61 protein-coding genes and 1 pseudogene (1 of these 62 running past the window's edge) are annotated in these 57,671 nt (G+C 35.9%); 53 read left to right on the forward strand and 9 right to left on the reverse strand.

What is annotated here, in order from left to right:
• Positions 1–273: 273 nt before the first annotated feature.
• On the reverse strand, positions 274–897 hold the full coding sequence (gene lexA, locus ACOI1D_RS07110; RefSeq protein WP_422500402.1) for a transcriptional repressor LexA: 624 nt from the start codon (positions 895–897) through the stop codon (positions 274–276).
• 295 nt (positions 898–1,192) lie between these two features.
• On the opposite strand from lexA, the gene ACOI1D_RS07115 reads away from it, so the two are divergent.
• The 9 genes from ACOI1D_RS07115 (at position 1,193) to ACOI1D_RS07155 (ending at position 7,365) form a co-directional block, all read left to right on the forward strand.
• Positions 1,193–1,831, forward strand: coding sequence for a YneB family resolvase-like protein (locus ACOI1D_RS07115; RefSeq protein WP_422500404.1), 639 nt, complete (start codon positions 1,193–1,195; stop codon positions 1,829–1,831).
• 82 nt (positions 1,832–1,913) lie between these two features.
• Positions 1,914–2,147, forward strand: coding sequence for a DUF896 domain-containing protein (locus ACOI1D_RS07120; RefSeq protein WP_422500406.1), 234 nt, complete (start codon positions 1,914–1,916; stop codon positions 2,145–2,147).
• A 97-nt stretch (positions 2,148–2,244) separates the two neighbouring features.
• Entirely contained in the window at positions 2,245–4,248 is a 2,004-nt protein-coding gene (gene tkt / locus ACOI1D_RS07125) for a transketolase (protein WP_422500408.1), read from the forward strand.
• 125 nt (positions 4,249–4,373) lie between these two features.
• Entirely contained in the window at positions 4,374–4,832 is a 459-nt protein-coding gene (sirA, locus tag ACOI1D_RS07130) for a sporulation inhibitor of replication protein SirA (protein ID WP_422500410.1), read from the forward strand.
• A 45-nt stretch (positions 4,833–4,877) separates the two neighbouring features.
• Complete coding sequence (locus tag ACOI1D_RS07135; protein ID WP_422500412.1) at positions 4,878–5,096, forward strand: YneF family protein; 219 nt, start codon at positions 4,878–4,880, stop codon at positions 5,094–5,096.
• Positions 5,097–5,261: 165 nt separating this feature from the next.
• Positions 5,262–5,966 (forward strand): cytochrome c biogenesis CcdA family protein, encoded by a 705-nt coding sequence (locus ACOI1D_RS07140; RefSeq protein WP_422500414.1) that lies wholly within the window; start codon positions 5,262–5,264, stop codon positions 5,964–5,966.
• 51 nt (positions 5,967–6,017) lie between these two features.
• On the forward strand, positions 6,018–6,443 hold the full coding sequence (locus ACOI1D_RS07145) for a Na(+)/H(+) antiporter subunit B (RefSeq protein ID WP_422500416.1): 426 nt from the start codon (positions 6,018–6,020) through the stop codon (positions 6,441–6,443).
• Between the two features lie 23 nt (positions 6,444–6,466).
• The gene (locus tag ACOI1D_RS07150; protein WP_422500418.1) at positions 6,467–6,829 is read left to right on the forward strand and encodes a response regulator; all 363 of its coding nucleotides are present in this window, start codon (positions 6,467–6,469) and stop codon (positions 6,827–6,829) included.
• A 56-nt stretch (positions 6,830–6,885) separates the two neighbouring features.
• Positions 6,886–7,365 (forward strand): CcdC family protein, encoded by a 480-nt coding sequence (locus tag ACOI1D_RS07155; RefSeq protein ID WP_422500514.1) that lies wholly within the window; start codon positions 6,886–6,888, stop codon positions 7,363–7,365.
• 371 nt (positions 7,366–7,736) lie between these two features.
• Here the strand turns inward: ACOI1D_RS07155 and ACOI1D_RS07160 are convergent, their stop codons facing one another.
• On the reverse strand, positions 7,737–8,159 hold the full coding sequence (locus tag ACOI1D_RS07160; protein WP_422500420.1) for a DUF2621 family protein: 423 nt from the start codon (positions 8,157–8,159) through the stop codon (positions 7,737–7,739).
• Between the two features lie 239 nt (positions 8,160–8,398).
• On the opposite strand from ACOI1D_RS07160, the gene ACOI1D_RS07165 reads away from it, so the two are divergent.
• The 6 genes from ACOI1D_RS07165 to ACOI1D_RS07190 all read left to right on the forward strand — a co-directional run bounded on the left by ACOI1D_RS07165 (position 8,399) and on the right by ACOI1D_RS07190 (position 14,546).
• Positions 8,399–9,529, forward strand: a complete 1,131-nt coding sequence (locus ACOI1D_RS07165; RefSeq protein WP_422500422.1) for an ATP-binding protein — start codon at positions 8,399–8,401, stop codon at positions 9,527–9,529.
• A gap of 229 nt (positions 9,530–9,758) precedes the next feature.
• Positions 9,759–12,470: an aconitate hydratase AcnA gene (acnA, locus tag ACOI1D_RS07170; RefSeq protein ID WP_422500424.1), complete on the forward strand. Its 2,712-nt coding sequence runs from the start codon at positions 9,759–9,761 to the stop codon at positions 12,468–12,470.
• 213 nt (positions 12,471–12,683) lie between these two features.
• Positions 12,684–13,265 carry a redoxin domain-containing protein gene (locus tag ACOI1D_RS07175; protein WP_422500426.1) on the forward strand — a complete coding sequence of 194 codons (582 nt, stop codon included), beginning with the start codon at positions 12,684–12,686 and terminating at the stop codon, positions 13,263–13,265.
• 59 nt (positions 13,266–13,324) lie between these two features.
• The gene (locus tag ACOI1D_RS07180) at positions 13,325–13,468 is read left to right on the forward strand and encodes an FbpB family small basic protein (protein WP_422500516.1); all 144 of its coding nucleotides are present in this window, start codon (positions 13,325–13,327) and stop codon (positions 13,466–13,468) included.
• Positions 13,469–13,821: 353 nt separating this feature from the next.
• Positions 13,822–14,244 (forward strand): acyl-CoA thioesterase, encoded by a 423-nt coding sequence (locus ACOI1D_RS07185; protein WP_422500428.1) that lies wholly within the window; start codon positions 13,822–13,824, stop codon positions 14,242–14,244.
• Between the two features lie 2 nt (positions 14,245–14,246).
• The gene (locus ACOI1D_RS07190) at positions 14,247–14,546 is read left to right on the forward strand and encodes a hypothetical protein (protein WP_422500430.1); all 300 of its coding nucleotides are present in this window, start codon (positions 14,247–14,249) and stop codon (positions 14,544–14,546) included.
• Between the two features lie 27 nt (positions 14,547–14,573).
• On the opposite strand, the gene yidD is transcribed toward ACOI1D_RS07190, so the two are convergent.
• From yidD to plsY, 3 genes are all read right to left on the reverse strand, one after another.
• The gene (yidD, locus tag ACOI1D_RS07195; RefSeq protein WP_422500432.1) at positions 14,574–14,798 is read right to left on the reverse strand and encodes a membrane protein insertion efficiency factor YidD; all 225 of its coding nucleotides are present in this window, start codon (positions 14,796–14,798) and stop codon (positions 14,574–14,576) included.
• 17 nt (positions 14,799–14,815) lie between these two features.
• On the reverse strand, positions 14,816–15,754 hold the full coding sequence (gene folE2 / locus ACOI1D_RS07200; protein WP_422500434.1) for a GTP cyclohydrolase FolE2: 939 nt from the start codon (positions 15,752–15,754) through the stop codon (positions 14,816–14,818).
• 88 nt (positions 15,755–15,842) lie between these two features.
• Positions 15,843–16,427 (reverse strand): glycerol-3-phosphate 1-O-acyltransferase PlsY, encoded by a 585-nt coding sequence (plsY, locus tag ACOI1D_RS07205; protein WP_422500436.1) that lies wholly within the window; start codon positions 16,425–16,427, stop codon positions 15,843–15,845.
• Between the two features lie 237 nt (positions 16,428–16,664).
• On the opposite strand from plsY, the gene ACOI1D_RS07210 reads away from it, so the two are divergent.
• From ACOI1D_RS07210 to ACOI1D_RS07290, 17 genes are all read left to right on the forward strand, one after another.
• The gene (locus ACOI1D_RS07210; RefSeq protein WP_422500437.1) at positions 16,665–17,729 is read left to right on the forward strand and encodes an ABC transporter ATP-binding protein; all 1,065 of its coding nucleotides are present in this window, start codon (positions 16,665–16,667) and stop codon (positions 17,727–17,729) included.
• The gene (locus ACOI1D_RS07215; protein WP_422500439.1) at positions 17,729–19,255 is read left to right on the forward strand and encodes an ABC transporter permease/substrate-binding protein; all 1,527 of its coding nucleotides are present in this window, start codon (positions 17,729–17,731) and stop codon (positions 19,253–19,255) included. The genes ACOI1D_RS07210 and ACOI1D_RS07215 overlap by 1 nt, the downstream gene beginning before the upstream one ends.
• Before the next feature lie 14 nt (positions 19,256–19,269).
• Positions 19,270–19,686 (forward strand): CoA-binding protein, encoded by a 417-nt coding sequence (locus ACOI1D_RS07220; RefSeq protein WP_422500441.1) that lies wholly within the window; start codon positions 19,270–19,272, stop codon positions 19,684–19,686.
• Between the two features lie 294 nt (positions 19,687–19,980).
• Positions 19,981–21,933: a DNA topoisomerase IV subunit B gene (gene parE, locus ACOI1D_RS07225; RefSeq protein WP_422500443.1), complete on the forward strand. Its 1,953-nt coding sequence runs from the start codon at positions 19,981–19,983 to the stop codon at positions 21,931–21,933.
• Between the two features lie 14 nt (positions 21,934–21,947).
• Positions 21,948–24,383: a DNA topoisomerase IV subunit A gene (parC, locus tag ACOI1D_RS07230; RefSeq protein ID WP_422500444.1), complete on the forward strand. Its 2,436-nt coding sequence runs from the start codon at positions 21,948–21,950 to the stop codon at positions 24,381–24,383.
• Between the two features lie 128 nt (positions 24,384–24,511).
• Positions 24,512–25,159 (forward strand): TetR/AcrR family transcriptional regulator, encoded by a 648-nt coding sequence (locus tag ACOI1D_RS07235; protein WP_422500446.1) that lies wholly within the window; start codon positions 24,512–24,514, stop codon positions 25,157–25,159.
• A gap of 79 nt (positions 25,160–25,238) precedes the next feature.
• Positions 25,239–26,381: an acyl-CoA dehydrogenase family protein gene (locus ACOI1D_RS07240; RefSeq protein WP_422500447.1), complete on the forward strand. Its 1,143-nt coding sequence runs from the start codon at positions 25,239–25,241 to the stop codon at positions 26,379–26,381.
• A 25-nt stretch (positions 26,382–26,406) separates the two neighbouring features.
• Positions 26,407–28,038, forward strand: coding sequence for an AMP-binding protein (locus ACOI1D_RS07245; protein WP_422500449.1), 1,632 nt, complete (start codon positions 26,407–26,409; stop codon positions 28,036–28,038).
• Between the two features lie 48 nt (positions 28,039–28,086).
• Complete coding sequence (locus ACOI1D_RS07250) at positions 28,087–29,448, forward strand: acetyl-CoA carboxylase biotin carboxylase subunit (protein ID WP_422500451.1); 1,362 nt, start codon at positions 28,087–28,089, stop codon at positions 29,446–29,448.
• Positions 29,449–29,460: 12 nt separating this feature from the next.
• Positions 29,461–29,697 (forward strand): acetyl-CoA carboxylase biotin carboxyl carrier protein subunit, encoded by a 237-nt coding sequence (locus tag ACOI1D_RS07255; protein ID WP_422500453.1) that lies wholly within the window; start codon positions 29,461–29,463, stop codon positions 29,695–29,697.
• 57 nt (positions 29,698–29,754) lie between these two features.
• Positions 29,755–30,654, forward strand: a complete 900-nt coding sequence (locus ACOI1D_RS07260; RefSeq protein WP_422500455.1) for a hydroxymethylglutaryl-CoA lyase — start codon at positions 29,755–29,757, stop codon at positions 30,652–30,654.
• Between the two features lie 14 nt (positions 30,655–30,668).
• Positions 30,669–31,451 (forward strand): enoyl-CoA hydratase, encoded by a 783-nt coding sequence (locus ACOI1D_RS07265; protein WP_422500456.1) that lies wholly within the window; start codon positions 30,669–30,671, stop codon positions 31,449–31,451.
• Positions 31,452–31,494: 43 nt separating this feature from the next.
• Positions 31,495–33,024, forward strand: a complete 1,530-nt coding sequence (locus tag ACOI1D_RS07270) for an acyl-CoA carboxylase subunit beta (RefSeq protein ID WP_422500458.1) — start codon at positions 31,495–31,497, stop codon at positions 33,022–33,024.
• Positions 33,025–33,753: 729 nt separating this feature from the next.
• A complete protein-coding gene (locus tag ACOI1D_RS07275; protein ID WP_422500460.1) occupies positions 33,754–34,218 on the forward strand; it encodes a flavin reductase family protein in 465 nt (154 codons plus the stop codon).
• A gap of 67 nt (positions 34,219–34,285) precedes the next feature.
• Positions 34,286–34,759: a CBS domain-containing protein gene (locus ACOI1D_RS07280; RefSeq protein ID WP_422500462.1), complete on the forward strand. Its 474-nt coding sequence runs from the start codon at positions 34,286–34,288 to the stop codon at positions 34,757–34,759.
• A gap of 143 nt (positions 34,760–34,902) precedes the next feature.
• On the forward strand, positions 34,903–38,544 hold the full coding sequence (locus ACOI1D_RS07285; protein WP_422500464.1) for a dynamin family protein: 3,642 nt from the start codon (positions 34,903–34,905) through the stop codon (positions 38,542–38,544).
• Positions 38,537–39,400 (forward strand): 5'-3' exonuclease, encoded by an 864-nt coding sequence (locus ACOI1D_RS07290; RefSeq protein WP_422500466.1) that lies wholly within the window; start codon positions 38,537–38,539, stop codon positions 39,398–39,400. The genes ACOI1D_RS07285 and ACOI1D_RS07290 overlap by 8 nt, the downstream gene beginning before the upstream one ends.
• Before the next feature lie 47 nt (positions 39,401–39,447).
• Here the strand turns inward: ACOI1D_RS07290 and ACOI1D_RS07295 are convergent, their stop codons facing one another.
• Positions 39,448–40,581: a zinc-dependent alcohol dehydrogenase gene (locus tag ACOI1D_RS07295; RefSeq protein ID WP_422500467.1), complete on the reverse strand. Its 1,134-nt coding sequence runs from the start codon at positions 40,579–40,581 to the stop codon at positions 39,448–39,450.
• 272 nt (positions 40,582–40,853) lie between these two features.
• Between ACOI1D_RS07295 and ACOI1D_RS07300 the strand changes: the two genes are divergently transcribed.
• From ACOI1D_RS07300 to ACOI1D_RS07310, 3 genes are read left to right on the forward strand one after another with little or no spacing between them, the layout of a single operon-like run.
• Positions 40,854–41,702 (forward strand): gamma-glutamylcyclotransferase, encoded by an 849-nt coding sequence (locus ACOI1D_RS07300; protein ID WP_422500468.1) that lies wholly within the window; start codon positions 40,854–40,856, stop codon positions 41,700–41,702.
• Positions 41,703–41,711: 9 nt separating this feature from the next.
• Positions 41,712–42,335, forward strand: coding sequence for an ABC transporter ATP-binding protein (locus ACOI1D_RS07305; RefSeq protein ID WP_422500469.1), 624 nt, complete (start codon positions 41,712–41,714; stop codon positions 42,333–42,335).
• Positions 42,336–42,355: 20 nt separating this feature from the next.
• On the forward strand, positions 42,356–43,150 hold the full coding sequence (locus ACOI1D_RS07310) for an ABC transporter permease (RefSeq protein WP_422500518.1): 795 nt from the start codon (positions 42,356–42,358) through the stop codon (positions 43,148–43,150).
• Between the two features lie 89 nt (positions 43,151–43,239).
• On the opposite strand, the gene ACOI1D_RS07315 is transcribed toward ACOI1D_RS07310, so the two are convergent.
• A complete protein-coding gene (locus ACOI1D_RS07315; protein WP_422500470.1) occupies positions 43,240–43,566 on the reverse strand; it encodes a DUF3889 domain-containing protein in 327 nt (108 codons plus the stop codon).
• 253 nt (positions 43,567–43,819) lie between these two features.
• On the opposite strand from ACOI1D_RS07315, the gene ACOI1D_RS07320 reads away from it, so the two are divergent.
• From ACOI1D_RS07320 to ACOI1D_RS07345, 6 genes are all read left to right on the forward strand, one after another.
• Positions 43,820–44,044, forward strand: a complete 225-nt coding sequence (locus ACOI1D_RS07320; protein WP_422500471.1) for a hypothetical protein — start codon at positions 43,820–43,822, stop codon at positions 44,042–44,044.
• A 34-nt stretch (positions 44,045–44,078) separates the two neighbouring features.
• A complete protein-coding gene (locus ACOI1D_RS07325) occupies positions 44,079–45,542 on the forward strand; it encodes a M20 family peptidase (RefSeq protein WP_422500472.1) in 1,464 nt (487 codons plus the stop codon).
• A 126-nt stretch (positions 45,543–45,668) separates the two neighbouring features.
• Positions 45,669–46,997, forward strand: coding sequence for a D-serine ammonia-lyase (locus ACOI1D_RS07330; protein WP_422500473.1), 1,329 nt, complete (start codon positions 45,669–45,671; stop codon positions 46,995–46,997).
• Between the two features lie 115 nt (positions 46,998–47,112).
• Positions 47,113–47,769 carry a CPBP family intramembrane glutamic endopeptidase gene (locus ACOI1D_RS07335; protein ID WP_422500475.1) on the forward strand — a complete coding sequence of 219 codons (657 nt, stop codon included), beginning with the start codon at positions 47,113–47,115 and terminating at the stop codon, positions 47,767–47,769.
• Positions 47,770–47,796: 27 nt separating this feature from the next.
• Positions 47,797–48,465: a DNA alkylation repair protein gene (locus ACOI1D_RS07340; protein ID WP_422500476.1), complete on the forward strand. Its 669-nt coding sequence runs from the start codon at positions 47,797–47,799 to the stop codon at positions 48,463–48,465.
• 124 nt (positions 48,466–48,589) lie between these two features.
• Positions 48,590–49,273 (forward strand): DUF421 domain-containing protein, encoded by a 684-nt coding sequence (locus ACOI1D_RS07345; RefSeq protein WP_422500478.1) that lies wholly within the window; start codon positions 48,590–48,592, stop codon positions 49,271–49,273.
• Between the two features lie 7 nt (positions 49,274–49,280).
• Here the strand turns inward: ACOI1D_RS07345 and ACOI1D_RS07350 are convergent, their stop codons facing one another.
• A complete protein-coding gene (locus ACOI1D_RS07350; RefSeq protein ID WP_422500479.1) occupies positions 49,281–49,415 on the reverse strand; it encodes a hypothetical protein in 135 nt (44 codons plus the stop codon).
• A 181-nt stretch (positions 49,416–49,596) separates the two neighbouring features.
• On the opposite strand from ACOI1D_RS07350, the gene ACOI1D_RS07355 reads away from it, so the two are divergent.
• The 4 genes from ACOI1D_RS07355 to ACOI1D_RS07370 all read left to right on the forward strand — a co-directional run bounded on the left by ACOI1D_RS07355 (position 49,597) and on the right by ACOI1D_RS07370 (position 52,279).
• Complete coding sequence (locus ACOI1D_RS07355) at positions 49,597–50,406, forward strand: Fpg/Nei family DNA glycosylase (protein ID WP_422500480.1); 810 nt, start codon at positions 49,597–49,599, stop codon at positions 50,404–50,406.
• Positions 50,407–50,435: 29 nt separating this feature from the next.
• Positions 50,436–51,275 (forward strand): deoxyribonuclease IV, encoded by an 840-nt coding sequence (locus ACOI1D_RS07360; RefSeq protein ID WP_422500482.1) that lies wholly within the window; start codon positions 50,436–50,438, stop codon positions 51,273–51,275.
• Positions 51,276–51,361: 86 nt separating this feature from the next.
• Positions 51,362–51,505, forward strand: coding sequence for a hypothetical protein (locus tag ACOI1D_RS07365; protein ID WP_422500484.1), 144 nt, complete (start codon positions 51,362–51,364; stop codon positions 51,503–51,505).
• Between the two features lie 108 nt (positions 51,506–51,613).
• Entirely contained in the window at positions 51,614–52,279 is a 666-nt protein-coding gene (locus tag ACOI1D_RS07370; RefSeq protein ID WP_422500486.1) for a DUF3889 domain-containing protein, read from the forward strand.
• Positions 52,280–52,624: 345 nt separating this feature from the next.
• Here ACOI1D_RS07370 and ACOI1D_RS07375 read toward each other — a convergent pair whose 3' ends face one another.
• Positions 52,625–52,804, reverse strand: a complete 180-nt coding sequence (locus ACOI1D_RS07375) for a YjzC family protein (protein ID WP_422500488.1) — start codon at positions 52,802–52,804, stop codon at positions 52,625–52,627.
• Positions 52,805–53,035: 231 nt separating this feature from the next.
• Between ACOI1D_RS07375 and ACOI1D_RS07380 the strand changes: the two genes are divergently transcribed.
• From ACOI1D_RS07380 to ACOI1D_RS07415, 8 genes and pseudogenes are all read left to right on the forward strand, one after another.
• Positions 53,036–53,191, forward strand: a complete 156-nt coding sequence (locus ACOI1D_RS07380; RefSeq protein ID WP_422500490.1) for a hypothetical protein — start codon at positions 53,036–53,038, stop codon at positions 53,189–53,191.
• An 8-nt stretch (positions 53,192–53,199) separates the two neighbouring features.
• The gene (locus ACOI1D_RS07385; RefSeq protein ID WP_422500492.1) at positions 53,200–53,409 is read left to right on the forward strand and encodes a hypothetical protein; all 210 of its coding nucleotides are present in this window, start codon (positions 53,200–53,202) and stop codon (positions 53,407–53,409) included.
• 24 nt (positions 53,410–53,433) lie between these two features.
• Positions 53,434–54,195, forward strand: a complete 762-nt coding sequence (locus tag ACOI1D_RS07390; protein WP_422500494.1) for a hypothetical protein — start codon at positions 53,434–53,436, stop codon at positions 54,193–54,195.
• A gap of 308 nt (positions 54,196–54,503) precedes the next feature.
• Positions 54,504–54,932 (forward strand): RrF2 family transcriptional regulator, encoded by a 429-nt coding sequence (locus ACOI1D_RS07395; protein WP_422500496.1) that lies wholly within the window; start codon positions 54,504–54,506, stop codon positions 54,930–54,932.
• Positions 54,933–55,032: 100 nt separating this feature from the next.
• Entirely contained in the window at positions 55,033–55,395 is a 363-nt protein-coding gene (locus ACOI1D_RS07400) for a rhodanese-like domain-containing protein (RefSeq protein ID WP_422500498.1), read from the forward strand.
• Positions 55,396–55,496: 101 nt separating this feature from the next.
• Complete coding sequence (locus ACOI1D_RS07405) at positions 55,497–56,555, forward strand: LLM class flavin-dependent oxidoreductase (protein ID WP_422500500.1); 1,059 nt, start codon at positions 55,497–55,499, stop codon at positions 56,553–56,555.
• A gap of 15 nt (positions 56,556–56,570) precedes the next feature.
• The gene (locus ACOI1D_RS07410; RefSeq protein ID WP_422500502.1) at positions 56,571–57,137 is read left to right on the forward strand and encodes an NADPH-dependent FMN reductase; all 567 of its coding nucleotides are present in this window, start codon (positions 56,571–56,573) and stop codon (positions 57,135–57,137) included.
• A 140-nt stretch (positions 57,138–57,277) separates the two neighbouring features.
• Positions 57,278–57,671, forward strand: a pseudogene (locus ACOI1D_RS07415) (MOSC domain-containing protein) (it continues 336 nt past the right edge of the window).

Consider the following 57,671-nt stretch of genomic DNA (forward strand, 5'->3'; position numbering starts at 1 on the left):
TTTTTTAAATTATCCTTTTTATTCTCGCTTTTTCTGTTCATCAGAGATTGCCTCCTTTGAATAAATTATGCGAATTAGCTTGTTACCGTTCAGGCTTTTATGCAAGGGAAAAAAAATAAGCAGTGCACCCAGGTTTAGATGTTTGCTACTTCTAAGTTATTAAACTAGGATCAGATGACAATATGGTGTCATGAATGTTGTGTTTTTGACGTTCAGGGTAGAATTTTTATCATAATAAACCCCTGACACAAAAGCGTGTCAGGGGTTTATATTTTAATGAATATTTCTATATAATCCCACTACTTTACCCAAAATAGTTACGTTTTGATAGATTAATGGATCCATTGTAGCATTTTCTGGCTGCAATCGTATATGGTCTTTCTCTTTAAAGAAACGTTTTACAGTTGCCTCATCTTCATCAGTCATAGCTACGACAATGTCTCCATTTTGAGCTACGTTCTGCTGTTTTACAATTACCATATCCCCATCTAGTATTCCAGCCTCTATCATACTCTCACCCTGAATAATTAATACAAAAATATTATCGTCTGGTGACGAAGACGAACTTGGTAGTGGTATAAATTCTTCAATATTCTCAACGGCGGTAATTGGTACACCAGCTGTAACCTTTCCAATTACAGGAGCATATCTAACTGCTTCTCTTGGGACGTTACTCTCTAGGGAAAGATCTAATACCTCAATAGCTCGTGGTTTTGTTGGATCTCTTCTTATATATCCTTTACTTTCCAACCTTGACAAATGACCATGTACGGTTGAGCTGGATGCAAGGCCAACTGCCAAAGCAATTTCTCTAACAGATGGCGGATAACCTTTTTTACTTACTTCATCTTTAATATATTCAAGAATTGTTTCTTGTCTTTTAGATAGTTTTGTCATCTATGTAACACCTCACGCATAGGATTTATTAATAATAGTTTATCACATTTTCCCAAAAAAGCAAACATCCGTTCGAATAACAGTTGACAAGACCATACGTTCGGTGTAGTCTATTACTAGAGGCGAACAGGGGTTCTTAAAATTAGAAAGGGTTGATTTTAATGTTTAATAAAGTAACCAAAACTGATGCATTTTATTTAGTAGCTTTTGCATTGACCTTAGGATTTTTATACTTTTCTATGATTATGAGTGCTTAACGGATATTGAAAAAACTAGTATGTGGAGCGTATGAACAGTGAACACTATATTGTATTGTCGTGTAAGTACTGACAAAAAAGAGCAAGAAACATCTTTAAAAAGACAAGAACAGGAGTTAATAGAACTTGCACATCTAAACGGTATGAATGTTTTAGCAATTATAAAAGAACAAGCTAGTGGGTATGAAATAGAACGGGATGGCGTTTTTGAAATGCTCGAGTACTTCGCCAATGAAGAGGCTGAATGTTTATTAATTCAAGATGAAACACGTTTGGGACGGGGTAACACGAAAATTGCACTGTTCCACCAACTAAATAAGTTAAATGTATCTATATATACTGGAATTCATAATGGTGTTCTTGAGTTATCTGAATCTGATTCTATGGTTTTACAAATTGTAGGTGTAGTAGAGGAATATCAACGAAAGATACATAACATCAAAATTAAACGGGGAATAAATAAAGCAATCAAGGAAGGTTATGATCCAGCTAAAAATTTATCTAATCGTAACCTGTCTTCAGGTAGACAACGCAAGGAATTTCCTATTAATGAGGTTGTTCGATTGCGCGGGCATAAGTTAACATTTGAAGAAATTGCAGTGACTTTAAACGGCTTAGGATACAATGTGTCAAAAGCAACTGTACATCGCAGATATCAAGAATATCATAATACTTGAATTAACGAGCATAGAACGGTAATATTAATGAGCAGGGACTGGTTTAAAGTTCGTGCTTTTTTATATGTTAGGAGGTAAGAAGATGATTTCTAAAGAAAAGTTAGAACGCATTAATAAACTCGCAAAGAAGTCAAAGTCTGAAGGATTAACAGAAAAAGAAAAAACTGAACAAAAAGCATTACGTAAGGAATATCTTGGTAATGTCAGATCATCTTTTAAAAATCAATTTAAAACCATGACAGTGATGGATCCAGAGGGCAATGATGTTACACCTAAAAAGGTCAAAGATATGCAAAAGAAGGACAAGAAAGATTAAATTTACAGAAACTGTTAACATGACACTTGTTACAACTTGTATTTCATTATAGAATTGAAGAGGATTAAAACAAGTTCCACAAAGAAGGGGAAACAATATGACTACTAATGTTGAACAATTATCAATAAATACTATTCGTACACTAGCAATTGATGCAATTGAAAACGCAAACTCAGGCCATCCTGGTTTACCAATGGGTGCTGCTCCAATGGCGTACACATTGTGGACGGATTTTATGAATCAAAACCCTAAACACTCAAAATGGTTTAATAGAGATCGTTTTGTTTTATCTGCAGGACACGGATCTATGCTGTTATATGGTTTATTGCACTTAGCTGGATACGATGTAACAATTGATGACTTAAAGAACTTTAGACAATGGGATTCAAGAACACCTGGACATCCTGAAGTGCATCATACTGACGGTGTAGAGGCAACAACTGGACCATTGGGACAAGGTGTTGCTATGGCAGTTGGTATGGCAATGGCAGAAACACATCTTGCAGCAACGTTTAACAAAGATGATTTATCTATTGTCGACCATCATACATACGCACTTGTTAGTGATGGTGATCTAATGGAAGGCATTTCGCATGAAACTGCGTCACTAGCTGGACATTTAGGTTTAGGTAAATTAATCGCATTATACGATTCAAACGATATCTCATTAGATGGGGAATTAGATCGTTCATTTTCTGATAATACAGAACAACGCTTTAAAGCATATGGGTGGCAAGTTATCCGTGTAGAAGATGGAAATGATGTAAATGCACTTAGAAATGCAATTAAAGAAGCAAAAGAAAATAGTGAACAACCAACTTTAATAGAGGTGAAAACAGTTATAGGATTTGGTTCTCCTAACAAATCAGCTTCATCTGCATCACATGGTGCACCACTTGGTCTTGATGAAGCTAAACTTACAAAGGAAGCTTATCAGTGGCCACATGAAGACTTCCATGTTCCAGAAGAAGTTTATAAAGATTTCGATGAAAAAGTTGGTAAAAGCGGGCAAGATGCAGAAGAAAACTGGAATCAATTATTTGATACTTACAAAGAAAAATATCCTGAAGATGCACAAAAGCTGGAACTAGCCATTAACGGAGAGTTACCATTAGACTGGGAAAAAGATTTACCTGTTTATCAACCGGAAAAAGATAAACTAGCAACCCGCGCATCATCTGGTGAAGTGCTCAATGCGATTTCTGAAAAACTTCCAAATCTTTTTGGAGGAAGTGCTGATTTAGCTGGGTCAAATAAAACGACAGTTAACAATCAAACTGATTTCTCCCGTGAGAACTATGCTGGGAAGAATATCTGGTTTGGTGTTCGGGAATTTGCAATGGCAGCAGCATTAAATGGTATGGCACTACATGGAGGACTTAAAGTATACGCTGGTACATTTTTCGTGTTTAGTGACTATTTACGTCCAGCAGTCCGCTTATCAGCTATTATGAACCTTCCAGTAACGTATGTGTTCACTCATGATTCTATAGCAGTTGGAGAAGATGGTCCAACACATGAACCAGTAGAGCATTTGTCTGCATTTCGTTCAATGCCTGGTTTATCATTAATTCGCCCTGCTGATGGAAATGAAACACAGGCTGCATGGCGTCTAGCGCTTGAATCAACCAACAGACCTACTGCTTTAGTATTAACTAGGCAAGGACTCCCAACACTTGAAGGAACAAAAGAGCAGGCTTATGAGGGCGTTAAAAAGGGTGCATATGTGGTGAGTAAAGGTGAAAAAGAAACTCCTGATGCATTACTACTCGCAACGGGATCTGAGGTTCAATTGGCAGTAGCTGCACAAAAAGAGCTAAAAGCTAAAAATATTCATGTTAATGTAGTGAGTATGCCTTCATGGGATCGTTTTAACGAGCAGGATACTGCTTATAAAAACGAGGTAATTCCTCCACAGGTGAAAGCACGCCTAGGAATTGAAATGGCTTCACCGTTTGGCTGGGAACGTTACGTTGGAGACCAGGGTGCTGTTCTTGGAATTGATACTTTTGGCGCATCTGCAAAAGGTGACAAAGTTATAGAAGAGTATGGTTTTACTGTAGCCAACGTCGTTGAAAATGTAGAAAACTTAATTAGATAGTGAAGAAAGGTCCTAACAATGGTTAGGACCTTTTACTTTCGACAAAACTAGTGATAATACGCAACTAATTATGACACTTTTTTGAAAATAGAATACGTATAATAGTAATAAAAGGAGTGATATTGTTGAATACGTATTCTATTTATCCTATAAGAAATGAATTTGCAGAACGTTATTATTATAGAAGTGAAATTCTTTATCGTTTTTTAAAACAATACCACCAAAATGACCATAATAAGGTTCTAGATGATCAATTTAATGAAATAACCTATTTTTTTTGTAAAAAAGAGTTGAATAAGAAAATAAAAACATTGTATAATAATAAAGCTATAGTAAAAGATGGTAGAAACGTACTAGAAATAATGCATAATAATCACTATATCTCTTTACATATTAGTGAAAAACAGATAGACTTTCGATGTGATATGCTAATAGATGCGGAAGCGCTGTTATTTCCTATCTTACAATTGTTCCATCCATCTTTATTTGTATTGGATAATGAATTACATAATTATGGTTGGATTTCACCAGTAACAAAGATGAAGGGTCATTTAAATGAGGAAGTATTGTATTCTACTCTTTAATTTACTATACTGTATGAGAGACAACACGAAGGGGGAAGGCTTGAAATGGGCACGATTTGGGTCGTATTAATTGCCGTAGTAGCTCTAATTGCTGGAGTTGCTCTTGGTTTCTTCATAGCAAGAAAATATATGATGAATTACTTAAAGAAAAACCCACCAATCAACGAACAAATGCTACGAACTATGATGATGCAAATGGGTCAAAAACCATCACAAAAGAAAATTAATCAAATGATGCGTTCAATGAACAACCAGAGCAAATAGTAGTTATTATGTACAATAGGCATAATACTGTATCTTACCCCTTAATACTTGATAGTATTAAGGGGTATTTCAAATGTTGTATTATTGTCAAATTCCACAACTGAATCTTTTTCTGTTTCTGTTAAACTAAATATTAAATAAGCGAATGTTTTTTGGAGGGCTACTATGTCAGAAATTAATATATTTGTTGCATTTGGTGCTGGAATTCTATCTTTTATCTCACCTTGCGTGTTACCACTATATCCCGCTTTCTTATCCTATATCACCGGTATGAGTGTTAGTGAAATAAAAGACGATAATGTTATGTTAAAGAAAAAGAGTATATTACATACTATATTTTTTTTGCTTGGTTTTTCAAGTATATTTATTGTACTTGGCTTCGGCTCAACATTCGTATCAGAATTTCTAACTACTTACAATGATTTAATCAGACAAATTGGAGCAATTTTAATTGTGTTTTTTGGATTAGTTGTAGTTGGAATACTGAACTTTGAATTTCTTATGAAAGATAAAAAAATAACATTTAAAAATCGTCCATCAGGTTTTTTTGGTTCATTCATTATTGGTATGGCCTTCTCGCTGGGGTGGACACCCTGTATGGGGCCAATTTTAATGGTTGTAATTTCACTTGCTGCAACAAATCCGGACCTTGGAATGGTCATGATGATTAGTTATGTACTGGGCTTCTCAGTTCCATTTTTGATTCTTTCCTTTTTTATCGGAAAATTATCCTGGATTAAAAAGAATAGTCTAAAAATGGTTAAAATAGGTGGATATGTTATGATTCTTATGGGGATTGCTTTATTCTTTGATTGGATGACTAAACTTACATCATTTTTAGCTGGCACATTCGGCTTCACAGGATTTTAATAGATTTTTCAATTCGATTGTATTAGTATATAAAATAAAGGAGCATTACTGATGTATAAACCAAATGACCTAATACTCCGAACAACGACATCACTTATAGCATTTATACTATTAGGATTTGCAGTTTATTTGTTGTTAGCTGGTCACAATGCACCAGGTGGAGGATTCGTAGGAGGACTAGTAACTTCTGGAGCCATTCTTTTGATGTATATGTCATACGGTATAGAGGCTGTAGAAAAAATATTACCAGTTAATTTTAAAATGCTGATACCTGTCGGGTTGCTTATAGCACTATCTACAGGTATTGGTTCATTCATATTTCAGGTTCCATTTTTGTCTCAGACATATGGTTATTTTACAATTCCTATATTTGGTAAAATTGAATTAGCTACAGCTATGATTTTTGACCTTGGGGTTTTTATAACTGTTTTAGGTGTTACCATTACAATCATTTTATCTATTGCGAATGATCAATAAGTGTTGTTAGGGGAAATGACAGAATGACAAATGTTCTTATTGTTGATGATGCAAAGTTTATGAGGGTTACTCTTACTACTATGTTACAGAATGAAAACTATGTAATAGTTGGAGAAGCTGAGAATGGTAAAGAGGCTATTGAAATGTACAAAGAGTTGAAACCGGATATTGTCACAATGGATATTACAATGCCAGTTATGAATGGAATTGATGCTTTAAGAGCCATAAGAGAATTCGATACGCAAGCTAAAATTGTTGTTTGTTCTGCTATGGGCCAACAAAAAGTTGTGTTGGAAGCCATCGAAATAGGGGCTAGTGATTTTATTGTAAAACCTTTTGATGAGAATAGGGTTATTGATACTATCGAGAGGGTTTTACATAAATAATAAATTGGATAATAGCGAAAAGCTTATAATTGAAGCCAGTGAAAGAGTTGATAAATATGTTTTGGGTTATTGTAAGTTCAATAGGTGCAATGTGTATGGCAGTATTAGCGATTTTCCTGCGCTTAAAATCTGCAAAAAAACCTGCTTCTGTTAAGAAAATTATTTTGCCACCATTATTTATGAGTACAGGGGCATTGATGTTTATTTTCCCAGAATTTCGAATTGAGTGGAGTCAAGTGCTGGAAGCTCTTTTGGTTGGTATTGCGTTTTCCATACTATTGATCTATGGCTCAAAATTTGAGATAAAACAAAACAATATATATCTTATACCATCAAAGTCTTTTGCATTAATTCTTTTTGGTTTATTACTATTACGGATCATTTTAAAATTAGCACTCAGTGGTTCAATTTCATTATATGAAACCAGTGGCATGTTCTTTTTATTAGCATTTGGTATGATAATATCCTGGAGAATCGCTATGCTAATCAAGTACAAAAAATTAGAAAAACGATTAAAATATACAGAAGTGCATTAATACATAAAAACTCTGGTTCCCATTCAATTAAAAGGGAACCAGAGTTTTTTCCTTATACTGTTTTCTAAAAGATTGTTGATTTTAAACACAAAATCTATAATCTGCGACATAGTGAATACTTTTTCGACGCCGTTCCGACAGAATACTTTGCTTTCCGCGGGAACGGCCTTATTCTCCTCAGAAGCAAAGAACGCTTCTTCCGGGGTCTTCGGACACGTGCTGTTCTAAGCAGGAGTCTACGTATTCCGCCTCCACTATGAATCCTATGTTTTTATCAACTGCGAGATTAAACAGCAACAAAACATACGAAAAGACCCTTTCCTTAAGGTGAGATACAAAGAAACCTACGCAGTGACAGACTAAGTTAGTAATTAAAAATAGGGTTCATATGGTGTGACATCTATGTTTTTTTCAGCAAGTTTTTTCCTTAAAAATTTATGATCTCTTTTTGGTGTAGCAACAATGTATCCTTCAATTAAAACATCTTCAGTAATTTTTTTCCTGTTTTTACGAAGTGCTACTTCTCCTATTTTGCTTGCTATTTTATGCCTCGCAATATCCCGGAATAATTCCGGAACTGGTGTCACTAGTTCTTCTAAGAGTGCTTTTTCTTTCTTCCCCCACATATGCCTTGTTTTGTCCATGTAATATTCTTCCCAATCCATATTCGACTTACCATCCTCTTTAGGAAGTTTTTTTAGAAATTTGCGAAACATGAAAAAACCGCCGATTCCCATCAATCCAATTAACAAAAATCCCCAAAGTATAATTAAGTATTCGATAAACAATGACATATAATCACCTTTTTTCTAATTTTTCCACTAATAAATTATATAAAAGATATATTTTTTTCGCTAAGTATAGTAAGATTACTAATAATTAGTAATCTTTTCCTTAGTCTTTAACATCATTCATACTCTTTCATTATAAAAGTACATAGACTTTCTTACAAGTGACATATTTTTTAAAATAACATCATATATATTAATTATACACAAAAATTATGTTGGAATCTGTAACTAGGGGTGAAGCGATGAAATCTAATTCTTTTACGGAGCGAAAACATCAGGCTAATGTAGATAGTTCGTATTCTGATGAAAATGAAATAAACCGAAAAATCTATTCAGAAATGAGCGAACTACCACCTGATATAATCAATTGGATTGAAAACAATAGCAATGAATTAATTTCAATTTGGGATAACACTGGGAAAGCTATGTTTTTTTCTAACTCTATTAAACGTATATTAGGGTATACAAAGAATGACTTAGAAGATAAATCATGGTTTGAATTAGTTTCTCCAGAAGATGTTACTAACATAAAAAGGTATTATGCGGACACCGAAAAAAAAGATGATAGCCACACTTTCAATATCAATATAAGGAACAAACAAGGTAAATACATTTGGACCGAATGTACGATTTCCAAACTAGAAAACAATGATGATGACAGTCATTATTTTGTTTCCATGCTCAAAGACATATCTGACAAAAAAGAGGCCGAGGAAATGATGGTAAGGTCAGAGAAGATGTCTGTTGCTGGACAATTAGCTGCAGGAATCGCTCACGAAATAAGGAATCCACTAACATCTTTAAAAGGGTTTATGCAATTATTACAGGCAGGCGTAAATGGAAAAGAAGAATATTATAAAATTATGATTGATGAAATCGAGAAAATGGAAACTATTACTTCTGAACTACTATTTATCTCTAAACCATTAACTAATAATAGGAATCAGGAAGTGGTAGAGGTAATGATTCACGAAATTGTAGCGTTATTGTTACCTCTAGCGCGCTTGAAAAATGTAGATATTAAATGGACAAGACAAAGTAAACACAGTATATATTGTGACCGATCACAAATTAAACAAGTAATAATAAATATTGTTAAAAATGCAATTGAAGCAATGGATGAAAAAGGCACAATAGAAATTATTATTACCGAAAATAAACTAGAACTTGAAGTTGCAATTATAGATGATGGACCTGGGATTCCTGAAGAAATCATCCATAAGTTAGGTGAACCGTTTTTCACAACAAAAAAAAGTGGGACTGGCCTTGGTTTGATGATATCAAATCAAATTTTGCAAAAACATGATGGAAGACTGGAGATTGAACAGAATATGGATAAGGGAAGTACATTTAAAATTATCTTACCACTGTAGCTTTAATAAATTATTGGTATAATTAACTTTATCATTATTATATTTTGAGTATAACTGTAGCTTATCACTTTGAATAATATTTTAATATACGGTAAAAGGCATATAACATTTGTTTTATATGCCTTTTTCATTTAAGATAAATAAGAAAGATTAATAGCTTTGTCCTAGATTTAACCGTGCAATAATATAAGTCTTCGACGAATAAAGAGTGAGGGGAGTAATACACATAATGACACAAAATGATGCGTTTCAGGCAAAAAAGCAGTTTGAGCTTAATGGTAAGACATATAATTATTACCAACTGAAAGCTTTAGAAGAGGCTGGGATCGGCAATGTTGGCAGACTACCATTCTCAATTCGTGTTCTGTTAGAATCTATCATTCGTCAGCATGATGGACACGTGATTAAAGATGAACATGTAAAAGGTCTAACCAAATGGGGAACAAAAGAGGGTGAAGGTGTAGATGTACCATTTAAGCCTTCACGTGTGATTTTACAGGATTTCACAGGTGTACCTGCAGTTGTAGATCTTGCTTCACTGCGTAAAGCAATGGTCGACCTAGGTGGCGAACCTGATAAAATTAATCCTGAAGTTCCTGTGGATTTAGTTATTGACCATTCGGTACAAGTAGACCAATATGGTTCAGCAGGTGCATTACAGGCTAATATGGATTTAGAATTCCAACGTAATGGTGAACGTTATGAATTTTTACATTGGGCACAGAAAGCATTTGACAACTACCGTGCAGTTCCACCAGCAACTGGTATTGTTCATCAAGTAAACCTTGAATATATTGCTAATGTCGTCCATGAATTAGAAAACGAAGATGGAAGCTATAATGCTTTCCCTGACACATTATTTGGGACTGACTCACATACTACGATGATCAATGGACTTGGTGTTCTTGGCTGGGGTGTTGGTGGTATTGAAGCAGAAGCTGGAATGTTAGGTCAAGCTTCATACTTACCGGTCCCAGAAGTTATCGGTGTTAAATTCACAGGTAGCTATCCAAACGGAACTACTGCTACTGACTTAGCATTAAAAGTAACACAGGTTTTACGTGAAAAAAGTGTTGTTGGCAAGTTTGTAGAATACTTCGGTCCTGGTCTTAAGGATATGCCTCTAGCTGATCGTGCTACAATCTCAAATATGGCACCTGAATATGGTGCAACATGTGGGTTCTTCCCAGTTGATGAAGAATCTTTGAGCTACTTAAGATTGACTGGACGTAAAGAAAACCATATTGATTTAGTTGAGAAATATTGTAAAGAAAACAGCTTATGGTATTCTTCAGATCAACCAGATCCTGAATATACAGAGCTAGTTGAGATTAACTTATCAGATCTTGAGCCAAACTTATCTGGTCCAAAGCGCCCACAGGATTTAATTCCACTTTCTGCAATGAAAAAGGAATTTAACAAGGCAATTACAGCTCCAGCTGGAAACCAAGGATTTGGTTTAAATAAGTCAGAATTTGATAAACAGGCTACAGTTAACTATTCGGACGGTAGTACATCTGTTATGAAAACTGGTGCTCTAGCGATTGCAGCTATTACATCTTGTACAAACACATCTAACCCATATGTAATGTTAGGGGCAGGATTAATTGCTAAAAAAGCTGTTGAAAAAGGTCTAACTGTACCTGATTATGTGAAAACCTCACTTGCACCAGGTTCAAAAGTAGTTACTCGCTACTTAGAAGATTCTGGGTTAACACCTTATTTAGACAAATTAGGATTTAACCTAGTTGGTTATGGTTGTACAACATGTATCGGTAACTCTGGTCCTTTAAAAGAAGAAATTGAAAAAGCGATCGCTGATAATGACCTAATAGTTTCTTCTGTATTATCTGGTAACAGAAACTTTGAAGGAAGAATTCACCCGCTTGTTAAAGCAAACTATTTAGCTTCACCACCACTTGTAGTTGCATATGCTTTAGCTGGAACGGTTGACATTGATCTTGTAACTGAACCACTTGGTACAGATAGCGAAGGAAATGACATTTACATGACAGACATTTGGCCAACAATGGAGGAAATTAAGGAACAGGTAGAAAATACTGTTAAACCTGAAATTTTCCGTAAAGAGTACGAAAACGTATTTGATTCTAATGAAAAATGGAATGAAATAAATACAACTGATGAACCTTTATACAAATGGAATAATGAATCAACATATATTCAAAATCCACCATTCTTTGAAGGATTGTCCAAAGAAGCAGGTACAGTTAAGCCATTAAATAAACTTCGTGCAATTGGTTTATTCGGTGACTCAGTTACAACTGACCATATTTCTCCGGCAGGTGCAATTGCAAAAGATATGCCTGCAGGTAAGTATTTACAGGAAAAAGAGGTTTCACCTCGTAATTTCAACTCTTATGGATCACGCCGCGGTAATCACGAAGTAATGATGCGTGGAACATTTGCTAATATTCGTATTCGTAATCTACTGGCACCTGGAACAGAAGGGGGATATACTACCTACTGGCCAACTGAAGAAGTTATGCCTATTTATGATGCTTCAATGAAATATCAGGAAAATGGTACTGGCTTAATTGTTATGGGTGGTAAGGATTATGGTATGGGAAGTTCCCGTGACTGGGCTGCAAAAGGTACAAACCTGTTAGGTATTAAAACTGTAATTGCTGAAAGTTTTGAACGTATTCATCGTTCAAACCTGGTAATGATGGGCATACTACCATTACAATTCAAAAAAGGTGATAGTGCTGATAAATTAGGACTATCTGGTAGAGAAACATTTAATATAGAAATTGATGAAACTGTAAAACCGCAGGACTTAGTAAAAGCTACTGCTACGGATGAAAATGGAAAAATTACTGAATTTGAAGTGATCGCTCGTTTTGATAGTGATATAGAAATTGATTACTATCGCCATGGCGGTATTTTACAAATGGTTCTACGAAATAAATTAAAAGCATAATCTTTTTTAAAAAAACTTCTTCACCAAGTGGTGTGGAGTTTTTTTGTCTTTTAGGAAGTTTAAAATCGTGGGCTATCGATAACTTTGATACATAAACAACCACATTCTTATGAACGTTGAATGAACTTTATCGCAAGTTACTTTACATTTCTCTTATTCATCACTACTATTAATTAATAAACATATTCCGGTAAAGATTTGAGGAGAGAAGGCATGATTAAAAAAGCAATTGCAACAGGAATATTAATGCTTTTAGTAGGTCTTTTGATTATAAATGTAATAAATACAAATGGGAGCAGTATTCAAAAAGAAACCGACGTAACCAATAGTGCAAATAATGGGGGCACAGCAATTTATTCACCAGTTGAGTCTGGACTTGAAATTGGTCAGCAAGCACCGGATTTTGAATTAGAAACATTAGCTGGAGATAAAGTGAAGCTATCCGATTTACGTGGGAAAAAAGTTTTTCTGAATTTTTGGGCTACATGGTGTCCCCCATGTAAAGAAGAAATGCCTGAAATGCAAAATTTTTATGAGACGCATTCTGATGAGGTTGAAATACTTGCAGTTAATGTGACTGGCGAAGAGACAAGTGTTAATGTTGTACGGGATTTTATTGATAAGTACAATTATACCTACCCAATATTATTAGATAAAAAATCAAATGTATTTGAGACATATGTAAAAATAAATGTTATACCTACTACTTATTTTATTGGAAAAAATGGGATAATCCAAGGGAAAAAAGTTGGGCCAATGACGTATAACTATATGGAAGATATGCTTGAAAGTTAAAATAGGTTTATAAATTTTCTATTAGTTGGGAATACTTCTTTAAAAAGGAGTGGATTTTTATTTCTTTAAAGAGAAGGCTTTCTTATAATGATTTACTAATTGAAAATCGAAAGGAAATCATGGAAGATCAATCAGTCTTAGAAAAAATTGAGTCAAGGTTTGAAATGAAATATGAACAATTACCAAAAAATAAAGAAGCATAGACTAAAAAGCATTTCCTTATTTGGAAATGCTTTTTAATTGTTTAGGAAACTATAGATTTCAATGGCTATTGATAACTAGACACCTAAACAGCCACGTCCAGCGCCCATTGCCTGATGCTGCACATCGATTTCCTTACGATAATAGTTCTACATTAGTCAAACTTCCCACAACTGACGCTACGTGTTTTCCTTTATCTCATTAAGGATGTTCGATTGAAACCGCCACTTTATGTGGGCACAGGTAATACGGGAATGACCGGCGCTTGCGCTTTTGTTCTTTGATTTTTCCTTAGATGATTATGCTCAACTATGCTACTATGAAAAATGTGAAAGATAGTTAGGAGGAGCACATGATGAGTATAGTAACTACAGAAATAGAAGTAAGGTATCAGGAAACAGATCAAATGGGAGTAGTATATCATGCGAATTATTTAGTATGGTTTGAGATAGGTCGAACCAAATTTATTGAACATTTAGGATTCCACTATGCCGAAATGGAAAAAAGTAATGTTGTTTCTCCTATCGTAGACGCCCAGGTATCATTTAAGAAACCAATAAGATATGGGGAAAAGGCTATTGTTGAAACATGGCTTGAACAGTATGATGGGCTGCGTTCTGTGTATGGCTACCGAATATTAAATCAAAACCATGAAATTGCAATTACTGGGACTACGAAGCACGTGATAGTAAAAAAAGACAACTTCCGTCCGTTGTCACTTAAACGCACATTTCCAGATTGGCATCAGGCTTACAAAAATGAAATTGAAGGTGATTAAGGATGGCATTTGGTCTTAAACGTAAAGAATTACATCAGTGGAAGAATAGTGTTAAAAATGGGGAAATATCTTTTCTAACACATTACTGGCAGGATGACAGGTTTCCGGGATGTTACACTGTTACCAAAGTTGGTTGCAATGACAGAAAAAAATTAATTTCCTGGGGGAAACAGTATCAATTACAGGAAAACTGGATACATGCTGATAAAGACTTTCCACACTTTGATTTATTTGGGGAAAAACAAATAGAAATTCTTCTAGAAGAAAACCAATTGGAACAAATAGAAAAATTCAATCTGTAAAGGCTATTGGAAACCCAATAGCCTTTACTATTTTTCCTTTTTTTCGGGGACTAAATCTATACCTCCAGAATGAAAGGGATGACACTTTGCTATTCGTTTAACCGTCAGATAACCACCTTTTATTGCTCCAAAGCGTTTAACGGACTCAAGTCCATATTCAGAACATGTAGGGTGAAATCTGCATGATGGTGGTTTAAACGGACTTATTGCCTTACGATAAAACGTAATAAGTGAAATAATAACAAATTTCATGTAGGATCAATCCTTTTTTACTGTGTAATGTAATCCGCTTTATCAATAGTAACAGATGCGATTGCATCATGCATGTGTATAGATTCCTCATTTCGACAGGCCACCCTGAACCTGGTAACAAACTGCATTTCAAATAAATCAGCGGCAACCAGCCTAACAATATCCTCAACAAAGCGTGGATTTTCATAAGCTTGTTCTGTTACCACTTTTTCATCTGTTCGTTTTAAGACAGGATGAATACGTGCACTTGCATTACTCTCCGCTGCCTCTAATAACATTTCTTTCCAATCTATTTTAGTTTCATCGAAATCATCTGTGATCGTAATATCCATTGAGACAGAACCACGCTGATTGTGTGCACTATACTCACTAATTTCTTTTGAGCACGGGCAAAGAGTTGTGATTAAACCTGATAATGATGCATTCACAGTAAAGCCATTATTACTATCATATGACACTGTTAGGCTAACATCTGCATGGTTCATTCCGGGCATGCCGGATTGTGGTCCAGTCCTCTCATAAAACCAAGGAAATGATACCTGAACCTCTGCATCCTCCTGGTTCAGTCTGGATGCTAATTCTTTCGTAAAAGCTTTTAGTGTTGATAAATTTGTATTAAAGCCATCATTTTGATAATAATTGGTTAATTGTTCCATAAAACGACTCATATTTGTTCCCTTACTTGTCTTTTTAATGGAAGAGGTAAACGTAAACGTTCCAATTGTTGACTGCCTCAGCGGCGCAATATGACTCTCAACGGTTATTGGATGTTTAACGTTTGATATTCCGACCTGATCTAAGTCAAACAAAAAATCTTTTTCTGTATTTTGTAAATCAGCCATCTTTTCTTTTTCGGTTGGCTTTGTTTTGACTCCAGGGGATACAGAACCAAAAAGTTTAAGCCGTTTTTCTTTATCTGGTAAATTTACTTTCAGGGATGTAGGTGTTTTGATCATGACAGTGTCCCCTTTCTTGCAAGAATAGTTAAGATTATAAACAATTAAGTAATGTTATTCAATTTATTAGTTTGAAAAAGGGATTGTGTTACATCCATGTGATTTTCGGCTCATTACCCTTAACAATCCGTTTTATATTATCCTTATGGCGATAGGATACAAATGTAGCCAGTAAACATGTCACGATTATCAATCCTATATCCTCTTGCAGCAAAATAGCGGCAACAACAGTTATAACACTGGTAATTATTGATGATAGAGATACATATTTGGAAATGTACAATGTTAGTATAAATGCGAGTAGGATAGTAGTAAATAATAGAGGGCTGACACCTAAAATAATACCCCCTGATGTCGCCACAGCCTTACCACCCTTAAACTTTGCAAATACAGGGTATGTATGACCTGCAACAGCAAAGAGACCTATAGCTAATCGATAAACGTCAGCATCAATTAAAAATGGAATTAAGGTTGCTATTGTACCTTTTAATATATCTGCAATCGTTACAATAATTCCAGCCTTAATACCTAACACACGGAATGTATTCGTAGCACCTAGATTTCCGCTCCCATGTTCACGAATATCTTTCTTGTAGCCCAGCTTTCCTACTATTAATGCGGATGGAATCGAACCTAATAAATAGGCAATGACGGCAAGTATAATGTATTCCATGTCTTATCCTTCTTTCTATTAATATATAATATACTTACCTGTATTTTATCATGAAGTCACGGGCTAAAGAACCTAAAAGTGTGACCTTAAGCTAATTTTATAGTAACAAACCAAATTTATGTTTCTAAAATTGTGATCTGGGGTAAGTATATTCATATAGATTTTATCATTTTATTAGGATATTTTTGATGAAGTCACCCTTATGTAAGGGAATAAATTTATAAAAGGACGAGGATTATGATCGAATTTAATAATGTGCACAAGGTATACCCTGATGGAACTGAAGCACTAAAGGATTTTTCTTTAAAAGTAGAAAGTGGAGAACTATTAACATTGATTGGACCTAGTGGTTGTGGAAAAACAACGACCATGAAAATGATAAACCGCCTTATTGAACCCTCTTCTGGTGCAATCTACATAGGTGACAAAGATATTAAAGATTATAAGATAAATGAGTTGAGGTGGAATATTGGCTATGTCTTACAGGATATTGCACTTTTTCCGCACATGACAATAGCTGAAAATATTTCTGTCGTACCCGAAATGAAGAAGTGGAAAAAGAAAAAAGTAAGAGAACGAGGGATTGAACTATTGGAAATGGTGGGACTAGATCCATCAACTTATAAAAAAAGAATGCCTAGTGAGTTATCTGGGGGGCAACAACAGCGAGTCGGGGTAATTCGCGCGCTTGCGGCCGATCCGGATATTATCTTGATGGATGAGCCATTTAGTGCATTAGATCCTATCAGTAGGGAACAATTGCAAAGAGACATTCGGGTATTGCAAAAGGAAATTAAGAAAACAATTGTTTTTGTAACACATGATATGGATGAAGCAATGGCTATTGGTGATAAAGTGTGTTTAATGAAAGATGGGCAAGTTGTTCAGCTTGATACACCACAGCAGTTAATATTGAATCCCAAAAATCAGTTTGTAAGGGACTTTATTGGTGAGAGAAAATCACCTTGGCAAACTGCAGTAGATGTAATTGCAGATCAATCCCAAAAACATGTTATCACTCTTTCTGACTACGAACAGGGATTGTATGAAAAATCGGGATTATTCGCTATAAAAGATAAAGATAACATGTATGTTGGGTCTGTAAAAAATGGAGATAAAGTTGATATTAAAGTAATTAATAATGATATTCCTTTGTTTCAGGCAACTGAAATAATTGAGTCTGATGAACAAGCAATTTTACCTGTTTTAAAAGGGCAGAAACTAGTTGGAGTATTAACAAACAAAGATATAATTACCTTCCTGCGAAGTAAAACCAAGGTAGAAAACGGGGTGGTTCAATAATGACTGAATTCATCGATGTTTTCCAGAAAAGACAGGATGTTTTACTTGAAACAATATGGGAGCATTTGCAGATCTCATTGGTCGCATTAATCATTGCTATTTTCATTGCAGTTCCCCTGGGTTTACTATTAACACGTTATACTAGAATTGCTGAGCCAATTATTGGCGTAACAGCTATTTTGCAAACCATACCAAGTCTTGCAGTATTAGCATTTTTAATTCCTTTTTTCGGTATTGGAAAAACTCCAGCAATTATTGCTTTAACAGCATATGGACTATTACCTATTTTACGAAATACGTATACTGGTATCAAAGAGGTGAATCCATCGTTAAAAGAAGCTGCAACTGGAATGGGAATGAGTTCTTTTAGACGACTTACCAAAATAGAACTACCAATCGCGATGCCCGTCATTATGGCCGGGATTCGTACGTCTATGGTATTAATAGTGGGGACTACCACAATTGCTGCTTTAATTGGTGCCGGGGGTTTAGGTGAACTAATTTTACTTGGTATTGACCGTGGTGCAGATATAAACTTAATACTTTTAGGAGCAATCCCAGCTGCTTTATTAGCAATTTTACTAGATATTATCTTACGTGGGTTTGAATTTGTATCAAAACGTGCTGGTTTTAAATCCTTCGTTGCAATGTTAATAATTGCTGTATTAGTGGTAACAACACCATTTATGTTCAACGGTAACAACAAAGCAGACATAGTAATTGGTGCTAAACTTGGGTCTGAACCGGCAATTTTAATCAATATGTATAAATTGCTAATCGAGGATGAAACTGACCTTGAGGTCGAATTAAAGCCAGGGTTAGGTAAAACAGCGTTTGTATTTTCAGCACTTCAAGGTGACAGTATTGATATTTATCCTGAGTTTACCGGTACTGCAATCGTAACGCATTTAAATGAAAAAGCAACGAGCAATAAGCCTAAAGAAGTATATCAACAAGCAAAGGAAGGCATGAAAGAAGAGTATGATATGGCATTTTTACAGCCAATGCAATTTAACAACACATATGCTGTTGCAACAACAAAAGAATTGGCTGAAAAATATAATTTAAAGTCTATTGCAGATTTAAATAGAGTAGAGGATGACTTCACTGCAGGATTCACCTTAGAATTTAAAGACCGCAAAGATGGTTATGTTGGGATGCAGGATCTATACAATATTGATTTTTCTAAGGTTGTTACGATGGAGCCTGGTATAAGGTCTGAAGCATTGTCTAATGGTGAAGTAGACGTAATTGACGCATATGCAACTGCTAGTTATATGGTCAAATTGAATTTGGTCACTTTAGATGACCCTAAGAATCTGTTCCCACCATATCAGGGGGCACCACTTTTAAGACAGGAAACATTGATCAAGTATCCTGAGCTAGAACAAATACTAAATCAGCTTGGTGGAAAAATCACAGATGATCAAATGCGTGAAATGAACTACCAAGTTGATTACAAAGGTAAATCCCCGGAATCAGTTGCCAGAAACTATTTAACTGAACAGGGGTTACTTGATAACTAAAGGAGTGTCAATAATTGGAAATTAAGAATCCATCAAATGACGAAATCAAAAAGGTTTTACTAGAATCAAAAAGTATAGCGGTTGTAGGTTTATCGGATAATCCAGCAAGAACTTCTTATCAAATATCAAAAATTATGCAGGATAAAGGTTATAAAATTATTCCTGTGAACCCACAAGTAAAAGAAGTATTGGGAGAAAAAGCATATGATTCCCTAAAAGATGTTCCGAACTCTATTGACATTATTAATGTCTTCAGGAGGTCAGAACACTTACCAGCAATTGCTGAAGAGGCTGCCACCACAAAGGCAACTATTTTCTGGGCGCAATTAGGTGTTTCAAACGAGGAAGCATATGCTTATCTAAAAGAACGTAATTTCACTGTAATTATGAACAATTGCATTAAAGTCTCTCATTCAATGTTAATTGGGTAGAGTAAAACTTCATTCTACACTAGTTTTATACTATTTATACCTAATCAAACGGTTCAGCTTTATCCCTCATTAAGCAGGGGTGAAGCTGTTTTTTTGATTATAATTTTGATTTATTTTGACATTAGTGAGATTAATGCTATTATTTATCAGTCTATACAAGCGGAAATTAATTGTAGTATACTAATTAACAGACTCTGCATGATTTAATTTATACATTTACAATATAAAACATTTGTTCTATTCTTAAATAGACATAGAGATTTGGACATGTAAGCTGAAAGGAGTAGATGGTAATTGGTTAAAGAACCGTTAAGTTATACCGATGACTCTATTCAGGTACTTGAAGGACTAGAGGCTGTTCGAAAAAGACCTGGTATGTATATAGGGAGTACAGATAATCGCGGATTACACCATTTGGTACATGAAATCGTTGACAATTCAGTTGATGAGGCGTTAGCCGGTTATGGTGATACTATCAAAGTTAAAATACATAAAGACAACAGTATTTCAGTTGAGGACAGCGGGAGAGGAATCCCAGCAGGCATGCACAGCTCTGGTCGCCCAACGATTGAAGTTATTTTCACCGTTCTGCATGCTGGTGGTAAATTTGGACAGGGAGGATACAAAACAAGTGGTGGACTTCATGGAGTTGGAGCTTCAGTTGTTAATGCGCTATCCGAATGGTTAGAAGTAACAAGCTATCGTGATGGACAAATTTACTTTCTGCGGTTTGAAAATGGCGGAAAGCCTGTTGGTACCTTGGAAAATAAAGGGACTACAAGAAAAAAAGGCTCTATCATTCATTTCAAACCGGATCCTGCTATATTTTCTACAACAGTCTATAACTTCGAAACATTATCTGAAAGACTTAGAGAAGCGGCATTCCTATTAAAAGGATTAAAAATTGAATTAACCGATGAAAGAGACCATACAAGTGAAACATACCAATATCCTGATGGTCTTGAATCGTTTGTAGCGTACTTAAACGAGGAAAAGGATGTACTTCATTCTGTCGTCTCCTTTGAAGGTGAGCAACAGGGTATTGAAGTTGATTTTGCTTTTCAATTCAACGATGGATACTCGGAAAGCATGCTCTCTTTTGTTAACCATGTGCGGACAAAAGATGGTGGAACGCACGAATCTGGTGCTAGGACTGGCATAACGAGAACGTTTAATGACTATGCCCGTAAATCAGGCATCTTAAAAGATAAAGACAAAAATTTAGAGGGCACTGATATTCGCGAAGGGTTTACTGCAATTGTATCTGTACGTGTTCCAGAAGAAAAACTGCAATTTGAAGGGCAAACGAAAGGTAAATTGGGTACGTCAGAGGCAAGATCCGTCGTCGATGCAGTCGTTTCTGAAAGACTTTCCTATTTTCTTGAAGAAAACCCTGATAATGCGGGTCTATTAGTTCGAAAGGCTGTTAAAGCTAAGGAAGCTAGAGAAGCTGCTCGAAAAGCACGTGAGGATGCACGCACAGGTAAAAAGAAACGACGTAAAGATTCGTTACTAAGTGGAAAACTGACACCAGCTCAATCTAAAAATCCTCAGAAGAATGAACTTTATTTAGTAGAGGGGGACTCTGCTGGAGGGTCAGCTAAACAAGGCCGTGATCGAAAATTCCAAGCAGTCTTACCGCTTAGAGGTAAAGTTATAAATACAGAAAAAGCTAAATTAGAAGATGTTTTAAAAAATGAAGAAATATCAACTATCATTCATACGATTGGTGCAGGTGTCGGCGGTGATTTTGATTTAGAAGATGTACAGTATGATAAAATTATTATTATGACCGATGCTGATACAGATGGAGCTCATATACAGGTATTATTGTTAACTTTCTTTTATCGTTATATGAAACCTTTAATTGAGGCTGGCAAGATATACATAGCATTGCCACCGTTGTATAAAGTTTCAAAGGGTAAAGGGAAAAACGAAAAAATTGTATATGCCTGGGAAGATCACGAACTTAAAGATGTATTAAAACAATTTAAAAACGGCTATACAATCCAGCGCTATAAAGGTCTGGGTGAAATGAACGCAGATCAATTATGGGAAACTACCATGGATCCTACTACAAGAACGTTAATTCGAGTAACATTAGAAGATTTAGCAAGAGCTGAAAGACATGTTACCACGTTAATGGGGGATAAAGTAGAACCCAGACGAAAGTGGATAGAAAGCCATGTTAAATTCGGTATGGATGATGACGTAAATATATTAGAAAACGACAAGATTCATACGTAATAAGGGGGGATCGTATGTCACAACCAGAAAAATATTTAGATCTTCCACTCGAAGAAGTAATTGGGGATCGATTTGGAAGATACAGCAAATATATTATTCAAGAAAGAGCTTTACCTGATGCAAGAGATGGACTGAAACCTGTACAACGCCGCATACTTTATGCTATGTATGAAGATAGAAACACACATGACAATAATTTTCGTAAATCTGCCAAGACAGTTGGTACAGTAATTGGTAACTACCACCCACATGGAGATTCTTCCGTTTATGAGGCGATGGTTCGGTTAAGTCAGGACTGGAAGATTCGCAATGTATTAATTGAAATGCATGGTAATAACGGTAGTCTTGACGGTGATCCACCTGCTGCAATGCGTTATACGGAAGCTCGCTTATCTAGTATTTCCTCTGAATTACTAAGAGATATCGACAAACATACGGTTGATTTCATTCCAAACTTTGACGACACAAATGATGAACCAGTTGTATTACCGGCGAAGTTTCCAAATCTGTTAGTAAATGGATCAACTGGTATATCAGCTGGCTATGCTACGGATATTCCTCCACATAACTTAGCAGAGGTTATAGATGCAGTGATTATGAAAATTGATAATCCATCAGTAAATGTTCAAGAATTAATGCAGGTGATTAAGGGCCCAGATTTTCCTACAGGTGGTATTATTCAAGGATTAGAGGGAATTGTTAAAGCTTATGAAACAGGAAAAGGAAAAATAATTGTTCGCGGTAAGGCTAAAGTCGAAAAAATTCGAGGAAATCGTGAACAAATAGTCGTTGATGAAATTCCATTTGAAGTAAACAAAGCAAATATGGTAAAAAGAATTGACGAGTTGCGAATTGACCGCAAAGTTGAAGGGATTTCTGAAGTTCGAGATGAAACAGATCGTACAGGACTTCGAATAGTAATCGAGCTTAAAAAAGATGCAAACAGTGAAGGGGTACTTCATTACTTGTATAAAAATACAGATTTGCAAGTAACCTACCACTTCAATATGGTAGCAATTGAAGACAAAACGCCGAAGCTTCTATCTTTGCCAAAACTACTTGATGCCTATATTTTTCATCAGAAAGATGTTGTCACAAGACAGACAAATTTTGAATTAAAAAAGGCAAATGAACGGTCCCATATTTTGGAAGGATTAATAAAAGCTATTTCTATTTTAGATGAACTGATTGCCAAAATTAGGTCGTCTAAGAATAAAGCTGATGCCAAAAGCAGGATTATTGAAGCCTATGACTTCTCTGAACCACAGGCCGAAGCTATCGTAATGTTGCAATTATACCGATTAACTAATACAGATATCACATCTCTTGAGAAAGAAGCAGAGGAATTAAGAAAGAAGATCGCTGAATTAGAATCAATCCTTGCTAGTGAAAAGAAATTATTTCAAACCATTAAAAGTGATTTGAAGAAAATAAAAAAAACTTACGCAGATAAGAGAAGAACCATTATCGAAAATAAAGTCGAGGAACTAAAGATTGATATAGAAGTTCTGGTAGCAAGTGAAGATGTACTGGTTTCTACTACTAGAGACGGATATATCAAACGGACAAGTCTAAGATCCTATGCCGCTTCGAACGGTAAGGACTTTGCTATGAAAGATGAAGATCATTTAGTAGGATTATTTGAATTAAATACAACAGACAAGATTTTATTGTTTACGAATAAAGGTAAATACTTGTATCTGCCTATTCATCAGTTACCTGATATAAGGTGGAAGGACATTGGACAGCATATATCAAACATCGTAGCCTTAGATAAAGATGAAAAAATTATTAATTGTATACCAGTGCGGGAGTTCAAAGAAAACCAATTCATCATTTTCTTTACACGCAATGGAATGGTTAAGCGTAGTGAGTGGAGTCAATATGACGCTCAACGTCACTCCAAGTCATTAGTAGCGTTAAACCTTAAAAAGGGTGATGAAGTTGTAAATGTTCATTTGACTGAAGGGCACTCTGACTTATTCATAGCAACAAACACTGGATACGGTTTGTGGTACCATGAAACAGAAGTAACACCTGTAGGCCAACGCGCTGCTGGTGTAAAGGCAATACTATTAAAAGACGATGATTTTGTTGTGAACGGCCAGGTTTTTGATGATCTAAGTGACCCTTCATTAGTATTGGTTACACACCGTGGTGCTTGTAAACGCATGAAACTAAAAGAGTTCACAAAGACTAGTCGAGCTAAGCGGGGATTAACCATGTTAAGGGAATTAAAGAAAAAGCCACATAGGTTAGTTGGTTTCTATTTAACTAACGACAAAGAGACAATTACACTAAAGACGGATAAGGATATTATTCAGAATGTCTTCCCGTTGGATCTGACATTAAGTGATAGATCAAGTAATGGTTCATTTGTAATCGATTCAGATAACCAAGGTGAAGTAGTGGAAGTTTGGAAAGAAACAAATTACGAAAAATTAAATTAACGTATATTGCAAAGACAGCACATAAACTTTATGTGCTGTCTTTTTTACAACTACAAAAAAGTTAGTGGTGCTGAGTAAAAGTTTCACTTTATATAATCTGAAAAATATGATAAGGTAAAAATAGTGATATGGGAGGAGGGTTTATAACGGATCTACGTCAAAAGATTGTTCAATCATCCTTACTTTTATTTGAGAAACAAGGCTTTCATGGTGTAACAGTAAATCAGATTGTAGCAGACGTTGGTACGTCAAAGGGTGGCTTTTACCATCACTTTACATCAAAGGATGAATTGCTTTTTGTTATCCATGATACGTTTATTACATATGTACTAGAAAAAGCAATTATTGCCAATGAAACGTATGATTCACCAACAAAGAAGCTCCAGGCAATCATTAAAGACTTCGTAAAAGTGTTTGATCTTTATAAGCCCCATATTTCCGTTTTTTATCAGGAAACGATATATTTAAAACCGGAATATGAGATTCAAATTAAAAAAAAGCGAGACCAGTTCAAACAAATTATCACAAAGGCGATACGTGAAGGAAAGGCTGCCAAAGAGTTTCGCCAGGATCTCTCAGTTGAAATAACAACCATGTCAATACTGGGTATGGTAAACTGGACATACAAGTGGTATAAACAACATGGAGATAAGACCATTGAAGAGATTGGTGATATTTATGTCGATCTAATCCTGCACTCTGTTTTACAGGTTGAAACTTTATACAGCTCATCATATAGTGATGTGCTAATCGAAAAATCTTTTTTTACAACATGAAAGTAATCGCTTTCATTTTTTATTGAATTATACAGACCAACCAGTCGGTCTAAGTGGTAGATTACGAGGAGGAATAGTAATGAATTTTGAATTAACAAAAGAACAATTAATGATTAAAAAAATGGTTCGTGACTTTGCAGAAGAAGTTATAAAGCCAAGAGCTATTGACATTGATGTAAAAGCAGAATTTCCAGAGGACATTTTCAAACAGATTGGTGAGCTAGGGTTACTAGGTTTACCATTTCCTGAGGAATATGGTGGCTCAGGTGGAGATACCATCTCATATGCACTAGCAGTTGAAGAAATTGGCCGCGTATGTGGAAGTACTGGATTGAGCTATGCTGCAGCTGTCTCGTTAGGGGCAAGTCCAATTTATTATTTTGGAACAGAAGAACAAAAGAAGAAATATCTAACTCCTCTAGCCGAAGGAAAGTCGTTAGGCTCATTTGGCCTAACAGAACCAAATGCTGGATCTGATGCTGCTGGTACGAAGACGACTGCTGTAGTAGATGGCGACGATTTTATCATCAATGGAGAAAAATGCTTTATTACAAATGCAAGCTACGCTGCAACCATAATTGTAACGGCTGTAACCGGAAAAGATGATCGTGGTAAGAATATTATTAGCGCCATAATTGTTCCAACAGATGTAGACGGCATTACAATTACAAGTAATTACGACAAAATGGGTGTACGTGGTTCTGATACAGCAGAAATTATCTTACAGGATGTTCGAGTTCCAAGAGAAAATTTACTTGGTGATCCACAAAAAGGCTTTAAGCAGTTTTTGCACACATTAGATGGCGGAAGGATATCTATCGCGGCACTCGGCTTAGGCATTGCACAAGCATCGCTTGATAAAGCATTAGCTTACTCGAAGGAACGAAAACAATTTGGGAAATCCATTTCCAATTTCCAGGCAATCCAATTTAAACTTGCAGATATGTCAATGGAAATAGAGTTGGCTCGTAATATGATTCATAAGACAGCTTGGTTAAAGGACCAAGGTAAACCTTTTACGAAAGAATCTGCATATGCAAAACTTTTTGCAACCGAAACTGCGACTAGAGCTGCAAATCAGGCAATCCAGATACATGGTGGGTATGGTTATATGCGCGAATATGAAGTAGAACGTTACCTCCGTGATGCAAAATTGATGGAAATTGGTGAAGGAACTTCCGAAATACAACGTTTAGTTATAGCTAGGCAGTTAGGTCTTTAATAACTAGTTGGAAAGGTGGAAATTCATGACTTTATTAAATCTGACAGTTGGGGAACTATTAGAAAAACAAGTGGATTCATTTCCAAATCAAGAAGCAGTTGTCTACCCTGAGCTCAATTTACGAAAAACCTATCGTGAATTCAATAACATGGTAAATCAGGCTGCTAAAGGAATTATGGCACTAGGTATACAAAAAGGCGAGAACGTTGCTATCTGGGCTGATAATAAACCTGAGTGGATTACTTCACAATTTGCAACTGGGAAAACCGGAGCAGTTTTGGTAACTGTCAACACGAGCTACCAAGCGAAGGAATTAGAATATTTATTGAAGCAATCTGAATCTACTACACTTATAATGGCAGAATCATATAAGGGTACTTCCTACCTGGATTTAATAAATAAAATTTGTCCTGAGCTTGAGCATGCAACAAAAGGTAATGTTCAATCACCAGTTCTTCCAAATTTAAAAAATATAATTGTTCTAAGTGACAGAACTTTTGATTTTGCCTATAACTGGGATGAACTCTTACAAATGGGGGATGAAGTTTCTGATGAAAGTCTGAAAAATAGACAAAAATCATTAGACCATCACGATGCAATTAACATGCAGTACACATCTGGTACAACCGGATTCCCAAAGGGTGTCATGTTAACACATCATAATATTGTTAATAACGGTAATCAGATTGCTGATTGCATGAAGCTTACTAATGATGACCGATTATGTATACCTGTTCCATTTTTCCACTGTTTTGGTTGTGTTCTGGGGATTCTGGCTGCTGTGTCAAAGGGAGCCACGATGGTACTTCTGGAGCAATTTGAACCAAAGGGAGTTATGAAAGCTGTTTCAGATGAAAAATGCACAGGACTGCATGGTGTACCTACAATGTTTATAGCAGAACTTAACCATCCAGAATTTGATACATTTGATTTTTCCAACCTCCGAACTGGCATTATGGCAGGTTCTACATGCCCTATGGAAGTAATGACCAAAGTAATGGACAGGATGGGTGCAAAAGAAATCACAATAGCATATGGACAGACTGAATCATCTCCAGTAATAACACAAACTAAAACTGACGATCCAATTGAACTAAAAGTGAGTACAGTTGGAAAAGCACACCCAAATGTAGAAGTTAAGGTAATAATGCCTGGTACTGAGAATGAACAACAAGTTGGGTTTCCTGGAGAACTATGTACAAGAGGCTATCATGTCATGAAGGGCTATTACAAAAATGAAGAGGCAACACGGGCGGCTATTGACTCAGATGGTTGGCTTCATACAGGGGACTTAGCTATCATGCATGAGAACGGTTATCTTGAAATCACTGGCAGAATGAAAGATATGATCATTCGAGGGGGAGAAAATATCTACCCAAGAGAAATTGAAGAGTATCTTTATCAACACCCTGATGTACTTGACGTGCAGGTTATTGGGCTTCCTGACAAAAAGTATGGCGAAGAAGTCATGGCATGGATAATTTTGAAAGAAGGTAAAAATACGTCAGATGAAGATATTCGAAGTTTTTGTGAAGGAAATATATCCCATCATAAAATTCCAAAACATATCGAATTTATAGATGAGTATCCTATGACAGCAAGTGGGAAAATTCAAAAGTTCAAATTAAAAGAACTTGCCATACAACACCTTGAATAAATGAGATCGTCACTAGAAGATGGATCTTGACAAATAAGGGGAGAGAACATGATAAAAAAAATTCTAATCGCAAATCGAGGAGAAATTGCGGCACGTATTATTCGAACGTGCAAGAAGATGGATATTCAATCAGTTGCAGTTTACTCAGAGGCTGACCAAAAAGCTCCATTTGTGGAAATGGCTGATGAAAGTTACTTAATAGGTCCCCCTAGAGTGAACGAAAGCTATCTTAACGTAGATAAAATAATCACGATAGCAAAAAAAGCAAAAGTTGATGCTATTCATCCAGGATATGGATTTTTAAGTGAAAATGGTCAATTTGTTGAAAAATGTAATGCAGCAGGGATTATCTTTATTGGACCTAAAAGTGATGTTATGGAAAAAATGGGCAGCAAGATTGCAGCCAGAATTGCAATGCAAGCTGCAGGGGTTCCTGTCGTTCCAGGCACAGATAGCGTTGTGTCATCTGTTGATGATGCTATTCTAGCGGCCAAAGATATTGGTTATCCAATTATGCTTAAAGCATCAGCCGGTGGAGGAGGAATTGGCATGCAGGTGGTCCAATCAGACACTGAATTGTCAAAGGCGTTTGAGAGTAATTCAAAACGTGCACAAACCTTTTTTGGTGATGGTGCGATGTTTATGGAAAAAAAGTTAGAAAATGCTCGTCATATTGAAATACAATTGTTAGCAGACCAACACGGAAATGCTGTTCATTTGTTTGAACGTGATTGCTCTATCCAACGCAGGAATCAAAAAGTAGTTGAGGAGGCCCCATCATCATTTCTATCAAGTAATACACGGGACAAGATGGGAAAAGCAGCGGTTGATGCTGTAAAAGCACTTGGTTATACGAATGCAGGTACGATAGAATTTTTGGTAGATATGGAAGAGAATTTTTATTTTCTTGAAATGAATACGCGAATACAAGTCGAGCATCCCATCACAGAAGAGATTACCGGACTTGATATCGTCAAAGAACAAATTAATATTTCAAATGGAGAAGCCTTACCTTTTACACAAGATGAATTAGCAATTGATGGGCATGCCATCGAAGTAAGAATCTATGCAGAAGACCCGATTACATTCTTCCCTTCGCCAGGTCATATTACAACTCTATCTGTACCAACTGGAGAAGGCGTACGCAATGAATTAGCGGTTACAAGTGATTATGATGTTACACCATATTACGACCCGATGATTGGAAAGTTAATTGTTAAGGCGGAGACAAGGGAACAAGCTATTTTAGCAATGAACAACGCCTTATCTGTTTACCAAATTGATGGAATTAAAACGAATATCCCAATGCTTAAAGAAATTATAAAAATGGGAGCATTTATCAATGGAGAAGCAACAACTGCTTTTGTTAACGATTATTATTTACCAATGATGAAAGCTAAGACAAACTAAGGAGGAATTATCATGGAAGAAGTAAAAGCATCAATGGCAGGAAGCGTATGGAAGATTACAGTAGCAGTAGGAGACCAGGTAACAGAAGGTCAGGATGTTGTTATTTTGGAGTCTATGAAAATGGAAATTCCAATTGCAAGTGAGAGCGATGGAACCGTTAAGGAAATTAAGGTTGCTGAGGGCGACTTCGTTAATGAAGGGGACACCATTGCAGTTATAGAATTAGGAATTAAGTTGTTCATGGTATAGATTTAAAAAGTCAGAAATATCTCTTTTTAAATAAACGTAGAGTGAGGAGGGTTGCGATTGAACTTTCCAAAAAATGTATCCATAAAAGAAGTTGGACCACGAGATGGCTTACAAAATGAATCGGAAATGGTGCCAACTGATGCAAAGATTGAGTGGATAAACATGCTTTCGGATTCAGGAGCATCCTATATCGAAATTTCGTCCTTTGTCCATCCTAAATGGATACCACAGCTGAAAGACGCAACTGAGGTAGCAAAAAAAATAAAGCGTAATCCCGGTGTGACGTATGCAGCACTAGTCCCAAATGAAACTGGGCTGGAACGTGCATTAGAAGTAGACATTGATGAAGTCTGTTTATTTTTGTCGGCAAGTGAAACCCACAACAAAAAAAATATTAACAAAACGATAGAAGAAACCTATCCTATTTTAGAAAGTGTTTCTAGCGATTCTAAAAAGGCAAATAAAAAAGTCAGAGGTTATGTATCTACTGTTTTTGGTTGCCCGTATGAAGGTGAGACTGATACAAATAAGGTTCTAAGTGTTTGTGACAAATTGTTCACGATGGGTGTTGATGAAATATCAATAGGGGACACAATCGGTGTGGCCGATCCAGCCCAAGTTGCCGAAGTATTGGAGCAGTTACTGCGTTATTTTCCAAAAGATAAATTAGCCATGCACTTTCATAATACGAGAGGAGCAGCTCTAGCAAATGTCCTCGTTGCAATGGACTATGGAATTACTAATTTCGATAGTGCTGTAGGTGGACTTGGTGGTTGTCCATATGCTAAAGGAGCTTCTGGAAATTTGGCTACAGATGATCTTTTGTATATGCTCCACCGCATGGGTATAAATACTGGAATTGATGAAAATGCTGTAATTAATGCTGCTTTATATATTGAGAAATACGTTACTAACCTGTCAAGTCATCAAATGAAGATCCTAAAGAGCGAAAGGTAAGGAGAGATTATTCGGTGTCTGAACTAATAAATTATGAAAAAGTAGATAATCATATAGCGCTTCTGAGACTAAATAGATCAGAAGCGGCTAATGCGATGTCAAAAGCATTATTAGATGAGTTAAATAAGTACATTGCAGAAATTGATCTGGATTCTTCCATACGCTGTACGATAATCACGGGTGCTGGTGAAAAAGCATTCTGTGCTGGTGCTGACCTTAAAGAACGTAAAGGAATGACAGATAATCAGGTTATTCAAGCTGTGAGTTATATAGGCGAAACGATTAACAACGTTGCAAAATTGAAGATGCCCGTAATTTCTGCCATCAATGGTGTAGCTTTTGGTGGTGGATTAGAACTAGCCCTTGCGTGTGATATACGCATCGCAGTTAATAATACCAAAGTTGGTTTGACAGAAACTTCATTAGCAATTATTCCTGGCGCCGGTGGTACACAACGGCTAACACGTTTAATTGGTCTTGGGCAAGCGAAACGACTTATATTCACAGGTAAACCAATTTCTTCTGAAGAGGCATTAACTGTAGGTCTAGTAGAACAATTAGCAAATCAAGAGAGTCTACTGAATGATGCGATAGAAATGGCGTCTCAAATAGCAAAAAATGGTCCAGTTGCATTACGACAAGCAAAATCAGCAATTGACCAAGGAATTCAAACAGATTTAGAATCAGGGTTGGTCATTGAACATCAATGCTATAAAGAAACAATCCCAACGAGTGACCGTGTTGAAGGTCTAGTTGCGTTTAAGGAAAAAAGAAAACCGTTATATAAAGGACAATAAAAATTTTTTTAAAAATAGAATATACAAAAGTAGGAGGTTGCACATGTCATATGTAGATGATTTACATAAAAGAGTTGAACAAATTGAGCATGGTGGCTTAGAAAAATATCACCAGAAGAATGAAGAAAAAGGGAAATTATTTGTACGTAAACGTCTAGAACTACTGTTTGACGACACTATGGATATCGAAGATGCTTTTTTTGCTAATTGTATGGATGATTCACTTCCGTCGGATGGTGTTGTAACTGGGATTGGACGGATAAATGGGCAAGCTGTTTGTGTAATGGCTAATGATTCGACCGTTAAAGCCGGATCCTGGGGGAAACGAACTGTTGAAAAAATCATACGTATTCAAGAAACAGCTATGAAACTTGAAATTCCGATGTTTTATCTAGTAGATTCTGCCGGTGCTAGAATTACTGATCAAATTGAAATGTTCCCAGGCAGAAGAGGTGCGGGAAAAATTTTCCATAACCAAATTAAACTATCTGGGAGAGTACCACAAATCTGTCTTCTTTTTGGCCCTTCTGCAGCAGGTGGTGCGTATATCCCGGCGTTTTGCGACATTGTAGTGATGGTTGATGGAAATGCATCTATGTATTTAGGATCTCCTAGAATGGCGGAAAAAGTAATAGGTGAAAAGGTTACTTTGGAGGAAATGGGAGGAGCTAAAATGCACACTTCAGTTTCAGGTTGTGGTGACGTTTTAGTGAAAACCGAGGAGGAAGCAATCGAATATGCTCGTAATTACATTGGTTACTTTCCCGCAAACTTTAGAGACAAACCAAATAAAATGGAAGTAAAGGAAATTAAAAAATTCGAGAAAACAATCTCTGAATTAATCCCAGAAAATCAAAATGCTCCTTTTAATATGTACGATTTCATAGATCGAATAATAGATGAAGATAGTTTCTGTGAAGTAAAAAAGAGATTTGCGCCTGAGCTCATAACCGGTCTAGCAAGAATAAATGGTAAATCTGTTGGAATAATTGCTAACCAACCCCGAATGAAAGGTGGGGTATTGTTCCCTGATTCTGCTGACAAAGCTGCAAAGTTTATTCAACTTTGTGATGCTTTCAATATTTCTTTACTATTCTTAATGGATATACCAGGTTTTATGATTGGAACAAAGGTTGAAAGAGCGGGTATAATTCGTCACGGTGCGAAGATGCTGGCATCGATGAGTGAAGCAACAGTTCCAAAAGTTTCTGTTGTTGTGAGAAAGGCATATGGGGCAGGTTTGTATGCCATGGCAGGTCCTGCATTTGATCCAGACTGCTGTCTGGCACTTCCAACTGCTCAAATAGCTGTAATGGGACCAGAAGCTGCTGTGAATGCTGTCTATGCGAACAAAATAGCTGAATTACCTGAAGAAGAAAGGCCAGCATTTATAAAGGAGAAGCAAGATGAATACAAAGACAATATTGACATTTACCGCTTAGCTTCTGAACTAGTTGTAGATGCAATAATTGAACCAGACAAATTGAGAAAAGAGCTAGTTACACGATTCGATATGTACGAATCTAAATACGTTACCTTTACGGAAAGAAAACACGGGGTTTACCCGGTATAAGGTATAACTAAAAAACTTTGATAGCAGTATTTATGCTAACAAGGTTTTTTAGTTTGAATGTTTTCTAAAAGATTCTTGTTCTTGACATAAAATTTATAGACTGCGACATAAGCGCTAAGTTGTTTTCCGCTACGGACCGTTGCTTTCCGCGGGCACGGCCTCAGCCTCCTTGCCCCGACAAGGGGTATGCCGATGTTGTCCGCAAAGGACGGTCTTAGTCGGCCCTCACTATCTAACCACTCTGCGGGGTCTTCAGACTCGTGCTGTTCCCGCAGGAGTCAACGGTCCTCCGCTCCAAGCAACTATCGTAATAGTGAATGAGCTATAAAGTACTATTTAAACATCACGTTAGCGAAGGAAAAACACGAAGACTCCTGCGGGAAAGCGAAGTGCTGAGACCCCGCAGTGAGCGGTTTTGGCGATCGAGGAGGCTCAGCGCAAGCCCTAAGGTGCGCGTAGTGATTTTTCCGCAGCGGTTGTTGAGCATCGAACATGATTTTTAGTTACGTCTCAGTTTACATCTATTGCGAGGTTTGAAGAGCAACAAAACTTACAAAAAGAGACTTGATTTAAAAACAGCAATAATTTATTTAATGTCAAAAACATATATAGTTTAATATAATATTATTATGTAAACTAGATATAAAACCTCAGGACTACTTAATTCATATTTTATTAATTTAATGATATTCTGAATTAAGTGTAAAAGAAAGGAAGTGAACATTCGCGATGGATACTCGTTTATTTCGTGATACGATGGGGAAATTTGCTACCGGTATTACTATCGTAAGCACTGACTATAAAGGTGAACAGATGGGAATGACTGTTAACGCGTTTATGTCTGTTTCATTAGATCCTAAACTTGTGGCTATTTCAATTGATGAAGATGCGAGAATGTACAATATATTACAAGAAACCAAGCAGTTTGGTATAAGTATTCTACGTGAAGAGCAGAAAGAAATATCCATGATATTTGCCAAACAAATGGAAAAAGATCGAGACATCCCTTTTGTAATTCAGGATGACGTTCCAGTAATTGATGGGTCAATAGCAACTTTGTCCTGCCAGGTAATGGATACCGCAAAAGCTGGTGACCATATGATCTTCATTGCAGAAGTTACAGATATCAAATCTGATGATGGTGATCCAATTTTATATTATAGTGGTAACTATAGAACTGTTAAACCAGAGTAGAAATAAATCAGCAATTTTACAGTTTATATATATAAAGCTATTACTAAGCAAATAAGGATGTGACGTTATGGACATAAAGGACTTTATGATAGCCGATGTGATTTCTGCAACTAAGAAAATGTCTATCAAAAACTTACTGGAGTTACTGGTCAAAAACCGAGTTGGTGGAGTTCCTGTAGTTGATGAAAATAACCAACTTCAGGGAATGATAAGTGACGGTGATGTAATTCGCTACCTCCAACCTAAAGGAAGAACTGTTTATGACATGTTTTCACTTGTGCTGGTTAGTGAAAAAGAAGACTTAATGCACAAGCTTGACTATGCCATTGATCACGAAGTTGAAAGTGTAATGTCTAATAAAGATATTATTACGTTACACCCTGATGATAAACTGGAAAAAGCTATAGGTATATTTTCCAAACAACGCTTCAAGAAAATACCTGTTGTAAATGATGCGAATAAGGTAGTAGGAGTTGTAAGCAGAGGGGATATTATCCGCTATATCTCTACTACATTAATTTCAAAAGTTGACAAAAAATAATCAGTAGGCTATTTGCAAGTGAAATGCAAATAGCCTTTTAATTTTGTACGAGTAAAACAATTCAAAGGTTTTTCTAGAAAAAAATATACTTCGTCCGTATAATAGGTATATAAACTGTTTATCAAGAAGGGAAATGCACTACTTTGACATTACTAAAGAACCACCCCAAACCAATAACCAAGGAACATCTTGCATCGCTATACACTTGGTTTACTAAAAATGGAGATCAGAAGCAAGCTCATAATTTACTTGATTTGTATGACAAACTGGAAAACAGGGAATTAACTGTCAGTTTTGCTGGACATTTTTCAGCTGGAAAATCGTCAATCATAAATGAACTACTGGGAAAATCATTGCTACCCCAAAGTCCAATTCCTACAAGTGCTAATTTAGTTAAAATATATTCTGGTAATGGCTACGCAAGAGTTTATTTTCACCACGAAGAAACAATTCAGTATAGTGAACCCTACGATATTGACCTAATCAAAAAGTTTTGTCAGGATAAAGACACGATTAAAAAAATTGAGATAAGTTCTTCTGAATCCATCTTACCCTTAAACACCGCATTAATGGATACACCGGGTATTGATGCAGCTGATGACGCTGATCGCTTAATTACCGAAGGGTCACTTCACCAGGTGGATGCCATGTTCTACGTAATGGATTATAACCATGTTCAATCCGAAGTGAATTTACAGTTTTTACAGGCTATCCAGGAGAAGAATATACCGTTCTTTTTAATTATCAATCAAATTGATAAACATGACGAAACTGAACTAGCTTTCACAACCTATCAAAATAAAATTAAACAAACGTTTAATCAATGGGATATTTACCCACAAGAAGTGTTTTATACATCCCTGTTAGACCAAAGCATTGAAAACAACCAGTTCCAGATATTAAAAGATTTTCTTTTTATGTTACTGACAACAAAAAAAGAGAATTACTATTCAATGAAAAGATCAATTGAACAAATCATTAATGACCATGAAGCTTATTTGGAAGATCAAAATAACGAAGAAATAGAATTAATAAAAGCGCAAGTCAGTGATTATGATTCAGTCACGGAACGAATTGATGAACTAAATAACAGCATAAGCAAACTTACCAACAGAGCAGGAGAGTTTGAAAAAGAATTTATGCAAAATACTAATACCACCTTAAAAAATGCTTATATCATGCCTGCTGAATTAAGGGAACAGGCATCAGCTTATTTAGAATCACAACAAAGTGATTTTAAAGTTGGACTGTTTGGGACTAAGAAAAAAAGAGAAGAAGAACGTGCAATACGACGTAAAAATTTCCTAATACCTTTACAACAAAATATCGAAAAATCAATTCAGTGGAAACTACGTGATAAGATTGTCGAACAATTGAAAAGGTACCATATTTCTGATCCGAATTTAATTGGATTAGCTCAGGATATTTCCATAGATTACACAGAAGATAACTTATCTTCTGTGATTAATCCAGGTGCAAAGGTAAATGGTGAATCCGTATTAAACTATACAAAAGACGTAAGTGATGATATTAAAGAGGCATTTAAGAGGAAAACAATTGAAGTTAAAAATGTTATCTTGTCCTTTATAAATGAAGAGTCATCAGATCAGATCAGGTCATATCAAAACGAATTAAATCAATTGAAGAAAGCAGAAACCGCTTCTAAACAAATAACTGTTTTAACTGATAAACTTCACGAGAAATCTACTGTTATTCAAAATATATTAAAAGATCCTCAACCGACTGAGGAAGAATTTGACCAAATGCACGAAGACATTCAGATAAGAAATAAAGTTACGAAGCAAGAAGCCCCAAGAGAAACTGTAAACAATGAAAAACAGGTTGATTTCAGTAAAAACAGTAAAATAATTAAAGGAACCGAGGCTGCTTATACTGTAGATAATATATTGCAGGGAATCGATCAAACACTTGATGTAGTTGATTCAGTTGCAGGGTTTGAACAGATAATCACAGATTTAAAAACTAAACAACAAAAGTTACTTAACCGCTCGTTTACGATCACTTTGTTTGGAGCATTTAGTGCGGGAAAATCATCATTTGCTAATGCATTAATTGGGGAATCTGTTTTACCTGTCTCACCAAATCCTACTACCGCGGCTATTAACCGAATTGTTCCAGTTACAGAAGAAAATAAACATGGTAAAGTAATGGTTACGATGAAAGATGAAAAAACAATAGTTCAGGATTGTCTGGAATTATTAAAGGGTCTTTCACCCAGCAGTGAAAATTTAGAAAGTTTATATTATTGGCTACTTCAGGCAGACAAGCAGTCATTATCTAAAACCCAACAACAATATTTGCAGGCAATTCTAAATGGTTATGAAACAATGAAACAACATATTGGGGGAAAGATTCATACAAATATTGATAATTTTTCCGTTTACGTTGTAGAGGAAACGAAAGCTTGTTTTGTAGAATCCATCGATTTGTATTATGATTGTTCCTTAACCAAACAAGGCATTACACTGGTAGATACCCCTGGTGCAGATTCAGTTAACGCAAGACACACGAATGTCGCATTTGATTATATCAAGCACGCGGATGCCATATTGTATGTTACCTATTATAATCATGCATTATCACGAGCCGACAGAGATTTTCTCATGCAACTGGGTCGTGTAAAAGAATCTTTTGAGCTAGACAAGATGTTTTTTATCATCAATGCTGCTGATTTGGCTAAAGATGAAAAAGAGCTTTCAATGGTAGAGAACTATGTAAATGAACAGTTGTTGAAACTGGGTATTCGTTATCCTAAACTATTTCCAATATCAAGTCGGAAATCCCTAATGGATAAACAGAATAAGACGCCTTTAAACGACTATATGTATAACTTTGAAGAGCAATTCTACCAATTTATTCACCATGATTTAACAAAGCTTAGTATGGATTCGGCTCTTTGGGATATGGGCAGGGCATATAATGCTATTTCAGGTTATCTGGCATCTACACAAATGTCTGAGAACGAAAAGATAAAACAAAAAGAGAGTTTGCGTGAAAAACAAGTAGCTGCATCACAGATCATCAATGAATTAGACCTTGAGTCTTATAAACAATCAATTCTACAAAAGATAGAAAAGCAATTATTTTACGTACTGGAGCGTTTATCCATTCGTTTTCACGATATGTTTAAAGAAATGTTCAATCCTACTACAATCCAGGATTCTGGTAAAGCTGGCAGAGAGCAAATACAAAAAAGTATGGAGGAACTATTAGATTATGTGGGCTATGAACTTCTTCAGGAGTTGCGTGCGGTTTCACTGAGAGTTGAAGCTCAAATCAGAGAATTCATAGACGAGGTAAATAGTCAGGCAAGTGAAAGAATAAACCAAATAGATCATCATTTTGTTTTGCCTAGTGGAAATGAGTTAGGTTTAACGACACCAAACTTTACCCAGGCATTTACTTCTGTTGAAGTTTCAATGTTTTCTAAAGTATTGTCAAGCTTTAAAGGCACGAAGTCATTCTTTGAAAAAAATGAAAAACAGGAAATGAAGGAAGAAATATTTACAGTTCTCAAGCCTTTTGCCAAGGTGTATCTTGACGAGAATAAGCAGGTAATGGATACTGCTTATGTGGATCAGTGGAATTATACAATGGAACATGTTAAAGCTGCGTATATACAAAGTATCGATGTATATGTAAATGGGTTAATTGAAGTTCTATCAGATACGGATAGTGAAAAAGAATTAATTAATAAAGAGAAAAGTCTTGCATCTATTTTGAGCAACTATAACTCTAATAAAGAGGAGAATTATGATGAATAAACCAACCGTATTACTTGTAGATGGTATGGCATTATTGTTTAGAGGGTTTTTCGCAACTTCTTTCCGCGGAAATTTCATGAGGAACAGTGAAGGGATTCCCACTAATGGTATGTATCAATACTTGAAGTACATGCTTAATGCAATTGAAACGTTTAATCCAACTCACGTAGTATGCTGCTGGGATATGGGGAGTAAAACTTTCAGGACTGAGATGCTCCCCGATTATAAAGCGAATCGCTCGCAACCACCCGAAGAACTGGTGCCTCAGTTTGATTTAATTAAAGAAGTTATGGATATTTTCGCTATTCCGAATGTTGGTCTAATTAATTATGAGGCTGACGACTGCATCGGAACACTAGCAAGAGAATACGCTGAAGAGAATGAAGTCCTTATCCTTACAGGGGACCATGATATGCTACAGCTTGTTGATCAAAATATACAGGTTGCAATCATGAAAAAAGGGCAAGGTAATTACGACGTATTCACAAATGAAAACTTTCTTGAAAAAAAGGGCATTATTCCAAAGCAGGTAGTAGATATTAAAGCATTGATGGGAGATTCTGCTGACAATTATCCTGGTGTAAAAGGAATAGGTGAAAAAACAGCGTTGAAGCTTGTTCAAGAATATGAAACGATTGATAATCTTCTTGAAAACGTTGATAAACTGCCTAAGGGAGTACAAACAAAAATTAATGCGAATATAGAGATGCTACACTTATCACGAGAATTAGCGGAAATTAAATGTGATGTTCCGATTAGTTGTGGTTTAGAGAAAGCATTCTGGAATCTTGACAAAGAGGCTGTAGGGGATAGGCTAAGGAACATGAACTTTACTAACCTAGCTAAATTAATTTAGGATGAGGATTTCCTCATCCTCTTTTTTTTCCCTGCATTCACCGTCACCTATGGTTTTAAGATGATCTTGATGGAATTGTCCTCTCGTTTATTAAAAATGTCGTAACAATGGGCAGCTTCATCCAGAGGTAATCGATGGGTAATAATTGCAGTAGGATCAATTTCATTATTTACGATCATGTCATATAATTTTGGCATGTATCCTCGTGCTGGTGCCTGACCCATTTTCAATGTAATATTTCGGGAAAAGAATGGCCCTAATGGGAACATATTGTATAACCCACCGTAAACTCCTGTTAGTTGGACTGTACCACACTTGCGAACCGCTTTTGTAGCGATCTGTATAGCTCCAAGTGTACCACCCTGTAATTTTAATTTCTGTTCAACAAACTCCAGGGCTGACTTTTTTCCATCCATACCGACACAGTCAATCACAACATCTGCACCACCTTTAGTTATTTCTTTTAATGTTTCTCCCATGTCATCGTATTGTGTAAAGTCAAATGTTTCTGTTTGATTCATCTTTCTTGACTTCTGTAATCTATAATCAAAATAGTCAACTGCAATTACCCGTTTCGCACCTTTTTTCCATGCGAATTGCTGTGCCATCAATCCAATCGGTCCACACCCTAAAACAATTACGGTATCACCTTTTTTAACGCCGGCATGTTCTACACTCCAGTATGCTGTTGGAAGTACATCGGATAAAAACAATAGTTGCTCATCCTCAAGTTCACAATCCTCAGGAATAAGAAAAGGTGTATAGTTTCCAAAAGGTACTCGGAGGTATTCTGCCTGACCACCCGGATAATCACCGAATTTTTCGGTGTAACCAAATAAGCCGCCAGAATCGTAGTGAGGATTGGAATTATCGCACTGACTTTCCTGATGCATGGAGCAGTATGGACACTTTCCACAGGCAACTGTAAATGGTATGACTACACGGTCACCTTTTTTAACTTTTGTAACGTCAGGACCAACTTCCTCAACGATTCCCATTGGTTCATGTCCAATCACATATCCAATAGGAATTGGAAAATTACCTTGATAAAGGTGGAGATCGGAACCACAGATTGCTGTCGAAGTTATTTTAACAATTACATCCTCACGATCCTGAATAGTAGGATCATCGACTTGTTCTACACTAACGGAATACTTCCCTTGATATGTTACAGCCTTCATTTACGTATAGCCTCCATACGAATATTAATTTTAAAATAGTACATAGTTATATTCAGTTTAAACTAGAAAAATATACATAAACCGCCATTTGAAGTTAAGAATGATAGCATAAAATGGCTGTTTATAAGGTTTAACAGAGGATTAAGTCAGTATGTGCAGGGTATATACGCATAGGGGTACGTGTATATCTGAGAATGCGAATTTGTTTAGTTTTAATGCATTTTTCCCTATAATTATCTTATCTGAGATTACTATAGAGGAGGCGTATTAAAATGTCTAAATTATTTGTTTATGGAACATTGCGAAACGGAGAAAAAAACCATTTTTATTTAAATCATTCGACCCTTATTTTTAATCAATGCTGGGTCAGTGGATCATTATTCGATACTGGAAATGGGTATCCTGTTATGTTGAAAGACGAAATTAATACTGTTTACGGTGAACTTTATGAAGTTACATCCGAACAGCTTAATGAAATTGATCGATTAGAGGGGTTTGTTGAAGATGATCCAGGAAATTTATACGATAGAGAATCTGTTACAGTTACCAATGACAAGGGGCATGACTTTGAAGCATTCACTTATTTTGGAGGGGAAAGTTTAATTGATTCAACTGACAAGATAGCTACTGGTGATTGGAACGTACATATGTATCTAACCCAACAAGACCTCCATTACTTTGCATATGGTTCTTGTATGGATAATGAACGGTTTAAATTACAGGGAGTTAATCATCATTTCGAGTCTGTTGTTGGAAATGGATCTCTAAACGGTTTTGTCTTAAAATTCTCTAGAAATTCAAATGATGGCGGAAAAGCTGATATTGTTGAAGATTCATCTGAAACAGTAGAGGGCAAACTGTATGAGGTACCTCTAGACGCAATTACCTACTTATATAAACGCGAGGGTGTATATGCAAACGCTTATCGGCCAATAATTGTTACTATTAATGCACGTGATAAAGAAATACGTGCTATTACTTTTATCGGAACGGAAAAAGAAGCAGAGACTCCCCCTACAGTTAAATATGCATCAGAAATCATTCGGGGCAGCAAAGGATTTTTAAGTGATGCATATGTAGATAAGCTTCAGAAGAAAATAGACCTGTTACTAAAAAATTAGGAGAAACTTATGACCTTCTTAGTAAAAGATGTTTCTGTAAACGGAATAATAAAGATAAATGAACTTGCTATCTCGGACAATAAAGTCACATGTATTGTTGGTAAAAGTGGTAGTGGTAAATCAACATTTCTGCGTCTTTTAAATAATTTAGATAACCCTGATTCTGGTATAATCTATTATCGGAATAACGACATTCAAACGATAGATCCTATTGAATTAAGAAAAATAGTTACAATGGTTCCGCAAACACCTGTCATATATCAAGGTACGATAAAAGATAATTTGCTTGTTGGAATACAGTTTTCTGGAGTTGAATCTGTATCTGATTCGTCCATGAACAAAATTCTTAAACAAATCAAATTAAGTAAACCTTTAGATACAATAGCAGATGAGTTATCAGGTGGAGAAAAACAACGTCTTGCTCTTGCTCGTAGTATGTTACTAAACGCAGAAGTGTTTCTGCTAGATGAACCAACCTCTTCATTGGACGATGAGACTGCTTCAGATGTAATCGCAGCATTTACTGATCATATGAGGGAACAACAAAAAACAATTATAATGGTTACACACGACAATGACTTGGCAGAAAAAATTAGTGATAATATAATTCAAATGGATGCGTACAGCATTTAAATGATGCGAGGTGATTCGTTATAGATGAGACCGGTGCAGTAAACTTAAGTTTTTGGCAGCTGCTTGCAGCGTATATTTTTGTTATTCTCTTAATTGTTATCGTCAAAATTAAGAAAATTCCACGCGAAAAACTGATTGTCTTATCTACAATTCGGATGACAATTCAGTTGATTTTGGTTGGGTATGTATTAATTTTTATATTTGATCATCCAAATCCACTACTTACTATTGGAATTATTACTTTCATGCTTGGATTTGCTGTATTCAATGTTTATCAGAGGACAAAAGAATCGATGCATTTATCCGTTAAAAAAATGGTGGCGCTGGCGATGATGATTGGTATTAGCGTTAGTTTAACATTTTTCATGTTGGTCGTTCTGCAGCTTGATCCATGGTATGATCCGATGTATTTTATTCCTATTGGTGGAATGATAATCGGCAAGACAATGACCGGAATTTCATTGGGTGTCAATAATCTTTTAACAGGGATGCGAGAACAAAGAGATAAAGTTGAAGGAGCATTGATGCTTGGCGCTACCCCAAAACAAGCTTCAAAAGAAATAATTAATCAAGCATTTGATTCAGCCATGCTCCCAACTATTAATGCAATGGTAGGGATGGGAATTGTTTTCTTACCTGGCATGATGACTGGTCAGATTATATCTGGTACTTCTCCACTTGTAGCGGTTGAATACCAGATTGCAATCATGCTTGGGATTGCAGGTACTGTATCATTAACAGTAGTTACATTTTTACACCTTGCTTATAAAACCTTCTTTAATGATCGACAGCAGTTCACCTTAAAAAAAAGATGAATAAAATAAATAAAAAGACAATCAGATTGATGCCGAATTTGATTGTCTTTTTTTGCATTCTAACAGTAAAGAAAGCATAAAAAATGCAGCTAGTTATTAACTTCTTTGAATGAAATGTCGATTATTTGATCTGTTTCCGTTGCATACGTAACATTTACAAAAACACCAAATTCATGATCTTTGCCTTTTATCCATAATTTGAATTTTTCTATTGAAGTATTTTTATCTTCTTTTACTCTTCCTACATGAAGGTAATCAACTATTTCTGCGCCAGGATACCGCTCTTTTGCTTTTTGCATTACAACTTTTCCCCATCTGGCATGAGGAGGAATTTCCTTTTCCGCATAAACAAAACTAGTTTCGTACAATGGAACAATGGATGTGAGCAAAACTGAAAGAATTAACAATAATCTCAACCTAAAAACTCCTTTAGCTTAGGGTTTGACAGTTATATGAAAATAATACATTCGAACCTTTCTCTCATCTCCCCCCAACTAAATTAGCAATAATGAAACACCAAATGAACTATCAAACCTCTTCCATACCTTAGGAGGGACACTATTCCAAAAGAGAATATGCTTAAATATAAAGAAAGTTGAAACTTTTTAGGATTGAAAACGTAATTATTAGTACGTAGCAAATGCCATAATACCGTGGAGGTGATTTCAAATGACACCATTAGGTTGGATTTTTTGGGGGATTGCTGTATTTCTGATACTTTTATCCGTAGTTTTAAGTCGTTTTGGAATGAAACACAATGAAAAAGTAAAACTCAGATTCGTGCAGAAGAACAAGCAAGACATTATTCGGATCATAACCATTTTGACGGCGGTCAATAACACTCCGATTTTTCATTTCAAGCAGGGATATCCACTCAGTATCCAGATTATATAATCAATAAAAGTGGTTATGAAATGAGGATACAACAATGAAAAAATTCAAGTGGATAATTACTGTTACTGGAGGATTACTTCTGCTGTTTGTAGTTTTGACCTTATTCAATACATTTACAGTAGATTCAAAACAACCCAGTCCTGACTCTACAACTATAAAGATCAATAAACAGGCAGCGGTTTCGCGTTTTTCTAAGGCAATCACCTTTCAGACTATTTCATATAAGGATCGCTCCAAATTCGACTTAGAAACTTTTCAGCTTTTTATTGACTATTTAAAAGAAAGTTATCCAGCTGTTCATTCTAATCTGGAATTAGAAAAAGTGAATGATTATGCGTTAATATACAAATGGAAAGGCACTAACCCTTCGAAGAAACCTATTGGCCTGACTGCGCATTACGATGTTGTCCCTGTCATTGAAGGTACTGAAGACAATTGGCAGCAAAAACCATTTAGCGGGAATGTGGTTGAAGGCAACATTTGGGGTCGAGGTACTTTAGACGATAAAATTGGTGTGATTGGAATATTAGAAGCAACCGAATACCTTATAAATAACGGATATAGCCCAAGCAGAGACGTTTATTTAATGTTTGGGCACGACGAGGAAATAGGTGGCCTTGAAGGGGCTAGTGCAATTGTCGATACATTAAAAGAACGAGGAGTAACATTTGCATTTGTTCTTGATGAAGGTGGAGCAATTGTTGAAAATATGGTGCCAGGTGTCAAAAAACCAGTAGGTGTTGTAGGGATTTCAGAAAAGGGATCCGCTACAGCTGAACTGACAATCAAAGGTAGTGGTGGTCACTCATCGCAACCTAAGGATGAAACAAATATAGGACGCTTATCCGCTGCCATTGCTAAACTAGAAGACAGGCAGTTTGATGCAGACTTAAAAGGACCAGGAGAAGATTTGTTTGAGTTTGTCGCACCTGAGATGAGCTTTGGTATGAAATATGTTTTTGCAAACAAGGTAATTTTTGAACCGATTATTGAAAAAATATTACTGCAAAAACCAGCCTCTGCTGCACTAATAAGAACAACAATTGCACCAACAATCTTTAATGCAGGTGAACAGTACAATGCATTACCGGAAGAAGCAACGGCAGTTATTAACTTCCGCTTAATGCCTGGAGAAACGTTAAAGGGTGTCAAAAAATTTATTCGAAACACAATTGATGACAACGCTATTCAAATAACGATTGAAGGTATTGAAGCATCAGGTGTTTCTGAAACAAATAACTGGCAGTTTAAGTCAATTCAACAGGCTGCCCGCAATGTTTATGAAAATGCAGTAATTGCTCCTTATTTAATGTTCGCTGGTTCTGATGCCAAACATTATGACGCAATATCTGAGAACACCTATCGGTTCTCTCCAGTGCAAATTACAGCAGAAGATCTAAAAAGAATGCATGGCACAGATGAACATATTAGTGAGGAAAACTATATCAATGCAATTAAGTTTTATGCGGAAGTAATGAAAGAGGCCAATCGGAAGTAATCAAAACACTAAGGACTACTCAAGTGGGTAGTCTTTTTTGGTGGAAAAAATTTCTATATATGTTAGTGTGTAATTAATTTATAACAACTGGATACTAAACTTTATACAATGAAAGGATGATCAGCCGTGGTATTTCCAGATATTGAGTTAGACAAGTGGATAGAAACGAACCCTATCTTTCATGATATTATAAATTTAAAATCAGTCTTATGGACTAACCCAAATTTAAGGCGTGTAAAAGGGTTACCTAAACAACCAATTGATAAAAACGATATGGCTATGGCTGAACAACTATGGGAAAGGTTTTCACCATATTTGGCAAAAGTATTCGATGAAACAAAAGCTGCAAACGGTATTATTGAATCCCCATTAAGAAAAGTTGATTCAATGAAAAAGAGGATAGAGAGCGAGTATTCCACTTTCTCAGGAGGAGACCTGTTTTTAAAGTGTGACAATGAATTACCAATTGCTGGCTCAATTAAAGCACGTGGTGGTGTATATGAAGTATTGCATCACGCGGAACAACTTGCTTTAGAGTCTGGTCTAATTACTAAAGAAGGCAATTATGAACAGTTCGCAAGCGACAAATTCAAGAAATTATTTAATCAGTACAGCATTGGTGTTGGTTCAACTGGCAATTTGGGATTAAGTATTGGTATTATAAGTGCTGAATTAGGTTTTAATGTCTTTGTTTATATGTCAGCTGATGCAAAAAAATGGAAAAAAGATTTACTTCGATCAAAAGGTGCACATGTATTAGAATTTGCAGGTGATTTTAGTGAAGCTATAAGTACAGGACGAGAAAAAACCATTGCAGACCCTAAAGGATATTTTGTTGATGATGAAGACTCCAAGCACTTATTCTTAGGTTATAGTGTTGCAGCACTTCGTTTAAACAAACAATTAAAAGCTCAGAATGTTTTGGTGGACGCTGAACATCCACTTTTTGTCTATTTGCCATGCGGAGTAGGAGGATCTCCAGGTGGAGTTACATTCGGATTGAAGCAAGTGTTCGGTGATCACGTTCATTGCTTTTTTGTCGAGCCAACTCATTCTCCATCCGTATTACTTGGGTTACTAACTAGTCTAAAGGAAAAAGTAAGTGTCCAGGATTTTGGTTTAGATAATAAAACAGAAGCGGATGGTCTAGCGGTAGGGAGGCCATCAAAATTTGCTACTTCCATTAGCGACTATTTAGCTAGTGGTATTTACACCGTCGAAGACAATGAATTGTATAAGTTACTTGCTATGCTTGCAGATAGTGAAAACATTTATCTTGAACCTTCAGCCACTGCTGGTCTATTAGGCCCAGAAAAGGTACTGAACTCCACTTATCTAACACAAAAAGAGTTATGTCCTGGTAACGTAACACACCTTGCCTGGGCTACAGGTGGGGCGCTTGTTCCAAAAGAAGAAATGAAACATTTTTATGAAAAAGGTAAGTCATTACTCTAAGATATAGAAAAGTTTAATGATCTAAAGGTCATTTAACTTTTTTGAAAATATAATTTACCACTATTTTCATTAGTGATACTATTGTTAATAGTAAAGCAAATGATAGGTGGCTTTTATGAAGAGTTTTTATATTGTTATTAGTTCCTTATTGGTTTGTTCTCTTTTGGCTTTTATAGAACATGGAATTGAAATTAACTATTTAATTAAAACAGGGTTTAAAATCGGTCTATTTTTCCTAGTTATATGGACCTACATTCAACTATTTAAAGATTTCAGATTTAAACACCCAGTCAGTATTCACAAAATGGTGAAAAAAGAATGGATTAGAGTAATTGCTCTCGGGGTATCATCCGCAGTTATTGTTTTGCTTGCATACATCCTGTTACAACCTGTCCTGGATATGGCAAAAATTAAAGAAGATTTAGTTGAGAGATTAGGGATTACGAAGACAGGATTCTTATTCGTGGGATTATATATATCTCTTGGTAATTCATTTTTAGAAGAATACTTTTTTAGAGGATTCATCTTTTTTAATCTCCCGAGAAGATTAGGTTATATTTACAGCCCGCTGTTGTTTTCTGCATATCATATTCCGATGATCATGTTGTGGTTTAGTTCCGTTTTAATCATCGTTTGTTTTATAGGATTATGGTTAGTTGGTCTACTATTTCATAAAGTTAATGAAAAGAATGGAACGATATGGGCATCTTGGGTTATCCATATTTGTGCTGATATCATTATAATATTAATAGGAACCACTCTATTTTACTAACCGTTAAAACAGAAGGAGAATCTAAATATGGACTACATGGAGAGAGTGATTTCATTATTTGAAGCAGAACGCGACAGGGATCAAGCAGAACCAATGATGAAATATATGAAGAATCAATTCCCTTTTATCGGTATAAAATCACCTGCGAGAAACCAACTAATGAAAAAATTTTATAAGGAAAGCGGTATTTTGAAAGAGCGAATTCAACACAGCTTTGTACTCGATTTGTGGGAAAAAGCTGAACGCGAATACCAGTATGCTGCACTAGACTATATAGGAAAGTCGTTAAAAAGGTTCGAAAAGAATGACATTATTTTAGCAGAACAGTTAATTACATCTAAATCATGGTGGGATACTGTCGACGGACTAGCACCTAATTTAGTTGCTGAGCTTGCCACTGAATATCCCGAAATAATACCTGAAACAATAGAAGGATGGGCATTTGGAGATAATTTATGGTTACGGCGTACAGCAATTCTTTTTCAGTTGAAATATAAGGAACACACCGATGATAAACTCCTTTATAAATACATACTGCGCAACGCAGATAGTAAGGAATTTTTCATTCAAAAAGCAATCGGCTGGGCATTGAGAGAGTACTCTAAAACTAATCAAGAGTCTGTGAGAGATTTTATTTTGAACAATAGATTATCAAAACTAAGTGTTAGAGAAGGTAGTAAGTACATAAATCAGTAATAGACTCTACAGAACCCGATTATTCATATGAATAATCGGGTTCTGTTTTAAATTAATAAAGGTTGAGTCTTGACAAAAATGGCAATGATTATACTAGCCTTTATTGATTGGAGCATGGAGAAAAATGAAATTATTTTACTTATCAGTGGAATTAATAATTGGGTTTACATTATTATTTTTACTGGTCAAAATACTGGGTAAGAAAATTATAAATCAAATCACACCTTTTACTTTTATTGCTGCTATTGTACTTAGTGAATTATTAGGAAATGCTTTATATGATGAAAAAGTTGGTATCACATATATCATCTTTTCCATGTCTCTTTGGGCGTTATTATTGTTTATTGTAGAGATTTTAGGGCAAAAGGTTTTATTCTTCCGTAAGGTCTTTGAAGGGAAACCCTCCGTATTAATACGTAATGGAATTATTAATAGAGATCAATTAAAAATGAATCGTATGAATATTAACCAATTGCAGAGTTTGCTGCGTCAATCAGAAACCTTTTCCATACGTGAAGTGGCTTACTGTTATCTGGAGGCAAATGGTGCTATTAGTATATTGAAGAAGTCCCCTAAGCAGAAGTTACAACAAGAGGACATCAGTCTTCCTCCCCAAATGGTCTATGTTCCTGTAACACTTATAAGAGATGGAGAATTACTACGTGATGAATTAATTGATATTGATCAAAGTGAAGAATGGCTGATAAATGAACTGCAAATACAGAACATAGACGATTACCGAAATGTATTTGTTGCAGAATGGATGGAAGGTGACGGCCTTTTCGTGCAAACTTTCGATCAAGTATAACAAAAACTTAAGCTGCATTTTTTTCATTGTTATCCAATTTATTATCCCAATAATATAATCGTGGAAGCCCCCAGTATATCCAATAGTCCTGTGCCAAGTGCGAGCCCACAAAAAAGATCATTTGCCAATCTAGATTTCTCATGATAAAACCTCCAGTCGGTAATAATAGTTATATTTGAGTGGTAACTTGTCTAAGAACACCAACTATATTAAATGGATAAACAAATAAATATAATTTATATAGATGGGTAGGATATATTATGCTAACGAAGCACGTTATGATTGATGCAACTGGGAAATTTTATGACAACGGGGGCTAAAAAATGCCAGAATTACCGGAAATGGAAAACTACAGAATCTTACTTAGTCAACGAATCATTGGTAAATTAATAACTAAGGTGTCCGTCAGTCGTGAAAAGTCACTAAATGTTAGTGCAGAAGATTTCATAAACAGAATACAAAGTGAGAAGATACAGTCTATCGAGCGGAGGGCGAAATATTTACTTTTCTACCTGACTAATGGAAATGTCCTTTTGTTACATCTTATGCTGGGCGGTTGGATGTTTTATGGGACAGAGAGGCAAAAGCCAGAAAGAACTGTTCAAGTAAAATTGTCTTTTGGAGATCAGCACCTGTTTTTTATCGGTTTACGATTAGGATATCTACATATTTTTTCACATGAAGCGGTTAATCAGGAATTAGCGGATTTAGGTCCAGAGCCACTAGATGAGAATTTTACAAATGAAGATTTCTTAGACCTTGTGAAGAACAGAAGAGGCAGAATAAAAACAACATTGGTTAATCAGAAATTCCTTTCAGGTATTGGAAATCGTTACTCAGATGAAATAGCGTGGCATGCACAATTGCTGCCAGAACGTAAAATGAATGAACTTGAAGATCAAGAGAGTACACAACTGTTTAAGTCTATTCGTTTTGTTCTGGAGTTAGGAGCTAAAAATGGTGGTTATATGGATCAACCATTGTTTGAAGGGGATACAAAAACAGGGAGTTATAATGACAGGACATATGTATACAACCATGAGGGTCAATCATGCAAACGATGTGGAACATTAATTACTAAGAAAGAGGTTTCATCAAGAAAAACTTTCTACTGCAAAGGTTGTCAGACTTAAATATAAGTTGACTAATGGAGGGAGATATCATGAAATTTGGCAGTCATGTTTCAATAAGGGACGGCTATTTAGGAGCTGCGAAACAAGCGTTATCCATGAATGCTCTTGCTTTTCAATATTTTCCTAAAAACCCGAGGAGTTTATTTGTAAAAGACTTTAGTAGGGAAGATGCAGCTGAGTGCAAGCATTTCTGTAGAGAAAATGGTCTTGAATCAGTATCGCACTCACCTTATCCGACAAATCTGACTGCACAAACCGATACCAAAAGAGAACAAACTATTAAATCCCTTCTAAACGACTTAGAAATCACTGATGCATGTGGTTCTATTGGCGTCGTTGTACACTTTGGCAAACTCATTTCTGAAGACCCCCTCTCCAGTTATCGATTAATGATTAATGTTCTGAATGAAGTACTTATTAATTGGGATGGTAACTGCAAAATTCTTCTTGAAAATAACGCTGGAAAACCTGGATCAATTGGAACTACCTTTGAGGAACTAGTACAAATCCGTAACCTTTGTGATCACCCTGAAAAAATCGGGTTTTGTCTTGATACATGTCATGCCTTTGCCAGTGGCCTATGGGATGGAAATAATTGGAATGATGTTTATAAAAAAGGTTCTGATTTGGAATACTTTAACTGCCTAGAGGTAATTCACCTTAACAATTCCAAATACGATACTCGGTCTGGAAAAGATCGTCACGCTAATATTCTAGGTCATGGATTTATAACAGAAAAACAACTTGAACAACTACTTAGAACTCCACAATTCAAGAGAATTCCACTTATCCTGGAAACACCCAAGGATGAAGGGACTACAAGAAAAACTGAGATACAACAATTACTCAAAAAGTGGGGTAATTTATAAATGCAAATGCTCTTTCGAAGCCTGTATTTTATCACTGTTTTCACATAAACTAACCCGAACAACAGACAGAGAAAGAGGTGAAAGAAATGGTGAAACCCAGAGGTAAGAAAGCTTCTACTGACTCAAACAAACTTTATAATCCAGACGCAAAGTACTACGAAAAACAGGGAAGCGCAGACACTTCTAATAAAGTAACTGAGAACAAACAGATGAACAGAAAAAATCGTTAAATAACTTCCAATGTAATTTAAACACATGAGATTGATGAATACCTGTCACGGGTCAACCTTTTTCTTGCATATATTATCTGAGGTTACGATTACGACAGGAGGAATAGCATGTACCCGAATCATTCTCATATGCAAAATACCTATTGGTATGCAACTAATCCATATCAAGCGGTTCCAAATTACGGTTATTTTAGAAGTTATCCAGCATATCCTTATTATATGGATGACCGTCAACAACATGTAAGAGGTCAAGCTACGTGGACAGAAGGAGGCCAGGTTACACATTGCGGCATCCCCTGGTCTGAGTATGACTATATGACAGCTGCTGTTGGAGGAGATACTCCCTATCACTGCGGCCAAACACTAAAAATCAGGAATTTGTCCATACCTGCAAGAGAAGTCCTGGTTACCGTGGTTGATCAAGTACCCGGTTATCCAGCAAATAAAATCAACCTCCACCGTAGAGCGTTTGAAGCACTTGGTGGAAATCCGAATGAAGGTGTTATGAATATTGAAATTATGCCTTCTCCAGAGCTGGAACAACAAGAATGGGGAAAATATCTATTAGAAGTTGTGCAAGTTTCTTACCCAGGATACAATATAGTTGAATATAATGCTTTAAGAAAAACGCAACTTGGTTCCACGCGAAGAAAAGAAACATATGAATATATCTTAGAATCACCTCAGGAACAGCTGACTATTCACGGAAATGTAATATATGATAAAAACACAGATAGAATTGTATCATTAGATATAAAAGAAATACATGAATGAACGAACAATTAAAACGGTTAACAAATTTTATATCAATTTGTTAACCGTTTTTACTATAACTACATCTATACAAAATTCATGATACGTTAAAAGAAGAGGCATATAGAAAGGTTTAATATATGACCTTAAAATATGCTTTTTTTGCCACCCATGATAAGAATAGTTAAATGGCCAAGGCTGGGGAAAGCTGTCACTATTTCGGGTCAACGGTTGATTTCCCAGGACGTGACGGTGAAAAAGCCTAGACAGAAGTCCAAAATGGATCAGTTTACAAAACTGATCCATTTCACTTTTTTTATCGTGCGTAGAAAAGGTGAATCACCACATGACAAGAACACTATGATTTTACTTCCCTTTCTCATATGTCCAAACACGGTCATGGTTAGAGGTTTGTGGAAACTTATCGCCTACCTTGAGTCTAACTATTTTGGGGTCAGCTACATTACTACCAGTTTCACCAATTTCTCTATATACACCGTTATTCGGTGCTTTCTGCCCAAATCGAAAATGACTGTATTCACCCATTGTTTTCACTCCTTATTAATTCCTTTTCTTATTATGGCTAATAAATCAATAGGTTATTCGGGTGCAGAACTCTAATGCTTAACATGGAGTACATTAAAATTTCTGAAAAGTCATGCGATAATAGACCTTACTTTACAAATGTGCTACTCAGGGGGGTTGGCAAAATAATAAAGGAGTGATGTGAAATGATTAAGTTCTTCTTAGGTTTATGTTTGATACTACTATTTCTAAATGGTTGTTCAGGTGATCGAGAAACAACTAAAAAAAAAAGATATAAATCCTGAGAAAACTGAGCAAGTTAAGAATAAAGAAGATACTAAGGAGAAAGATGAAATTAAAAAACAACAGCTGCAAGTAAGATTGAAAAGGAATTATCAAATACTTTAAAAAATAGTTTGAAAGATAAAGATATAAAATCCTTCCTCCAACTCTCTAATGAAGAAAATGCACTGTTTTATAAAGAACAACAAAGATGGTTTGAAGAATATCTTTATTTATTAGAAAAGGGTTATAAAATTGAAGCGGATCTAAATGGAGTTGAGTTAGACTCTAAGGACAAAGGAACAGTAAACTTCTCAATAATAATGAAGCGAACTAACGGATAAACTCTAGATGCCACTGTTACATATATGCTAGTTAAGAAAGAGGGAGGATGGAAGCTTAACGATTTGCCGTTTGTAAAAAAAGAAAATGATTTTATTAATACCTATTTTTTAGAAGGACATGAGCAATCAGCTAATGCAATTGATAATCATGTAAATAAAATCGTAAGTCTATATAAAGATAAATTTGATTGGCAGCCTGAGTCATTGAATATTAAGCTTTTCAATTCAAATAAAGAATTAGCTGCAACAATTCCTTTTGGATCAGATAAGATTGCTAGTTGGAACGAATACCGTGAAGCTCTTAAAGTAGTAGATGGCTACGAAGAAGCGTTCACCCATTATTTCTTGCAGCACGAAATCACACATCAATTTTTGTCTCATTTAACAAACGATAACTGTCTTGTATGGTTCCAAGAAGGCTTTGCAAATTATTTCTCAGAAGCTATTAATAAAAACGCTCAAGGTCAGTATGAGCTAGATATTCGTATAAGTCATGAAGCGTCACAAGAAATGATAGACAGAATTAATGACGAGAAGTATCCGACAATCACTACTATTATTAACGCTAAGAATAAAGATGCTTACGGTTATTTGCTCATTGATTACTTAATTCAAATGCATTCTCTTGATAAATTTGTAGACATGATATTAAAGAATTACCCATATATAGATAAACGTATGGAACATAAATCCGAAGATCTAAACACATTATTACTAGAAACACTCGAGAAACATTATGTGTCTTTGGAAACACTTTCAAAGGAATACAGTAATTACCATAAGTAAATGTAGCTGAATATAGACCTAGTGGAATTCCCACCCATATAGGTTGCTTAAAGTTGGGGCTTCTTGGGTAATTGTTACTATTACTAACCGACAAAATTCACCAAGCTAACTGTCTTATTCCAAGATTTACCACTTAGGCATTTGCTAACAAGCGAATGCCTTTTTTGATGTTAATTGGGTTCACACACTTGACATATCTTTCTGTAAATATTATTATTACAGTTATTATTTAGTTATCAAAATCCATGAAATGAAAAAGTTTTGACCAAAGGATTCTACTATATCGATATAATTTAGGAGGACAGGAAATGAATAGTGATTTCACACTGGCCGTTCATAGTTTAACGTTTCTCTCACTGCATCCGGATCGTATATCTTCAAGTAATGCTATAGCGGAGAGTGTTTCTGTGCATCCAGTTCGAATTCGGAAAATATTAAGTTTGCTGCGAAAACATGACTATATAGCATCTAGAGAAGGTACTGGTGGTGGATTTATTTTTACTTCTAAACCAAGCGAAGTTACGCTATGGGAAATATATAAGATAACATCTGAAGGAGCGTTACAACCAAAGTGTCCTGAAGTAAATAAGAAATGTGTTGTTGGGGCAAATATGCAAAGTGTTTTATTTTCAATTTTTTTAGGTGCTGAAGAACATCTCGGAGAATTTTTAAACCAATATACGATTGAAGATCTCGTCAACCTTGTAAAACAAAAACAGGAAGTGCCTCTCGATTGACTTTTCTTTTGTTATAAATGTAATATATAAAATTACAGTTACAACTACTAATACAAAATATACTTCACACTGTCATCGAAACAGTAAGGAGGGGAACAGTATGGGAACAGTACTTCAATTAACAATTATAATTGGAGCATTATTTTTTGTAATAAATTTCTTTTTGCCTGTTCGTGGAGTTTTGAATATAACGATCGATGAAGCGAAAAGTAAGTTTAAAGATACTAGTATTCAGTTTGTCGATGTCAGAACTGCTCATGAATTTGGAGCCAATCGCAAAAATCCATTTATAAATATTCCTTTGACCGCATTGCGGAAACGGATAAACGAGCTTGACAAAAATAAAGAGGTAGTCGTTATTTGTCAAATAGGGATGAGAAGTGTTAAAGCATCTAGAATCTTGAAGAAACATGGATTTGAAAAAATAAGAATTATTAAGGGTGGCATGAGTACGTGGATATAACAAGCTGAAATTGATAGGGTGCCTTTCAGGATAGTTAGTTGTACAGATACGTGTAGCTGCTCAGGTAGGATAAATTGTATTAGAGAGAGGTTGAGAAACAAATGGAAAAGTATCGTATTGACCAAAGCAAAGGAATGGAATTTGGCATTTATACACTAGGTGACCACTTACCAGACCCCCTAACAGGAGAGAGAATTTCTGCAGGACAACGCATTCATGAAATTATCGAATATGCCAAGTTAGCTGACCAGGCAGGTATTGACTTTTTTAGTGTAGGGGAGAGTCATCAGGAGTTTTTTGCAACACAGGCTCATGCTGTTGTACTCTCAGCAATTGCACAAGCTACAGAAAATATTAAAATTGCAAGCTCATCTACAATTATTAGTACCTCAGATCCAGTGCGCGTATATGAAAATTTTGCAACACTTGATTTAATTTCAAAGGGACGCGCAGAAATTGTTGCTGGTCGCGCCTCCCGAATAGGACTCTTTGATTTATTAGGTTATAACGTTCGGGATTATGAAGAATTGTACGAGGAAAAATTTGACCTGTTGTTGAAGCTTAACAAGGAAAAAATTGTTAATTGGAGTGGGGAGTATAGAGCGCCATTAAATAACGCGGAGGTTCTGCCACGTCCACAAAATGGTACAATGCCGATATGGCGTGCAGTTGGTGGATCACCTGCTAGTGCGATGAGAGCAGGTAATGCTGGTGTTCCGATGTTCTTAGCACATTTGGGGGGACCTGCTACAGCTTTCAAGCGATCTGTTGACGCTTATCGTGAAGCTGCACAAAACAGTGGATTCGACCCATCAGAGCTACCAATCGCAACGGCTGGTTTTTTCTATGCAGCTGAAACATCGCAGCAAGCTTTAAAGGATATGTACCCTCATATTAATGAAGGAATGAAGCGAACAAATGGTTCAGGTTTTCCAAAACAGCACTTCGCACAAGGTGTACACCCACATAATGTTATGAATATAGGTAGTCCACAGGAAATTATTGAAAAAATCCTTTATCAGCATGAAGTATTTGGACACCAACGTTATATTGCACAAATTGATTTTGGCGGCGTGCCATTTGACCGGTTGATGAAAAATATTGAACTGATCGGCACGGAAATTTTACCAGCAATTAAAAAATATACAGCTAAGAAATAGGAGGTAGAGGAGAAGATGAAAATTGTCGGGTTATCAGGATCTAAAGTTGGATCGAAAACGAGAACTGCTATGGAATACACGGTTAAATCTGTCTTGAAAACCTATCCAGACACGGAAGTGACATTAATTGATTTAGCCGATTGCGATGTTCAGTTTAGTGATGGGCGTAATTACTTGGAATATGAAGGTGACACTGGTTATGTAGCACAAACTATAATGGAAGCTGATGCAATTATTATCGGGACACCTATTTTCCAGGCATCCATACCAGGTACATTGAAGAATGTATTTGATCTACTTCCGGTAAACGCATTTCGCGATAAGGTTGTCAGTATACTTGTAACTGCAGGTTCTGCAAAACATTATTTAATTGCAGAACAACAATTAAAACCGATTCTTGCCTATATGAAAGCTCAAATCGTTCAGACTTTTGTATTTATCGAGGAAAAGGATTTTCACAGAAAAGAAATTACAAATGACGATGTGTTTTTCCGCATTGATCGATTAGTTGAAGATACGATGGTTTTAACAGAAACATATGCGCGGATTCGTGAGGCTAAAGAAGCGGAATATGGTTTTTAATTGTTAGATGATTAGGGAACTGGTTTCACTGTCCATCAATCTACGTTAAACTTGCTTGGTACACAGTATTTTTTGATTTATCTCACATATGATTATAAATAGACATACCACTGCACTTGGCAGCGGGAAGGGGCTCTGACATGATCATTGGACATATAAAAGAAATTGTCAGACATCCGGTTAAATCCTTTTTATGGGGAAAATATAAAAAGATCAAAGGTATTAAACTATGGTCTGTATGGCGACCGTAGCCATGCGTTTATTGACCAGAATTGTCCGGAAAAATATTTAACTATTACACAATTTCCAGAAATGGCTAAATATAAGGCACGATTTTTGGGTGAAGATCAAATGGAGGAATACCCTGCAGTTGAAATTACTACTCCAGAAGGTAATCTGCTAAGGTGGGACGATTACGCATTAGTTGATGAATTAGAGAAAAAATCGAATAAACGAATTTCACAGCAATCATTTTCACCTACATACGTACCATTGGGTGCAATTGAGCAAGAGCATATTCAATTAGTGACCGAT

The sequence above is a fragment of the Virgibacillus sp. DJP39 genome (assembly GCF_049310925.1).
Lineage (GTDB): Bacteria > Bacillota > Bacilli > Bacillales > Amphibacillaceae > Virgibacillus_F.

Bases quoted from the DNA above. Each gene is read 5' to 3' on its own strand.
- lexA (WP_422500402.1), bottom strand. From the start codon at position 897: ATGACAAAACTATCTAAAAGACAAGAAACAATTCTTGAATATATTAAA.
- ACOI1D_RS07120 (WP_422500406.1), top strand. From the start codon at position 1,914: ATGATTTCTAAAGAAAAGTTAGAACGCATTAATAAACTCGCAAAGAAG.
- tkt (WP_422500408.1), top strand. From the start codon at position 2,245: ATGACTACTAATGTTGAACAATTATCAATAAATACTATTCGTACACTA.
- ACOI1D_RS07135 (WP_422500412.1), top strand. From the start codon at position 4,878: ATGGGCACGATTTGGGTCGTATTAATTGCCGTAGTAGCTCTAATTGCT.
- ACOI1D_RS07140 (WP_422500414.1), top strand. From the start codon at position 5,262: ATGTCAGAAATTAATATATTTGTTGCATTTGGTGCTGGAATTCTATCT.
- ACOI1D_RS07145 (WP_422500416.1), top strand. From the start codon at position 6,018: ATGTATAAACCAAATGACCTAATACTCCGAACAACGACATCACTTATA.
- ACOI1D_RS07150 (WP_422500418.1), top strand. From the start codon at position 6,467: ATGACAAATGTTCTTATTGTTGATGATGCAAAGTTTATGAGGGTTACT.
- ACOI1D_RS07155 (WP_422500514.1), top strand. From the start codon at position 6,886: ATGTTTTGGGTTATTGTAAGTTCAATAGGTGCAATGTGTATGGCAGTA.
- ACOI1D_RS07160 (WP_422500420.1), bottom strand. From the start codon at position 8,159: ATGTCATTGTTTATCGAATACTTAATTATACTTTGGGGATTTTTGTTA.
- ACOI1D_RS07165 (WP_422500422.1), top strand. From the start codon at position 8,399: ATGAAATCTAATTCTTTTACGGAGCGAAAACATCAGGCTAATGTAGAT.
- acnA (WP_422500424.1), top strand. From the start codon at position 9,759: ATGACACAAAATGATGCGTTTCAGGCAAAAAAGCAGTTTGAGCTTAAT.
- ACOI1D_RS07175 (WP_422500426.1), top strand. From the start codon at position 12,684: ATGATTAAAAAAGCAATTGCAACAGGAATATTAATGCTTTTAGTAGGT.
- ACOI1D_RS07185 (WP_422500428.1), top strand. From the start codon at position 13,822: ATGAGTATAGTAACTACAGAAATAGAAGTAAGGTATCAGGAAACAGAT.
- ACOI1D_RS07190 (WP_422500430.1), top strand. From the start codon at position 14,247: ATGGCATTTGGTCTTAAACGTAAAGAATTACATCAGTGGAAGAATAGT.
- yidD (WP_422500432.1), bottom strand. From the start codon at position 14,798: ATGAAATTTGTTATTATTTCACTTATTACGTTTTATCGTAAGGCAATA.
- folE2 (WP_422500434.1), bottom strand. From the start codon at position 15,754: ATGATCAAAACACCTACATCCCTGAAAGTAAATTTACCAGATAAAGAA.
- plsY (WP_422500436.1), bottom strand. From the start codon at position 16,427: ATGGAATACATTATACTTGCCGTCATTGCCTATTTATTAGGTTCGATT.
- ACOI1D_RS07210 (WP_422500437.1), top strand. From the start codon at position 16,665: ATGATCGAATTTAATAATGTGCACAAGGTATACCCTGATGGAACTGAA.
- ACOI1D_RS07215 (WP_422500439.1), top strand. From the start codon at position 17,729: ATGACTGAATTCATCGATGTTTTCCAGAAAAGACAGGATGTTTTACTT.
- parC (WP_422500444.1), top strand. From the start codon at position 21,948: ATGTCACAACCAGAAAAATATTTAGATCTTCCACTCGAAGAAGTAATT.
- ACOI1D_RS07235 (WP_422500446.1), top strand. From the start codon at position 24,512: ATGGGAGGAGGGTTTATAACGGATCTACGTCAAAAGATTGTTCAATCA.
- ACOI1D_RS07240 (WP_422500447.1), top strand. From the start codon at position 25,239: ATGAATTTTGAATTAACAAAAGAACAATTAATGATTAAAAAAATGGTT.
- ACOI1D_RS07245 (WP_422500449.1), top strand. From the start codon at position 26,407: ATGACTTTATTAAATCTGACAGTTGGGGAACTATTAGAAAAACAAGTG.
- ACOI1D_RS07250 (WP_422500451.1), top strand. From the start codon at position 28,087: ATGATAAAAAAAATTCTAATCGCAAATCGAGGAGAAATTGCGGCACGT.
- ACOI1D_RS07255 (WP_422500453.1), top strand. From the start codon at position 29,461: ATGGAAGAAGTAAAAGCATCAATGGCAGGAAGCGTATGGAAGATTACA.
- ACOI1D_RS07270 (WP_422500458.1), top strand. From the start codon at position 31,495: ATGTCATATGTAGATGATTTACATAAAAGAGTTGAACAAATTGAGCAT.
- ACOI1D_RS07275 (WP_422500460.1), top strand. From the start codon at position 33,754: ATGGATACTCGTTTATTTCGTGATACGATGGGGAAATTTGCTACCGGT.
- ACOI1D_RS07280 (WP_422500462.1), top strand. From the start codon at position 34,286: ATGGACATAAAGGACTTTATGATAGCCGATGTGATTTCTGCAACTAAG.
- ACOI1D_RS07290 (WP_422500466.1), top strand. From the start codon at position 38,537: ATGAATAAACCAACCGTATTACTTGTAGATGGTATGGCATTATTGTTT.
- ACOI1D_RS07295 (WP_422500467.1), bottom strand. From the start codon at position 40,581: ATGAAGGCTGTAACATATCAAGGGAAGTATTCCGTTAGTGTAGAACAA.
- ACOI1D_RS07300 (WP_422500468.1), top strand. From the start codon at position 40,854: ATGTCTAAATTATTTGTTTATGGAACATTGCGAAACGGAGAAAAAAAC.
- ACOI1D_RS07305 (WP_422500469.1), top strand. From the start codon at position 41,712: ATGACCTTCTTAGTAAAAGATGTTTCTGTAAACGGAATAATAAAGATA.
- ACOI1D_RS07320 (WP_422500471.1), top strand. From the start codon at position 43,820: ATGACACCATTAGGTTGGATTTTTTGGGGGATTGCTGTATTTCTGATA.
- ACOI1D_RS07325 (WP_422500472.1), top strand. From the start codon at position 44,079: ATGAAAAAATTCAAGTGGATAATTACTGTTACTGGAGGATTACTTCTG.
- ACOI1D_RS07335 (WP_422500475.1), top strand. From the start codon at position 47,113: ATGAAGAGTTTTTATATTGTTATTAGTTCCTTATTGGTTTGTTCTCTT.
- ACOI1D_RS07340 (WP_422500476.1), top strand. From the start codon at position 47,797: ATGGACTACATGGAGAGAGTGATTTCATTATTTGAAGCAGAACGCGAC.
- ACOI1D_RS07345 (WP_422500478.1), top strand. From the start codon at position 48,590: ATGAAATTATTTTACTTATCAGTGGAATTAATAATTGGGTTTACATTA.
- ACOI1D_RS07350 (WP_422500479.1), bottom strand. From the start codon at position 49,415: ATGAGAAATCTAGATTGGCAAATGATCTTTTTTGTGGGCTCGCACTTG.
- ACOI1D_RS07355 (WP_422500480.1), top strand. From the start codon at position 49,597: ATGCCAGAATTACCGGAAATGGAAAACTACAGAATCTTACTTAGTCAA.
- ACOI1D_RS07360 (WP_422500482.1), top strand. From the start codon at position 50,436: ATGAAATTTGGCAGTCATGTTTCAATAAGGGACGGCTATTTAGGAGCT.
- ACOI1D_RS07365 (WP_422500484.1), top strand. From the start codon at position 51,362: ATGGTGAAACCCAGAGGTAAGAAAGCTTCTACTGACTCAAACAAACTT.
- ACOI1D_RS07370 (WP_422500486.1), top strand. From the start codon at position 51,614: ATGTACCCGAATCATTCTCATATGCAAAATACCTATTGGTATGCAACT.
- ACOI1D_RS07375 (WP_422500488.1), bottom strand. From the start codon at position 52,804: ATGGGTGAATACAGTCATTTTCGATTTGGGCAGAAAGCACCGAATAAC.
- ACOI1D_RS07380 (WP_422500490.1), top strand. From the start codon at position 53,036: ATGGTTGTTCAGGTGATCGAGAAACAACTAAAAAAAAAAGATATAAAT.
- ACOI1D_RS07390 (WP_422500494.1), top strand. From the start codon at position 53,434: ATGCTAGTTAAGAAAGAGGGAGGATGGAAGCTTAACGATTTGCCGTTT.
- ACOI1D_RS07395 (WP_422500496.1), top strand. From the start codon at position 54,504: ATGAATAGTGATTTCACACTGGCCGTTCATAGTTTAACGTTTCTCTCA.
- ACOI1D_RS07400 (WP_422500498.1), top strand. From the start codon at position 55,033: ATGGGAACAGTACTTCAATTAACAATTATAATTGGAGCATTATTTTTT.
- ACOI1D_RS07405 (WP_422500500.1), top strand. From the start codon at position 55,497: ATGGAAAAGTATCGTATTGACCAAAGCAAAGGAATGGAATTTGGCATT.
- ACOI1D_RS07410 (WP_422500502.1), top strand. From the start codon at position 56,571: ATGAAAATTGTCGGGTTATCAGGATCTAAAGTTGGATCGAAAACGAGA.